A 57,671-nucleotide genomic window follows, 5' to 3' on the forward strand; every position below is an offset into this window, starting at 1 on the left:
CCGAAAATATGCGCCACGCCGGGGTATGACTACGATCGGGCTACGCCCTCACTCCGTCACACCCCGGCGCGAGTCTCATCCTGATTGACGCTGAATCTCACCTAGATTGCCGCTATGCACCCACCGAGGAATGCATTGAAATTCAGGTCCGTGGCATATCTTCCGTTGATCACCTTGTCTGCGGTTCCAGTCTTTCCCCCAACGTGATAGCCCGGCACCTGGGCGCTGCGGCCAGAGCCCGTGAGGCCGTTCCAGTTGAAAAGATATCGCATCTCTGCGCTTGTCTCAGGTCGAAGAACCTGCTTCGTGGCAGGGGCACCTTCTTTCCGGTCGCGGGCGAGGAATGTCGGTGCAATCAATTTGCCTCCATTCAGGAGCGCCGCTGCGGCTACGGCCGTCTGCAATGGAGTGGTTGCCATGCCGTGTCCGTAGGAGATCGTTGCAGAATTGATCTTCTTCCAGATGCGAGGCTGTACAGGTGTCGCGATCTCTGGAAGCTCCGTCTCCATCTTCGTTAGAAGACCCAGCCTGGTGAGGAAGGCCTGATGTTCATCCATGCCGACCATGTCTGCTATCTTCACAGTGGCGATATTCGAGGAATATCGAAAGACCTCGGGTACCGTAAGTGGGCGGTTGCGGCCGTGGAAATCCTTGATCGTAAAGCCCCCCATTCTGAGCGGCCGCGAAGCATCGACGATTGAGTCGAGGTTGATCACACCGGCATCCAACCCCATAGCCAGCGTGAAGCTCTTGAATGTAGAGCCCATCTCGAACGTCGCATTGCTCATTCGGTTGAACCAGCCCTTCTCGTACTCCTTGTCGATCTTGCCGTTGGGCATCATCCTCGAAGGCTCATTCGGATTGTAGTCGGGCACAGAAGCCATTGCGAGGATCTCCCCCGTCGATATATCCAGGATAACGGCTCCTGCTGCTTCGGCCTGATAGGCGCTCATCGCTTCCTTGATCGTCTCGCGAACGATGCTTTGAACTCTGAGATCGATGGACAGACGAACCGGTTCGAGCCGCACATCATTCGTCATTCCCGCCGCTCTGAGATCGGCAAGGCCCTGGCGGTCAATATAGCGCTCCATACCCGCCAGGCCCCGGTTGTCGATATCGACGTGCCCCAATATATGGGATGCCGTTGCGCCACCCGGGTAGAGCCGGCCGACTTCCGGACGAAAGCCTATTCCGGGGATTCCGAGCGCCAGGATCGCGGCTTGCTGTCGGGGTGTCAGCTGTCGCTTCAGCCACTGGAACGCCGCCCCCGAACGAAGCTTGCGATGGGTGGCCTTCCAGTCGAGATTGGGAATAACCGCGGACAGCTTCTCTACAACCTCATCGGCATCAACGATTCTGCGAGGCTCGGCATAGAGGGATACGAGCCTGAGATCGGTTGCGAGAAGCTTTCCGTTGCGATCGACGATGTTCGGGCGAGACGCTACCGGTGAAACGATGCCTATCGGACCCGAGGAGACTGGTACCGCGAGCCCATAGTGAACCAAACGTGCGCCAATACCCAGATACGCCATCAGGAAGAGCGCGATCAGAACGCCAAGCCGCCGCTTCTTCATCGCCGCACAACTCCTGTGAGTGCGAGACCCGTGAGCGGTCACGATCGAGCGATCCCCGCGCAGAAGGAAATGAACTCGGCTTCGTCGCTTGAGGACGCTGGAAATGACGTTCATCCGGATGACTCCACCGCAAATCCTCCCATATACATCGTACCGATCCCAGCACGTCAGGAGGTGGAACCCCGCAAGGCAGGGTATGGACAGACACCCTTGTAGCCTCGCCGAGGGTTACCAGAAGGTTAAGATTGAGGTCCCGCTGCGTGTTGGCTAGCTTCAAATGCCGGCCACAAAAAAGTGATTGGAATGTTGAGCTGGAAGTAAGCGGCACGCCGAAATCGTTGGGGTGGGTGTTGGTCCACGAAGTCTATCAGTGTCCAAAAATTGGCTCTGGCGCAAACCTGATAATATCACATCACTCCGATATTGAGTGCCTCACGCAGATCAAATTTCCTGCGACCGTTCATCCGCTGTTGGTTTCCACGCGGAACTGAGGCGGCCAATGCTCAATTCCCGCGCGGCAATGCCAGCGACTGTCGGCACCGCTGTTGAATTGCTCTTAAAGGGATGTGAGCCCGCCTCGACCCCGCACTTTGAATAGAGCTAACGTTCTGCAGCTCCTCAGCGGGGATCTCCTCCTCGGATACCAATGCGCGGTCGTTGCGCGCGGCAGTGTATGCCGAAATCTATCGAAAGGCTGTGCGCGGCAAGCGTTCCTCATAATTGACGGCGGAACGAAGTAAAGTGGAAGAGTCGAGGATCGCACGGACCCACCTTCGCGCCACTGTCCATGCACCCTCCGAACCGGTTTCGTTTCCAAACCTGGCAGCTACATGCCGAACATGCGCATCGCCCACCACGCCAGACGCAGCGGCCAGTCGCCACGTCATCTTCGGGAATGGGGCCGTGACCACGCGCGCAGGTCCACCTACGCGCATCAGCGATCAAAATGGTGGGGGCACGACATTGGCCCGTTCACATGGATCGCGGGCCGGTGATTGATCGATAACGATCAAATTCCGAACTACTTGGCCACCCGCACATACCTGGCATCCAAGGACATTGACGACCGCTTGCGTGCGGTCAGATCATTAGGCTCCGCTTGACAAGATCGAAAAAGATCATAAAAAGATTGTATTCGATCATGAAAGCTGGGAGGGCTTCCGATGAGCGAAACTCTTTCTGAGAATGAACTCAAATCCGCCGCCGTTCGTCAGGCGCGCCTGCTTGAGCATTTGCGCGTCGAGGTTTTTGCCGACGCCCAGAAACTCAAAGACGTCTTGGACGTATCCATCGCCACGATCCGCCGCGATCTCAACGAGCTTGAAGCGCGCGGCCTGTTGAGGCGCATGCATGGTGGCGCTGCCATCATCAATCAGACAACGCGCGACTACAGCACGCCGGTGCGCGAGGGCACGAATATCGAGGAGAAGGCGCGCATCGGCGCCGCGGCTGCCGAACTCGTCGTCGAGGGCGACGCTGTGATGATCGACAGCGGTACAACGACGCTTCGGGCCGCCAAGCACCTGGCGGCACGGCAGTCTCTCACCTTCGTGACCAACGGCACCGATATCCTGACCGAATTGGCCGCCAGCGGCGCACGGGATATTCACTTCATCGGCGGACAATATATTGAGCCCAACCGATCGCTAGGCGGTCCGATGGCAGTGGAAGCCGTACGGCGCTTCAGCGTCGACAAGGCGATCCTGAGCGTGACGGCCGTCGATCTGGACCGTGGGCTGATCGCGACGGCAACTCCGCAGATCAGCTCCGTTCAGCAGGCAATGATCGAGATCGCGCGCACAGTCATCGTCGTTGCCGACCATTCCAAATTCCAGCGCAGCGCGCTCTCGGTGATCGCGCCGCTGCAGAAGATCGATCACATCGTCACCAACGAGGCGACGCGACCGCTGACGCGATCCCTGCCGGGCGATCTGCGGTCCAAATTCATCTTCGTTTGAGGTGCCGGCAGGCTTGCCGGGCGGGGAGGGAAATTTTGACAGGAATATCGGTCAACAACCTTGTGAAGGACTGGGGCGCGTTCCGGGCGGTGGACGACGTGAGCTTCTCGACCAGCGAAGCCGAATTCGTCGCCCTGCTCGGCCCGTCGGGCTGCGGCAAATCCACGACGCTTCGGCTGATTGCCGGGCTCGACATGGTGACATCGGGAACGATTTCGATAACCGGACGCGATGTCACGGCGCTGGCGCCCGCCAAGCGCAATCTTTCCATGGTTTTCCAGTCCTACGCGCTGTTCCCGCATCTGAACGTTGCCGATAATATCCTGTTCGGCCTTTCCGTGCGCGGCGTCGCCAAGGCCGAACAGCAAAAGCGCTTGCAGCACACGGTAGAGCTTCTCGGGCTCGGCCATCTGCTCGACCGACGGCCGAGCCAGATGTCAGGCGGCCAGCAGCAGCGCGTGGCGCTTGGCCGCGCGCTGATCTCGCAGACGCCGCTCTGCCTGCTCGACGAACCGCTTTCCAACCTCGATGCGAAACTGCGCGCGGGGATGCGCAGCGAAATCCGCGCGCTACAAAAACGCCTCGGCATCACCATGGTCTATGTCACGCACGACCAGACCGAGGCAATGAGCATGGCTGACCGCGTGATCCTGCTCAACAAGGGCGGTGTGGAGCAAGCCGGTGCGCCGGGCGATCTCTACGAGAAGCCGGCTTCGATCTTCGTCGCCCAGTTCATCGGCACACCCCCGATGAACATCCTCGATCTCGCCGGCGGCCCCGACGGTTCGGTCATCGCCGGCGGCACGCGTCCGGTCGCCGACGCCGCGCACGAGGGCCTGCACCTCGGCATCCGGCCCGAGCATTTGCGCCTTGTCGAGAGCGGCGAGCCGGCAACCGTCCAGTCGAGCGAGTATTTCGGCGCCGACACAATCCTGGCCTGCCGCGTCGGCAACCAGCTTCTTCAGATGCGCGTGCCCGGCCGCCCCGGCCTTGCCGATGGCGCGGCGGTACACCTCGCCTGGGATCCCATGGCGACGCATTTCTTCGACCGATCGAGCGGAGCAAGGCGCGACGACGTCACCCGACTGAACAGCTTCTAGAGGAGGATGGAACCATGCCTTTGAGCAAACGAAATGCCCTGAAACTGGCTGCGGCCGGCTTCTCCTACATCGCGCTTACCGCGGGAATGGCGTTGGCCGACACCAAGATCGATTTCTACTATCCGGTACAGGTCGGCGGACCCGTCACCAAAGTGGTCGATGGCTACGTGCAGAAGTTCATGGAAGCCAATCCCGGCATCACCGTCGCCCCGATCTACGCCGGCAACTACAATGACACGACGACCAAGGCGCTGACCGCCGCCAAGGCCGGTACGCCGCCCGCTGTCGCCGTGCTGCTGGCCACCGACGTCTACACACTGATCGACGAGGACGTGATCGACCCGATCGACGATTTCATCAAGACCGACGAGGACAAGGCCTGGCTGGCCGGTTTCATGCCGGCCTATCTCAAGAGCGGACAGACCGAAGACCATCTTTGGTCCGTGCCGTTCCAGCGCTCGACCGCGGTGATGTACTACAACAAGCAGGCCTTCAAGGGCGCCGGCCTCGATCCGGAAAAATACCCGACGACCTGGGACGAGATGGTCGCCGCCGGCAAGGCGGTCACGGCCAAGGATGCGGCTGGCCAGGTGACGCGCTGGGGCGTCGGCATCGCCGGCAATGTCGGCTCGGCCCAGTGGCTGTTCGGCGCGCTGGTCGCCCAGAACGGCGGCACGCTGGTCAACGAGGCGGGCACCGAGACCTACCTGACCGATCCGAAGGTCGTCGAGGCCCTGCAATATTGGGTGGATCTCTCGACGAAGGATGCGATCCACCCGCCGGGCATCTTCGAATGGGGCACGGCGCCGGCCGATTTCCTCGCCGGCCGCGTCGCCATGATCTGGCACACGACGGGCAACCTTGCCAATATCCGCAAGAACGCCACCTTCGACTTCGGCATCGCCCCTTTCCCGGGGCATCCGACGCCCGCCTCCGTGCTTGGCGGCGGCAATCTCTATATCTTCAAGGATGCCTCGGATGAGGAAAAGGCCGCCGCCTACAAGTTCATCCAGTTCCTGACTTCCGACGAAATTCTCGCCGACTGGGCCGTGCAGACGGGCTATGTCGCACCGCGCGACGGCTCCTGGGAAACCGAGACGATGAAGAAATACGTCGCGGAAGCACCGCAGGCGCTGGTGGCGCTCAAGCAGATCCCCGCCTCCGTGCCGGAATTTTCGACCCATGAGAACGCCCGCGCGACCAAAATCCTCAACGACGCCCTGGCGGCGGCGCTGACGGGCAACAAGACGGCGGAAGCAGCGCTCGCCGAGGCGCAGGACCAGATCGACCGCATCCTGAAGCCTTACCGCTAGGGCACATCCTGCCGGGCGCGGCCGATCAGGCCGCGTCCCTCCGCTTGAGGCCGACAACCGTCGACAGGTCTAAGATGAACAAGTCCCGAAATCTCATCTACGGAAGCTTGCTGCTCTTGCCGGCGGCGGTTCTCCTGTGGGTCTTCACCTATCAGCCCATCCTGGCAACGCTCTACCACAGCTTCTTCTCGACGCCGAAGGGCCGCCGCGCCGCCGTCTTCGTGGGCGTCGACCACTATACCCGCATGATCGAGGACCCGGTCTTCTGGCAGGCGCTGACGAACAACATCGTCTATGCCGCCGCCACGATCCCGGCCTCAATGGCGCTGGCGCTTGCCATGGCGCTCTTCGTCAACAACCGGATCCACGGCCAGGGCCTGGTGCGCATGGCCTACTTCACGCCAACCGTGTTGCCGATGGTCGCCGTCGCGAATATCTGGCTGTTCTTCTATGCGCCGAGCTATGGGCCGGTCGACCAGCTGCTCGGCCTTGTCGGCCTCGGCCACAACAACCTGCTCGGCACGCCCTCCACGGCGCTGTGGGCGCTGATCGTCATCACGATCTGGAAGGAGGCCGGCTTCTTCATGATCTTCTACCTCGCCGCGCTCCAGCAGATCTCGCCGACGCTGATCGAGGCGGCACGCCTCGAGGGGGCGACCCCGCTGCAGACTTTCCGCCGCGTCACCGCGCCGCTCATCATGCCCACCACGCTTTTTGTGCTGGTCAATGCGCTGATCGGCGCCTTCCGCCTTGTCGACCATGTCATTGCGCTCACCAAGGGCGGGCCGGACAATGCGACGACGCTGCTGCTCTTCTACATCTACGAGACGGGCTTCCAATACTGGGATACCGGCTACGCCGCAGCGCTCACCGTCTTCCTGCTGACGGTCCTCGCCCTCATCGCCCTCTTCCAGTTCGGCTATCTCGACAAGAAGGTTCACTATCGATGAGCACGTCGACCCAAGCTCCCTCCAGCACTGTCACGACACTTGGCGCCTGGTTCCTCGCCTTCCTCTGGGTATCCCCCATGCTGTTCGCCCTTTGGGCGGCCTTCCATCCCGCGACGGGATCGAGCACCTTCGATCTTTTCGCGCCGCTGACGCTGGAGAATTTCCGTGAAGTGCTGTCGGCCGCGCCCTTCCCGCGCTACTTCCTCAATACCTTCCTGCTGGTGACGCTCATTCTCGCCTCGCAGATCGTCGTGTGCACGCTCGCCGCCTATGCCTTCGTCTGCTTCCCGTTCCGCGGCTCGGAGGTGCTGTTCCTGCTGGTGCTGGTGCAGCTGATGATCATGCCGGAGATCCTGCTGGTCGAGAACTACCGCACGCTCGCAGCCCTTGGGCTTCGCGATACCATCCTCGGCATGGGCCTGCCCTATCTCGCCTCGGCCTTCGGCATCTTCCTCTTCCGGCAGACGTTCAAGAGCGTGCCGAAGGAGCTGGAGGAGGCCGCGCGGCTGGAAGGCGCGAATGCGCTTCAGGTTCTGCTGCGTGTCTTCGTGCCGCTGGCCAAGCCGACCTATGTCGCCTTCGGCCTCGTCACCGTCAGCTACCACTGGAACAACTTCCTCTGGCCGCTCGTCGTGACGAATTCCGTCGAAACCCGTCCCATCACGGTGGGCCTGCAGGTTTTCGCGACGGTCGAGCAGGGTGTCGACTGGGCGCGTGTGACGGCAGCGACGCTGCTTTCCGTCGCGCCGCTCCTTCTCGCCTTCATCATTTTCCAGCGTCAGTTCGTCCAGAGCTTTATGCGCGCCGGCATCCGCTGAGCGGGCAGGAAAGGAATTCACCCGGTGCTGATCGCCCATATTTCCGATTTCCATGTCTTTTCCGACAAGCCGGAAACCCCTCTGGTGCGGCTCGATGCCGAGCGCGTCGCGCGTCGCGTCGTGGCAGATCTTGCCGCCTTCGCGCCCAGACTCGATGCCATCGCCCTCACCGGCGACCTCACCGATGGCGGTTCGGCACAGGACTATGCACTGCTGCAGGATATCCTTGCGCCTCTTTCCATGCCGGTCTTCGTGGTGCCCGGCAATCATGACAGGAGGTATGCCCTGCGCGCGGCCTTCGCCGACCGCTTGCCCTTCTCCGATAGTTCGTATCTCAACTACGAGACCCGCATCGGCGGCCTCAAGGTTCTTGCGCTCGACACACTGATCGAGGGGCGCGGCGATGGCGCACTTGTCCCGGAAAGCCTTGTCTGGTTGGCGGAAAGGCTGCCGGCCGGCGGCACGGAGCCGGCGCTCGTGCTGCTGCATCATCCGCCCTTCCCTTCCGGCATCCAGTCACTCGACAAGGCTGCATTGACCGCAGGACGCAGTGAGATCGCACGGTTGGTACGAGAGTATCGTGGACCGCTCACTATTCTGGCCGGCCACATCCACCGCCCTTTTCAAGCCACCTGGAACGGTGCCCATTGCGCCGTTGCCGGCAGCCCCGCCTTCCAGATGGCGCTCTACCTTACGCCGACGCCGCATGAACCCAGCCTCGTCAGCGAGCCCTACGCCTACTACGTCTACCGTTTCGAGGACGGCAACGTCGCCGTTCACACCCGTTATGTCTACCTGGACGATTGAAGGAATTCCGTTTTGAACAATGATTATGCGCGCGTGCAATCCATCGCCAAGGAAGCCGGTGAGATCGCGCTGAACCATTTCCGCAGCCTTTCCACGCTGAGTGTCGAGGCCAAGGGGCCGCTCGACCTCGTCACGGCGGCGGATCGAGATGTCGAACAATTCATCTGCGACGCGCTGGCGAAAGCCTTCCCTGAGGATGGGGTTTTCGGCGAGGAGGGTGCGGCTGTCGCCAGCCACTCGGGCCGCACCTGGGTCATCGATCCCATCGACGGCACGTTCAATTTCGTGCGCGGCAGCGACGGTTGGGGCATTTCCATCGGTCTGTTCGATAAGGGGTGGCCGGTCTTCGGCGTCGTCAACACGCCGGTGCGCGGCGAGATTTTCTCCGGTGGCGGCGGATTGCCTGCCGCGGTGAACGGCAAGCCGCTCTCCCCTCTGCGCCCCTTTGAGCGCGCCAGCGCGGCCCTCGGCGTGGGCATTCATCCAAGCGTCCCCAATGACGAGGCGCTCCGCGTGCTCGACCAGGTGATGAACGACCTCAATGTGGCGTTCCGCATCACCGGCTCGTCCGTCATTTCGCTGATCGACGTCGCCAAGGGCGCAGTTGACGGCTATCTCGGCCGCTCCATCCCGTGCTGGGACATTGTCGGCATGCTCCCTGCTCTTGAGACGATGGGCGTCACAACCACGATCGACTGGGCAACAGCTGGCCTTTCCGGCAAGCTGGACTTCGTGTGCGGCACACCGGAAACGGTCACCCTCGCAAGGAGCGTGGGTTAGAAAGCATCCGTTCTTTGTCTTGAAAGGATATGAACCACGGGCATGCTAATGTTTGAAGACATTCTCACGATGCCATTGTAGAAATTGAGGGTGCGGGCGCTCATGGATACCTACCGGCGAGATCGCCTTTCCAGTCTTGTTGATGAGGCCCTGGATACTGTCACGATCGTTTGCATGGCGTGAGACTAGGATATCAAGATCGTCTGACAAGCCGATAAGGCCTCGATCGAACATCCAGTGTGCAGTTCCGGAGAGCGCAATGCCGTTCGACAGGATATCTGGTCCTTTCGCTTCGACCGGGCGGATATGGGCAGCATCGACCTCCGCGCGCCCACCGCCGTTGACCAGCTTCAAGCCTGTTATCGCACATCGCTTGTCGTAGGCTTGCAAAATCAAGCGGCGAAATAGACGGTCGCGAACGATACGTGACGAGAGCTGCGCGACACGCGCCCTCTCCTGTTCCAAAATAAAGGGAGCCTGGGGACCGTCCGAAAACCCATCCGGCTCCCACGTCTCAGTCGCTTCCCCGGACCGCGGCAACTCGGGTTGATCTTCCGCCAGTCCGATGGAGAGGACGCGATTAAAATCCGCTGCGGAGATTGGCCGGACCGCGGCCTGCGCTCGTCCCGAGATCCGTCCCTCTTCGTTCAGAACTCCGCGTTCGATCACGCCGTCTGGACCACTGAAGGGAACGGGGTTGACGAAATCGAGGTAGCTGCCAGTTTCGATCAGAGCCAGATGCATTCCGTGCGCTTTGGGATCCGGAATGGCCCGCGAAACTTTGGCGATCGCGAAATATCCGCGAGTCGCTGCCACTTTGCGGGGCTCATAGTAGATAATCCAGTCTCCCACGCAGGCCTGAACACGACCGAGATACTGGCTCGGAAACTGATATTGCTCAGCCGGGCTGTCGTCATAGATCGAATCTGTGCGATGAATGAAAATCCCGAATCCCATACTCGATCTCTACCATGGTGACTGCGCTTCAAACCAGGGAGACCGGTGATTTTGCACGCCCCAGGCGGCGGGCTTTACGTGCGTTGTTCAAAAGATCAACAAAATCCCACCTCGATCGAAACCCAGCTCGACCTCAGAAAGGAATTCATCCTACGACAAAGCCGGCATTTGGCCGACACGTTCGTTGATGCCGGTGTCAGTGGCTCGTCATTCGAGACGAGGCCGGGCCTTCAGGCAGCATTGGCCAAGTCCAATGGAGGTGCATACGCAGTTTTTCTCCGCCTCACCTTCGATCGCCTGTCTCGCGATCTGGAACACAGCGCCCGTATCCTCAAGATCCTGCAGTTTCATGATTTCGATCTCTGGACGGTCCACGTGCCGCCGCGGTGTCATCAGCCGCACATGAGCATCCATACGCTCGAGAACCTTTGCCGGAACAACCTCGCGTTCCGGCAGCGACCACCAGTGATCGTCCACGCGTTCGATCGTGTCGACCACTGTCCCGAGAACTGCAGCTTCCGGCAATCGTGCACGGTTGGCAAAAGCTTTCCAGCGCTGCGCATTCAACGCCTTGAAAGGACGCTCGCCGCCGAGCGACAGAGCCATTGCATCTGCCTGGATATATGGGATTGTCGAGAGCACGTCATAGACAGACGCGAGTTGCGGTTTGTCACCTGCCTCGCGATAGATCAACGACCCGTTTTTCGGGTGCATGTCACCATTGCCGGTCAACGCAGCCAGAGCCAGCCGCCGGACAAACTCCAGTGCGGCAGGCGGCGACACGGCAACGTTCAAGGCGGCAGCGAAATCATGCTAGGCCGCTCCTTCATATTTCCGGGAAGGATAGACGCCGAACGTTTGCGCGAAATCCTCGATATGGATCCGCTGGCTACCAAGACCACGATCAAGGCGTTTGACGAGCAGGACTTTGCCGTCCGACAGCATCTCGAACGCCTTTGGAATTCCTTCGAACTCCGATTGCTCGACAAGTTCCCGTTCCGGCACCTCCATGCCGATGGCTTCTGCCAAAGCAAGATTGGCATATTCGTTTTCCGACACGCCAGGAAATGAGGTCGACGGAAACTTGGCGATATACGAACCCTGCTCGTCGCCAAGTGGCAATGTCAGCCTGCCGCCTTGCCTGTATTCTTGATAACCGAAAGCGTCATCTGCACACCAGCGAGCGAAAACCGGGCTTTCGGTTTTGAAACGGGTAGATCGTCAAGATGCACCACCGTTCCCTCGCTCGGCACAACGCGGACGGCGCCCGGCAGGTCCGCCCCGAGTGCGATAAGCAGATCGAAATCGTTCCCAGCGCGAACGCTGCCGGCGTGATGCTTTTCCATTGCCTCGCGCAATTTGTCCTCTTGGAGGAGATTGGCAAAGAACGCCGGTAGAGCACGGGCAACGGGTTTGGGATCCTTACGCAATCCGCCTGTGGCTGCGCGGAAAGACAGGCTGAGCACCGGAAAGCCGCCGGTGGCGCGATAGCTCTCCTCGAAGCTGAAGGCGTTGAAATCACCAGGTGTCCGAACGATCGTGCCGACCTTGAAATCGTTCAGCAGCACATTAAGCGACGAGGTGGACTCGGATCGGAGGAAGCTTCAGACATTCTCATCCTCGTCCGGATGAGCGATGAATGCCGGGAGATCGTCGATATCATCCTGGGGCCGTAGCAGCGCATCAACGGCCGGAACCATCGCCTGTGGTACAAGCATCAATTCAAGCCCGAGAGCGCGCGCGATGTTGATCAGTGTCGTTGTGGGCGCGACACTGCTTCCGGCTTCTATCTCACGATAGCGGGGACGCGATACACCCGCCATGTTGGCAACCTGCTCCTATGTCAGTTGCCGGCCTTTACGCGTCGCCATCAGCAATTGCCCGATTTCCAGCAAGAATTCTGACTCATGCTGTGCCATCCTACCTATCCGTCCGTTCTTCGCGGAGTAAGGCGAGCTGTCTCAAACATTTTAGGCTCGGCCGATACGAAAGACATAAATACGTATCATTACTTTCTAATTGACCCATTTACGTATCACAAATGCCATTCTCTAGATGGCCGCGCCACAGCCTAAACGCGCCGGCGGACCGAGAGTGTTTCCAGTGAACATGAGGCACCGGAAACACTCGAAATCACTCATGAGAGTACCATTCCGGCCCAAGCAGAACCGGCCAGCCTTGACAGATGCAAATTAATTTCTAAACTTTAGAAAATAATTGGTGGAGGGCCATGCATGGGGCTGCATCACGGACAGATTCTCCGTATTCTGCGCGATGAGGGACCACAATCGCGCGCAATTCTCGCACGCCGCAGCAAGCTGTCTGCTACCACGCTTACACATGTGACAGCCCAACTTCTCAATGAGGGCGACGTTGCCGAAGAGGAGCCCGTGGGAAGCAGCGGCGTGGGGCGGCCGGGTCAGGCGATCCGGCTCCTGCCCGATGCGAGACATGTTGCCGGCGTGCATGTCGGCGCGGGCCTCGTGCAACTCACCATCACCAATCTCATGGGCGCGCCCAAGGCCGCGGCGTCTTTCGACTTCGACCTGCCTCTAGCATCACCCGAAGCAATACTCGCGCGCATTGCCGGCGAAATCCGGACACTTCAGGCGTCGAGCGGCATCGAACGCATTCTCGGCGTCGGCCTTGGCGTGCCGGGTCCTGTCGATACCGACCAACGCACCATACTAACGTCGATCAATACCGGATGGTGCAACGTGCCCCTGGCCGACATGCTGCAACAACAGACCGGCCTGCCGGTGATCCTTGAGCACAATGTCACCGCAATGGCGATCGCGGAAGCGCGCTTCGGTCTGGGTCGCAAGGTGCCAGGCACGCTGTTCGTCTATCTGCGGTCCGGGCTTGGTGCCGGGCTGGTGATAGACGGCATGCCGTTCAGGCCAGGCGGCCATGGCGCCGTCGAACTCGGTCACATCCAGATTTCCAACGATGGACCGCGCTGCAGCTGCGGCAATCACGGCTGTCTCGAATGCTACCTGAACGAGCGTGTTCTGACGCAATCCCTGGGCCTGGAGGGCCCGGCGCCGACTGACCTGCTGGCAAGGATGGAAAAGACTGCTGGCTGGGTGCCGGTACTCAACCGCCTGACGGATTCGCTGGCCATCGCGATCACGCTGCTGACACCGGACCTGATCGTATTCGGTGGTCATCTTGGTGAAGCCCCCGAGAGCCTGTTCGCGCATCTACGTCAACACCTGCCGCCGCGCGTGATGCCGCATATGCGCGACATCCTCCGGTTCGAGCGAACCAGCTTCGGGGCGCAGTCCGGTGCTTTCGGCGGCGCCGCCGTGGCCCTGGATCACTTCTTTTATTCTGGAGACCGCCATTGAGCACCGTGACGACAAAAAACGAGGCGGGCGTCACCAAGAATGCCTCAGCCGGGAAGCTGGGTCCACTCGCACTCAATCTGACCGCCTTCGCGATCGGCTTAGTCATCTGGTGGGCAATCACCCAAGCCAAACTGGTCGTTTTGCCAGGGCCAGCGCAAGTGGCGGAGCGCGCGGTCACGCTGCTCGCCAACGGCCAGTTGCTGCTCGATATCGTCTCCAGCCTCCGGCGCGTTCTGACTGGCTTCCTGCTCGGGGTCGCGCTCGCCGTTCCCGTCGGCTTCCTGATGGGATGGTACAGCGTCGCCCGGGCTCTGATCGAACCCTATGTCCAGTTCTTCCGCATGATCCCGCCGCTGGCGATCATTCCGCTGGCCATCGTAACCATGGGCATCGATGAAGCGCCGAAAATCTTCGTCATTTTCCTGGCCTCCTTCCTGTCCTGTGTGGTCGCCACCTATCAGGGAGTGATCAGCGCCGATCGGACGTTGATCAATGCGGCGCGCGTGCTCGGCGCGAAGGATGGAGTGATCTTCTGGCGTGTGGTCATTCCCGCCTCGATGCCCTTCATCATGGTCGGGGTACGGATCGGTCTAGGCTCTTCCTGGGCAACGGTTGTCGCCGCCGAGCTCATCGCGGCGCAGTCCGGACTGGGCTTCCGCATGCAGCAGGCACAACTCTACTACGAACTACCCACCATTTTCGTCAGCCTAATCACCATCGGCATCCTTGGCCTTGTCATGGACCGCCTCGTCCAAGCGGCGGAACGGCGCCTCACCCGGTGGCAGGAGCGCGTTCAATGACCCCTATCAACAGCGAACCGAAGATCTCGTTCCAGAACGTCACCCGCCGTTTCGGCCAGGGCAGCAACGCGTTCCTCGCCCTCGACCGGCTCAATCTCGACATCGCCGACGGCGAATTCGTCACCGTCGTCGGCCCGTCCGGCTGCGGCAAGTCGACAGCTATGAACATCGCCGCCGGCTTGACGGACGTGTCTGACGGACGCGTGCTCGTCGATGGCAAGCCGGTTAATGGACCGGGGCCGGAGCGTGGCGTCATCTTTCAGCAATACGCCCTGTTCCCCTGGCTCACGGTTCGCGAGAATGTCGAGTTCGGCCTCAGGATCAAGGGCCTGCCCTCGGCCGTGCGCAAGACGATCGCCGATCGCTTCATCGACCTCGTCGGTCTCAAGGATTTCGCGGACGCCCTGCCGAAAACACTGTCCGGCGGCATGAAGCAGCGTTGCGCCATTGCGCGCGCCTATGCCGCCAACCCGACGATCCTGCTCATGGACGAACCTTTCGGCGCACTCGATGCATTGACCCGCGTCAACATGCAGGACCAGTTGCTGGACACGTGGAGCCGGGAGCGGCGCACCGTCGTCTTCATCACTCATGACGTCGACGAAGCGGTCTATCTCGCCAACCGCGTCATCGTCATGGCTTCGAGGCCCGGCCGTCTGCACAAGATCATTCCTGTCGACCTGCCCTATCCACGCACGGAAGAAATTCGACTGTCGCCGGAGTTCGCCGAGATCCGCAATCAGGTTTGGTATGCGGTCTACCACCAGAACAGCCAAGCCAAATCAACGTCATGACAAGGAGGAGAAAATCATGACCTTTACCAGACGCAAGCTTCTCGGCGCAGTCGCCGCAGGCGCCATCGCGAGCCCCTTCCTCGGCCTTTCGGCAAGATCCGCCCGCGCCGACGCCAAACCAGTACGCGTCGGCTATATCGCCGACTATTTCGGCACCAGTCTCACGGCGATCGCCAGTGACCAGGGCCTGTGGGCCAAGCATGGCCTGGAGCCGGACCTCAAGGTCTTCACCAATGGCCCGATCCAGATCCAGGCGCTCGGCGCCGGCAGCCTCGATTTCGGTTATGTCGGTCCCGGCGCATTGTGGTTGCCCGCCACCGGCAAGGCCAAGCTCGTGGCCATGAACGCACTCGGCCTGTCGGATCGCGTCATCGCCCAACCGGGCATCAATTCCATGGCCGATCTCAAGGGCAAGAAGATCGGCGTTCCCGAGGGCACGTCTGGCGATATGTTGCTGCGCCTCGCACTCGCCAAGGCCGGCATGACGCTGTCCGACGTCGAAGTCGTCAAAATGGACCCGCCTACCGTGGTCTCGGCCTTCGCCTCCCGGCAGATCGACGGCGCGGGCATCTGGTATCCGCTGGTCGGCGTCATCAAGAACACGCTGCCAGATCTGGTGGAAGTCGCCAAGAGCAGCGATTTCTACCCGCAGAACTCGTTCCCGTCCGCGTTCGTCGCTCGCAACGAGGTTGTTACCGAGGACGTCGATCTGATCAAGCGCTTCATCGCCACGATGAAGGAAGCCAACGACTTCCGTGCTGCCGACGTGCCGCGCTCCGTCGACATCACGGCAAGCTTCCTTGGCGCGCCAGTGGACCCACTCCGCACCGAAAGCACGAACGGCAAGTTCCTCACTTCGGCCGAACTGGCCGCTGCGAGCAAGGACGGCACTGTCGAGGGCTGGCTGAAAGGCCTCAACGAACAGTTCGTCGCCTTCGGCAAGATCGAGAACCCGCTCGATCCGAAAGACTATTACATGGCCGATCTCTACGCCGGCAACTAAAGCCAATCGACCGGCGCGGACACCCGCGCCGGCCCTTTTTCATCGAGATGAGAATGTCCAAGAAGCCCAATATCCTGTTCATCATGTCGGACGACCACGCCGCGCGGGCGATTTCCGCCTATGGCTCGGGTCTCAACAGCACCCCCAATCTCGACCGCATCGCCGACGAGGGCATGCGCCTCGACCGCTGCTACGTGACGAATTCTATCTGCACGCCGAGCCGGGCCGCTATTCTGACCGGAACCTACAATCATGTGAACACGGTGACGACGCTCGATACGCATATCGACAATCGCCAGCCCAACGTGGCCAAGCACCTGCGCGCTGGCGGCTACCAGACCGCAATCTTCGGCAAATGGCATCTCGGCGAAGGCAAGGCGCACGAGCCGACGGGCTTCGACGAATGGTCGGTCGTACCCGGCCAGGGCGACTATTTCGACCCCGTCATGATCGACCGTGACGGATCGCACCTCGAGCAAGGCTATGCGACCGACATTATCACCGACAAGTGCCTCGACTTCCTGGGCAATCGTGACCCCGACAAGCCCTTCTTCCTCATGTGCCACCACAAGGCACCGCATCGCAGCTTCGAACCGCATCCGCGCCATCGGCACCTTTATGCGGATGGCACGCTGCCGGTGCCTGAGACGTTCTCCGACGACTATGCCAACCGCGCGACGGCGGCTGCGGCGGCCAAGATGCGCATCCGCTCCGACATGACCTACAAGGATCTCGGCCTCGTCCAGCCCGAAGGCGGCGAGGAGGTCGGCACGTTGCTTTTGGGTGGATGGACCCAGCGCAAGGTGCCTGAAATCAGGGAGGGAGAGGAGCTGCGCCTGATCGATGGCCTCACCGGCGAGAACTTCGTCTTCACCGATCCGCAGGAACTGGCCCTGTTCAAATATCAGCGCTACATGATGCGTTACCTGCAGACCATCGCCGCCGTCGACGAGAATGTCGGCCGTCTGCTTGATTATCTCGATGCACAAGGCCTGCGCGACAACACCATGGTCATCTACACGTCCGACCAGGGCTTCTTCCTCGGCGAACACGGCTGGTTCGACAAGCGCTTCATGTACGAGGAATCCCTGCAGATGCCCTTCCTCATCCGTTATCCCGACGGGATCGAAGCCGGCGCACGCGCGGCGCATATCACGACCAATGTGGATTTTGCGGCGACATTTCTCGACTATGCGGGCCTGCCTGTTCCGAGCTACATGCAGGGAACAAGCATGCGGCCGATCCTGGAGCAGACAGCGGACGAGAATGACAAGGGTCTCGCCTACCATCGCTATTGGATGCACAAGGACGAATTCCACAACGCCTTCGCACATTACGGCGTGCGTGACGAGCGCTACAAGCTCATCTACTGGTACAACGATCCGCTCGACCAGCTCGGCGCCTTTGCCGGCGACGAGCCGCCCGAATGGGAGCTTTTCGATTGCGAAAAGGATCCATTCGAGCTTTCCAATTGTGCCAGCGATCCGGCTTATGCCAAGGTCTTCGAACGTATGCTGGCGAAACTGGATGCGCGAATGGCGGAGATCGGAGATATTCCTGAACATGTGAGCGCCGATATACTGGCTGGCCTCAGAAGGGCAGCCTGACCGTTGAGTTGCTGCTCCGATATTGGCGAACGTCGCAAGGGATCTGCACATGATCCACGGGAACCGGCAACCCCGCGGGCCATGGCGGCATGCATGCAAGTCGTGCGCATACGCTTCCCGGCCGCCAACAGCCATGTCGGAACCGACCGTCCGGTCATCCCTGACGACGGGGAAGGTCCTCGCCGGGCCGTGAAGCTCGGTGCTTTCGAGCTCGAAGCGACAACGGTAACCAATGCACGCTTCGCCGAGTTCATCGCTGCGACGGGCCACGTCACCGAAGCGGAGAGGTTCGGCTGGGCACCGGTGTTCCGCGGCCTGCTGCCAGAGGGGTTGGGCCACGCGCCAGTCGGTGCACAAATCCCCTGGTGGCTTCGCATCGACGGTGCCAACTGGCGGTCGCCGGAAGGGCCCGGCAGCACAATCCACGCCCGCACCCATCATCCCGCCGTGCAAGTTTCCTGGAATGACGCCATGGCCTTCGCCGCCTGGTGCGGCGGCCGCCTGCCGACCGAGGCAGAATGGGAACATGCCGCTCGCGGCGGCGCGGCAGACCCACGTTTCCCATGGGGTGACGATGAACCCAGCGATCAGGCGGTGTTCTGCAACATATGGCAGGGCCGTTTCCCCGAGCAGAATACATGCGCGGACGGTTTTTTTGGGACATCCCCTGCTGATGCGTTTTCACCGAACGGCGCCGGGCTCTATGGCATGGCGGGCAATGTCTGGGAATGGACTGCCGATTCCTTTCGCATCCGCTCGCTCGGGAAGCTTGCGCGGCAGCGCAATGAGCAGGCCAGCCGCAACCGTGACAAGGTGGTGAAGGGCGGGTCGTTCCTTTGCCACAAGAGCTACTGCTATCGCTATCGGATTGCTGCGCGCTCGTCGATGAGCCCGGACTCATCGACGAGCCACACCGGGTTTCGCATCTGCTACGATTCCGACATATGACAAGCGATGCGGTGAGGTCATCCCACGCGCTGGCGTGGCAGGGGCGGTGATCACCTCAGCAAAATCGGCACGATCCCTATCCCAAGCCAGACTGTTCGCGACGGTGATGAAGGTAGCGCATGCGACTTCACGCCGAATGCACATGGTGAAGCCTTCAATTGGATAGGCTAGTCGCTAGGTTTGCGCTCTGATCCGCCGAGTTCCAACGACAAATGGACGATCGCCCGGGGGCACAGCGCCCGCCGCCGTCCGTTATGGCCAGCCCTATCTACCGCTCCACTCGTACCCGGGTTATCAGGATTGCTCCATCAAGCCTGAAGGTGATCTAGAATGAGACACGAAATCATTGAAATTCCTATCATTTCAGAGGCCATTCGCCGCTTGGGTGCGCCGACCACGGTCCTGACCCGGGTGGACGGTCTTCTCTACACCTGCGGAATGCCGCCGATCGACATCGGGACCGGTGAGATCGTCAGGGGCGACATAGCAACGCAGACCCGAGCCTGCATGGAAGCCCTTTCCTTTACGTTGCGTCACGCGGGCTCTTCACTCGACAATGTCTTCAAATCATTAGTCTTTATTACCGACAACGATTTCGCAGCGGATATGAATGCTGTCTATCGCGAGTATTTTCCGCATGGTTTTCCAGCCCGAAGCTGCGTGACCATCCGCCCCTGGACGCATTTCGATATCGAAATCGAATGCATAGCAACCACAGGATAATCCACGGAAAATGTCGGGCCTGCTCATAAGCGGACGCAATGCTTGCCATTGAGTTTGGCTATTTGCGTTACAGACTCTCCTGTCTGCCTAATATGCCCAGAACGAACACAACATAAGAGGGTGTTATGAAACTGGGCATATCGAATATTTCCCGTGGTCTCGCTGCGGCAGTTATGGCGGGCGTTATTAGCCTTTCCGCACATTCGGCCGCCATGGCCGAGACGACGATCCGCCTCGGTCATGTGCTGGCCGATACGCATAGCTGGCATGTGGCCTCTATCGATTTCGCCAAGGACGTTGCGGAAAAGACGCAAGGCCGCGTCAAGATCGAGATTTTCCCCTCCGGCCAGCTGGGTACGGAGAAAGAAGTGATCGAGGGCATGCAGATCGGCACCATCCAAGGCGGCCTGATCGGCAGTGGTTCCTTCCAGTTCGTCGAGCCGAAATTCGGCATCATCGAAATGCCCTATGCCTGGACCAGCCGCGAGCAAGCTTTTGCAGCGCTTGACGGCAAGCTTGGAACCGCGCTTTCCGACCTGCTGCGGCCGAAAGGCATCGAAGTTCTCGCCTGGTGGGAGAACGGTTTCCGCAACATCACCAACAGCAAGCATCCGATTGCCAAGCCCGCCGATCTCGCCGGCATCAAGATCCGCGTGACACCGGACAAAGTTCGATTGGCAACCTTCGAGCTTCTTGGCGCACAGCCCGCACCGCTGGCTTTCGGCGAGCTCTATTCGGCTCTCCAGCAAGGCGTGTTCGACGCGCAGGAAAACCCGCTGTCGATCATCGATGCATCGTCATTCTATGAAGTGCAGAAATATGTCTCGATGACCGGCCATATCTGGGGCGCGGCCTGCCTGACGGTGTCGAGCATGACCTGGGCGCAGATTTCCCCCGAAGATCAGGCCATCGTCAAGGAAGCCGCAGTCAAATGGGGCAACGCCCAGCGGCAAATGGTTGCCGACAACGAGGTAGCACTCATCGAAAAGCTGAAGTCCAAGGGCATGGCGTTCAACGAGGTCGACAAGGCCGCCTTCGTAGAGGCGCTGAAGCCGATCTGGGACAACGAGAAGGGCGTTTTCGGTCCCGAATTGCTCGCCATCATGGATAGCTATCGCAAGTAAAGGCGATCCCCTTTGTCCTGCCTGCCTCCCGCGGGCAGGACAAAGTCGTTTCCATCCAAGTCTTCCCACATATCAGCGAGATTTCCATGCAGGATGCATCGAACCCGCCACGGATAGCTGCCGCAATAGACCGGACTGCCGGGGCCGCCGGCGGCTTGGCTATCGCTACCTTCACCGGCATCATCGTCTACGTCGTCATCTGCCGCTATGCCTTCTCCTTCACACCACGCTGGTCGGAGGAGATTCCGCGCCTGCTGCTGGTGTGGGCAACGTTCATCGGCGCGATCTCCGCCTTCATCCGCAAGACGCATCTCTGTGCCGGACTGACCGACCTGATCGTCGCACCCGGCCGCTTCCGCGTTTTCCTCGACAGGCTCGCACGCCTGGCCTCCTTCCTGTTCCTGATCGTCGTCTTCTGGTCCGGCTGGAAAATGACATCCCTCACCTGGTCGCATGAGACGACGGTTCTCAGCTGGCCCGCCGGTCTTGTCTATCTGGCCCTGCCGGTCACCGCGGTCTTCGCCTTCGTCGCCCTGCTGGCCCTGGAACTGCGCAAATGAGCCTCGCCCTTATCGTTCTTTTCGTCGTCTTCGTCCTTCTGCTGCTGATCGACGCACCGATCGTGATCGCGCTCGCGCTGTCCTCGGTCGCCTATCTGCTTGTCGGGGACGCACTGCCAGTGATGGTCGTCGCGCAGCGCATGGTCGCCGGTATCGACAGCTTCACCCTGCTTGCGATCCCACTGTTCCTGCTTGCCGGCCTGCTGATGGTTCATGGCGGGCTCGCGCCCCGAATCGTCAATCTCTGCGCAGCTGTTGTCGGACAGCGCACGGGGGGGCTTGCCATCGTCATGATCGCCGCCTGCATGATGTTCGGTTCGCTTTCAGGCTCGGGCGTCGCGGATGTGGTCGCCATCGGCTCCATGCTGCTGCCGGCCATGAAGGAGCGTGGCTATCATCCCGGCTTTTCTGCCGCTGGCCTCGGCTGTGCAGGCTCGCTCGGCACGGTCATTCCGCCTTCCATCGTGCTGATCGTCTACGGTACCGCGACCGGCACATCCATCGGCCAGCTTTTCATCCATTCGATCGGCCCCGGCATCCTGCTCGGCCTCGGCTTGATGGTCGTGGCTTGGTGGATTTCGCGCAAGAACGGCTGGAAGGGCGGCGAACCTTTCAGCTGGGCCCGTCTGGGAACGGCACTGCGCGAATCCATCCTTGCCCTGCTGGCGCCGGTCATCATCGTCGGCGGTATCCGCTTCGGCATCTTCACGCCGACGGAAGCAGCCGGTGTCGGCGTCGCCTATGCGCTGCTGGTCGGGATGCTGGTCTATCGCCGCCTGACATTCGCCAAGGTCTTCAGCCTGCTGCGCGACACCACCGAAATGACGGGCTCGATCCTGATCGTTATCGCCGCCGCCTCGGTATTCGGCTGGATTCTGACAGTCGAGCAGGTCCCCCAGCTTGTCGTTAACGGCATCACCGGAGCAACTGAAAGCGCCACGGTAGCCCTGATCCTGATGATGATGGCCGTTCTGGTGCTCGGCACCTTCATGGAATCCATCGCCATTATTCTGATCCTCGCGCCCGTCTTCCTGCCGGTCCTGCGGGCCTTCGAAATCGATCCGGTCTATTTCGGCGTGCTCCTGACCATCAACCTGGCGATCGGTGCCAACACGCCGCCCCTCGGCATCGACCTGATGGCTGCCTGCCGCACCGGAGGCATCCCGATGTCGGCGTCCTTCCGCTACCTGCTGCCGTTCATCGGCGTGATGACCTTCATCATGTTCCTTCTCGTTCTCTTCCCGGGGCTGATGAGCGTGCTGTCATTCGGCATGTAACCGGCTCCCAACTACCGCATCTGAAAGGTGAACCCATGACGTTCGCACCCGATACCCGTGTCGATATAGATCGCTTCTGGTCGACCATCGAAGGATCTGCCGAAATCGGTCAGGGACGGCCAGGCGGCCTTGCCCGCCTAACGCTGACGGATGACGATCGCCGCATGCGCGACCTGTTCATCAACTGGTGCCGGGACGCCGGTCTGAGCGTTGAGATCGACGAACTCGGCAATATCTTCGGCCGACGGGAAGGGTACGATCCCTCGCTGCCGCCGGTGCTGATCGGTAGCCATCTCGACACTCAGATCAACGGTGGCCGCTTTGACGGCATTGCCGGTGTGCTTGCGGGCCTTGAGGTCGTGCGAACGCTGAACGATGCCGGCCATGTCACACGGCGGCCCATCGTCGTCGTGGACTGGACGAATGAGGAAGGCGCGCGTTTTTCGCCGCCCATGGTGGCGTCTGGCTGTTTCGTTGGAGCCTATGACGTAGATTGGGTACACAATCTGGTCTCCGACGACGGCGCGCGCTTCGGGGCCGAGTTGGAGCGCATCGGCTACAACGGCAACAAGCCTTGCCGTGCGGGCGAGATCGACGCCTATTATGAACTCCACATCGAGCAAGGGCCGCTCCTTGACCTCGAAGGCCGTGATGTCGGCGTGGTGACGGGCGGCTATCCTAGCTACGGCATGCGCGTTCGTTTCACGGGTAAGACGGCGCATACCGGCCCGACACCGATGGACCTGCGCCGCAATGCGCTGATCGCGGGTGCCCGTTGGTTGACCGCCGTCGACGACATCGGCTGGGACTACGCCGTCGGCGATGGGAAGGCGACCGGCGCTCGGCTGGCGGCCTGGCCGAACAAGCCGGGCATCCTTTCCGACACCGCCCAGGCGATCTGCGACGTGCGCCATCCCGATCCGGCAACAGCCCGGGTTATGGCTGAGAAAATGCGCCGCGCCGTTTACGAAAGCGCCGCAAGGGCGGGGTGCGAAGCAGTGATCGAAGACGAATGGTTCTGGGGCGGCGATATCTTCGACCGCGATATGGTGAGCGGCATTCGGGACGAGGCAGTGCGGATGGGTTACGACTGGCGCGATATCCAGTCCCAGGCGGGCCACGACGCCTATTTCCTCGCCCGCCACTGCTCGACGGCGATGATCTTCACCCCTTGCAAGGGCGGAATCACGCACAACAACGAGGAAGATTGCACCCGCAGCGATCTAGAGCCGGGCCTTAACGTGCTGCTGCACGCGGTCGTGGCGCGTGCCGATCGCTGATTGTGCGGACCAGTCCGGACATGCTCAATGCATGTCCGGATAAAGGGCGCGCAGCTCTTTGACCAGATCGAGGAAATGTCGTTCGGCGCGGGAATATTCGCCTTCCGGGTGGGTAACCAGAAAAACATCCGCGCCCAGAGGATAGTCCTTGATCTCCAGAGGCCAGAGGTGGCCGTTCGCGACTTCGTCATGCACGGCGGTTAGCGGAAGGATGCCGATTCCAAGACCGGCCACGATCATTCGCCGGACTTCCTCCAGATTGGGGCTTTGGCCACTCATGCGTTCGCCCAGTCCGAGGCTCTGGCTGAGCACCGACATGGGTTCCAATCCCATGCCTTCACTGGCGCAGGTGAAGGAGACGAAGGATTCCTGCCGCAACTCCCGCTTCTCGACCTCCTTGCGACCGAAAAAGGCGTGTTCGGCTCCGCAATAGATGCTGAATTCTTCACGAAACAGCAGTTCACACGTCAGGTTGAAGACGGGCCGCGATAACAGGCAAAATCCGATGCCACACTTTTCCGCGTTGATGCGCTTGATCGTCTCCTGGCTATTCTGCACCTCGATGACCCACGTCACGGATGGATAGCGCTGATGATAGAGCCGCAGCGCCTCGTTGATCAGCGGTGATTCCAGATTGGAGATGATCTGGATGCGGACTTCGCCGAATTCCTCGACCGTCTTATCCTGCGTCAACTGACCGATGCGCTCGACAGCATCGAAAATCTCGCCGCATTCCTCGAAAACCTTCTGCCCACGGGCCGTCAACTCGAACCGGCGGCTGTCGCGCAGAACGAGCTGGCAGGCCATTTGCTCTTCAAGCCGCTGGAGCGCCTGGCTAACGGAGGGCTGGCTCATGTTGAGCCGCGCCGCCGCGCGCGTAAGGCTTCGCTCCTTGGCAATCATGAAGAACGACCGTAGGAGATTGAGATTGAGGTCTGTCAGCATCGATCAACCCTACCGCTTCGACCGACGCCCGGCAACCGGATCTCCTGAAGGAACAGGCCAACCATAGCGAGGCAAAAAGTCAGCCCTGCGCCATCTTCCAGCGGCGCATTTCGGCCGAGCCCCTCTATAACCGCTGGTAGATCGGTGACGAGGCCAGCAGGGCTTCGTGGCTGCCGCCGTCCAGAAGCACAATCCGATCTGCAGCCACGATAGAAGGAAGATCGTGGGCAATGACGAAAAGGGCCGATACAGCGCGCTGGATCGCCTCTTCGTTTTCCGGATCGAGCGCCGACGTCGCCTCATCGAGAACGACGATCGGCGCGTCCTTCAGGATCGCCCGGGCGATGCAGATCCGCTGGCGCTCACCGCCGGAAAGCCGCGCACCGAGTGGACCCACCCGGGTCTGGTAACCGAGTTCGAAACCCATGATCGCGTCGTGAACGGCAGCGGCTCTGACGACGGCCTCCACCTCCGCATCGGATGCCACCGGCCTGCCGACGCGGATGTTGTCCGCAATGGTTTCATCAAACAGCAGGGTCTCTTGGAAGACCGGGGCGATCATTGCGGCGAGCGCCCGGCTGTCGATAGCGCGGATATCCTGGCCGCCGACCAGGATTCGTCCGCAGTCCGGCTTCTAAAACCGCATGAGGAGTTGCATGCAGATATTTCTTCCGCTGCCATTGGCACCGATGAGGACCGTCATGTCTACCTGCGGCCTTTCAGCGTGATTGCCGGCGCCTGCGCCCTGGCTTCGGCCATGCTGCCTTCCTTCGAAACCATTTCCCCTCGTCCATATACTGTGCAAAACACCCGTGAATCGACCGCCTGGATGCGCGCCCTGCCCGCTTTGGTCCGCAGTCGGGCTCTGTTCCCCATCCTGATGGTCGGGCTTGGCGCCTCCGTCTTCACAGGCCTGATGACCTTCCAGACATCGCTCATCCGTGGGACCACGCTGGAGGCGGGGACCTATTTCGGCGCCTATGCCATAACGGTCGTTGGTTACGCTTCTTCCTGGCACCAACGCTGACAAAGGCGGATTCGAACCGCATAGCGGTGCTTCTCTTGGTGATGATGTCACTTGGCGTCGGTCTGGCCTTCGGCTTTACGGCCGGTGTTCTTGTTCAGCTGGCCTCAGCGACCACGCTCGGCCTCGGCTATGGGCTGGCGTATTCGATCATTCAGGCCCAAACAGTCAACGATGCGCCATCGCCGCTTCGTTCGGCGGCCCTCACATGGTTCGTCATTGCGTATTTCATTGGTATTTTCGGGTTTCCCATGCTCGGCGGCTGGCTAATCGTGCTATTGGCAACCAGTGGTTTCTCGTCGTCGTTCTGTCTCTCGCTCTTGCCGAACTGGCGCTTGCTCTCATCCGTCTTGCCGGAAAACAGAAAAAAGTCGCGTCGGCGGCTCAATGACATTGTAGGAGGATTTCACCGTGACCAACTTTTCCATTCGCCCGGTTCGCGCCGATGACAGATCGCAATGGGACACGCTCTATCAGGGCTATGCCGACTTCTACAAAGTGACCCAGACACCTGAAATGCGGGAAACGGTCTGGTCCTGGCTGCTCGACGAGACAAAGGAATCCCGCGGACTTCTGGCCGTCAGCCCTGACGGGAAAGTGCTTGGACTTACCCACTTCCGCCCCTTCGCTCGCCCGCTTTCGGCCACAACCGGCTGCTTCCTAGACGACCTTTTCGTCTCTTCGGACGCGCGTGGGCTCGGCGTCGCCGACGCCTTGATCGAAGCGGTACGCGGCGTTGCGGCCGAAAACGGCTGGTCGGTGGTGCGCTGGATTACGGCGGAAAACAACTACCGGGGCCGCAATGTCTATGACCGCATGGCCAGCAAGACGAACTGGGTGACCTACGACATAAAGCTATAGCCCCGCGGCACTGCACTTTCCTGCACATGCCGGCCCGGTCTGCACGGTGAAGCTCTTGATGGGAAGCGAACCATCAGCCCGCCAAGTCTGGCCCACACCGGTCCGCTCCTACCCTGAAATCGCGACCCCATTTGCATCGAAAACATGCAGCTTGTCCGCCGCCGGCTGCATTCCCACGATATCGCCCGCTGCCAGGTTGCTTTCATCTGGTGCCGAAAGAGTGATCGGATCATTCAGACCTGGTGTTTCAACGTAGGCGTAGGTCTGCGCGCCAAGACGCTCGATCAACTCGACACGACCACGGATTCCCCCCTGTTCCGGCGGAACAATCGTCAGATGCTCTGGACGGATGCCGGCAGTGGTCGCTCCCGAGGCGCTCCAGGGACGCGTGTTCTGCACAGGCACCCCATGCACAACAAGGTGTCCATCTTCCACCGAAGCTGGCAGGAAGTTCATGGCGGGGGCGCCGATGAAGCCGGCGACGAAGATGTTGGCGGGACGCTCGTAGAGTTCCATCGGCGCGCCGACCTGCTCTATCCTGCCCTTGTTGAAGACGACGATGCGGTCGGCGAGTGTCATGGCCTCGGTCTGGTCGTGCGTCACATAGATCATCGTGGCGCCGAGGCGCGCATGGAGACGCGCGATCTCAAGCCGCATCTGCACGCGCAGCGCCGCATCGAGGTTCGACAGCGGCTCGTCGAACAGAAAGATCTTCGGCTGTCGGATGATCGCACGGCCGATGGCGACACGCTGGCGCTGGCCGCCGGACAGTTCACGGGGGACCCGTTCGAGCAAGGGACCGATCTGCAGCGTGTTCGCGACGTCGCCCACCCGCCGGGAAATCTCCGCCTTCGGCAGCCCGGAAAGCTTCAGGCCAAAGCCGATGTTTTCCGCGACCGTCATATGCGGGAACAGGGCATAGGACTGGAAGACCATGGCGATTTCGCGCTTGGCCGGCGCCGTGGTCGTGACGTCACGGCCGGCAATGCCGATCGTGCCGTCCGTCACATCCTCGAGGCCGGCGATCATGCGCAGCATGGTGGATTTTCCGCAGCCCGAGGGGCCGACGAAGACGACGAACTCTCCTTCCGCGACATCGAGATCGACCCCGCGGATGACCTCCAGCGCGCCATAGGTTTTGCGGATCGAGCGAAGTGCAAGCTGTGTCATGATCAACCCTTTACCGCGCCCATGGTCATGCCCTTGATGAAGTAGCGCTGGAAAAACAGAAAAACGAGAAGCGTGGGCAGGCTGGCGACGAGCGAGAGCGCGCCCTGCACGCCCCAGGCGACGGAATACTGGCCCTTGAGATTGACGATGCCGATCATGATCGTCCGCTTGTCGTCGGACTGGGTGAAGATCAGCGGCCAGAGGAAATCGTTCCAGATCCAGGTGAACTGCAGCGTCGCGAGCACCGCAAGCGCCGGCAGGCTGAGCGGCAATACGACGCGGGTCAGCACCTGCCACTCGCTGGCGCCCTCCAGGATCGCCGCCTCACGGAGCGCCGTCGGCACGGTGGAGAAGAAGTTGCGCATCAGGAGCGTGCAGATCGGGATGCCGAGCGCAGTGTGGACGATGAAGACCGGCCAGAGCGTATCGATTAGCCCCATGCCGTTGAACAGGCGGAAGAGCGGAACGAGGATGACCTGCGGCGGGAAAAACATGCCCGCGACGAGGACGAGGAACAGCATGTTGGAGCCGCGGAAGGGCAGCTTGGCAAAGACATAGCCGGCCAGCACGCCGAGCGCTGTCGAGGCCAAAGTGCCCGGGACCGTGACCAGCAGCGTATTGAGGAAGTAGCGGTGCACTGCGGGATTCGACAGCACTTCGACGAAGTTGCCGAGATAGAGCGCCGTGGGGAACGACCAGAGGCTGCCGAGCGCGATCTCGCGCGTCGTCTTGATCGAGGCGAGCAGCACGCCGAGCGTCGGCAGCAGGAAGAGAACCGAGAGCGCAAGAAGCATGGCGAAGATCGCTCCGCGCCAGGGATCGAAGCGGCGGACGGCGGAAGGATTAGCCATAGATGCGATCCACCTTCTTGAGCTGGCGGAAGTAGATACCGATGATCGTCAGCGCGATCAGGAACAGCACGACGGAAATGGCGCTGCCATAGCCCATCAGGTATTTGCGGAAGGATTCGTTGTACATGTGCATGGCAAGCGTATCGGAACTGTTGAACGGCCCACCACCGGTCATGATGTAGAGGATGTCGAAGCCCTTGAGCGAGTTGATCACCGAAAGGGCGATGACGACGACGGTGGACGGGGTGAGCAGCGGCAGGACGACGAAGACGATGCGCTGCCAGAGTTTCGCCCCCTCGATCTCACAGACTTCCAGGAGGTCTTCCGGAATGGCCGTCAGGCCGGCGAGGTAGATCACCATGGAAAGGCCGGTCTGCTGCCAGGACCAGGCGAGGATCACCGATCCAAGCGCCGTATCGGGCTTGGCAAGCCAGGCATAGCGCATCTTCTCCCCGGTGACGTTGGAAAGCATGGTGTTGAGCAGGCCCCAGTCCGGCTGGTAGATCCAGATCCAGATCTGCCCGACGATGACGGCCGAAAGGCAGATCGGCAGGTAGAACACCGTCTTGAAGGCTCGCCCGCCCGGAACCTTTCCGTCGAGCAGCAGTGCAAGACCGAGGCCGAACAGCGTCGGTACCACGATCGCGGCGACCATCCAGATCGTCGTGTTGATCGCCGCATTCATAAACAGCTTGTCGGTGAAGATTTTGGCGAAGTTGTCGAGGCCCACGAAGTCGTAGTTCGAGTCGAAACCGTTCCAGTTCGTCACGCTGTAGAAGAACGAACTGAACAACGGCCAGATCACGAAGACGGCAAAGACGGACAATGGCGGTGCCAGAAGCGCAACGCGCCAGACGGTGTTGTGCCGCTCCATCAGAATTCCTTTCCGGTAAACCGCGGCCCACCTTGGGCCGCGGTCTTCATTCCTGTTGTTTGGCCTACTGCTTGAATGCCGTCTTGGCATCCACAGCCACGGCCTTCAGGATCTCATCCAGCTTGGACGGATCGTCGACGAAGCGCGTAAACATGGAAAGACCGACTTCGGCAACGGGCGGCGTGGTGGCGAGGTCGTAGTTGAAGGCGAAGGCCTCAGCCTCGGCAACGGTCTTCGCCGCGCTCTGCATGACGACATTGTAGGTCTTCGGGTCAACATTGACATTTGCGGACAGCGCGCCCTGCGCTTCGGCCCATTTCGCCTGCACATCGGCGTTCGACATCATAAAGGCGAGGAATTTCTCCGCACCTTCAGGATTGGCGGCGTTGGCGGAGATCACCAGACCATCGACCGGGCCGACGGCGGCATTCGCGACGCCGTCCTTGATCTTCGGGAAGGGGAAGAAATCGTAGTCCTGCCCGGGAACGAGGCCGACGCCATTCCAGTAGCCGGTGATCCAGGTGCCCATCAGGGTCATCGCCGCATCGCCACGGGCCACCTTGTCGGCAGCATCCGTCCAGTCGTCGGCATTGGCGTTCTCGACGAAGAAGCCCTGATCAAGAAGCTCCTTCCAGAGCGTCATGGCTGCGACGACTTCCGGGTCGTCATAGGACGCCTCGCCCTTCATCAGCTTGGCACGATAATCGGGGCCAGCAGTGCGCAGCAGCAGGTAATCAAACCAGAACTGCGCCGGCCAACGGTTCTTGGAGCCGAGTGCGATGGGGGCGATGCCCTTTTCCTTCAGGGTCTTGCCAAGCGCAGTGAACTCGTCCCAAGTCGCGGGCAGCTTCGTCACGCCGGCATCGGCGAGCACCTTCTTGTTATAGAACAGGCCGGCATAGTGATAGTTGAACGGCACAAGGAAACGCTTGCCGTCATAGAGCGTCGCGCTGTCGGCGATGGGCTTGGCGACCACACTGTCCAGCTTCTCGCTCGTCCACATGCCGTCGATCGGACGCAGGCTGTTGGACTTCACGATGAAATCGACGCGGGCACCGGCCCAGTAGCTGAAGACATCCGGAAGGCTGTGGCCCGCTGCCCGCACGAGGATGTCGGTCTTGAAGTCCTCATGACCAACAGGACTTTCCTTTATCTTGATACCGGTCGCCTGCTGGAACTTTTCGACCTGCTCGTTGAATGCCTTCAAGCCGAGCTCGCCCGTGAAATAGTGGCTGATGGTGACTTCGCCGGACTGGGCGAAGGCGGGGCCGGCCACGCCCGCTGCAGACGCCAGGAGCGCTGCAAGCATGAGCGAGCGCCGCGTAATGGAAAACATAGGAACCTCCCGTAGAGTTTGCGATTGTTAAACTTATTACCTCGCAAAACCAGAATTCGGCAAATTTGTTGCCTATGTCAACACAAAAGTATTGCATTACGCAACAAAACGGGCAATTCATCCATTTATCGGCGGCCGTCGCTGATTTAGTTGCCACATGCTGTACTTGTGTTTAGCATGACGCAAATAGACGGCACCCCGAAGGAGTTTTAAACGATGCGCCTCTTGCAATCTCTCACGCGCGGCCTCGAAGCCCTCGACTTTCTCGCAGCAAGCCGCGAGCCCGCCCGGCTGACCGACGTCGCCGAAGCCTTGGGCGTGGACAAGTCGAATGCATCGCATCTCATGAAAACCCTGGTCGCCGCCGGCTATGCGACGCAAGATTCGACACGCCGCTACCAGCCGACCGACAAGATCACGCGCCATGCGACCATCGGCCATTCGCTCATAGATATCATCGCCGTGAAAGAAGCCTGGCGTCCGATACTTGAACGGTTCGTCGCCGAGACCGGAGAATGCGCGCATATGGCCGTGCTCGTCGGCAGCCGCGTCTGGTATATCGACAAGATCGACTCCTCCCTGCCGCTGAAGGTCGACCACCCCATCGGCGCTCTTGCACCGCTTCATTGCACGGCGCTCGGCAAGGCGTTCCTCGCCTTCGGCGATGCGCAGGTCGATGGCCCCTTCCCCTCCTTCACGCCGCGCACGCTGACAACACGCCGCGCCCTCGACGACGAGATCGCCCGCACCCGTGCGCGCGGCTACTCCATCGACAACGAGGAATTCGCGCCCGGCATCCGCTGCGTCGCGCGCCCGATCTACGACAATCAGGGTCGCATGATCGCCGCCGTCGGCGTTTCCGGCCCTTCCGTTCGCGTGACCGACGAGCGCCTCGCTGAGCTCGGCCACATCGTCACAACCGTTTCCATACCTGCATCACAGAAAGGCCCATTGCATGAGCACCAACCCGATTAGGGTCGCCATTGTCGGCACCGGTCGTATCTCCGATCTTCATGCGATCGAGTATCTTCGGAATCCGGCAAGCCGCATCGTCGCGCTTTGCGACCGGGATTCAGCCCTGGCCGAGGCCAAGGCGGGGGAATGGGGACTTGCGGATGTCGCGATCGAAACCGATCTCGATGCCATTCTTGCGCGGCCCGATGTCGATCTGGTGGAAATCCTCCTGCCGCATCACCTGCATCTTGGCGCCGCGCTGAAGGCAATGGACGCCGGCAAGATCATCTCGCTGCAGAAGCCGATGTGCGTCTCGCTTGAGGAGGCAGACCAGCTCGTTGCCGCCGCCGAAGCCTATGACCGACCGGTCAAGATCTTCGAGAACTTCATCTTCTATCCGCCGGTCCTCAAGGCGCGCGACCTTATCGACCAGGGCGCGATCGGCACGCCGCTCTCCATCCGCATCAAGTCCAATCCGGCGCGCAGCGCCACCGCCTGGGACGTGCCGGCCGCCGCCAATGCCTGGCGCCAGAAGCAGGATCAGGCCGGCGGCGGGCCGCTGGTCTTCGACGACGGCCATCACAAGTTCGCGCTGGCCTGGCACTTCATGGGCGAGCCGGATGAGGTCCATGCCTTCATCGGCGACACCGAAGGCCCCGGCGGCATCCGTTTCGACGCCCAGTCGCAGATCTCCTTCCGCTTCCCCGGCAACCGTATCGGCAATCTCGAAATCGTCTATTCGCCCGAAATGGAACTGGCGACGAAACACTACGCCCAGGACGACCGCGTCGAAATCACCGGCACCAAGGGTGTCATCTGGATCAATGGCGGCCACGGGCGCCTCGCCGACGTTCCGCCGGTCGTGCTCTACAGCGACGGCAAGCTGACGGAATTCAACGATATCCCGACCGGGTGGGAGCAGAGCTTTGTCCTGTCGACCCGGCACTACATCGACGCCATCGGAACCGGCGCGGCCCCCGTGCTGACACCGCGACAGGCGCGCGAGATTCTGCGTTTCGCGCTGGCCGCCGAGGAATCCGCGCGCATCGGCCGCCCTGTAGATCTGCGGAACGGGAGGTCGGCATGACGCTTCCTCCGTTTCCCGATGGTCCGACGCACACCGCCGCCGACCGTGCCGCGTGGCTGCGCACCGCCGGCGGCCTGAAGGCCGCGATAGATGCGGACCGTCTCAGCGCACCGGTGACGATGCCGCTGGTCGAGGCGCTGGTTCTCGGCCTGATGCGTCAGGGCATCACCAAATATCTCGCGATCTTCGGCCATGGCAGCACCGCGCTCGCCGATGTCCTCGACACCTACGAGGCCGAGGGTCTGGTGCGCTGCTGGCAGTTCCGCAACGAGGTGGAGATGGCCCATGCCGGCACGGCGCTGTCCTGGGTCTATGGCGAGGTCGGCGCCGTCGTCACCTCGATCGGCCCGGGCGCCTTCCAGGCCATGGCCGCATCGCTTGCCGCCTCGTCCAACGGCGTCGGCCTCTATCACCTCTATGGTGACGAGACGACACAGGGCGAAGGCTACAATATGCAGCAGGTGCCGAAACCGGCACAGGGCGTTTTTGCCCAAATCACCTCCCTTATGGGAAGCGCCTATACGCTGCATACTCCGGGCGCGCTGCGGGATGGACTGCGCAAAGGCGCAACCTGCGTTTTCCACCCGTGGCGCCCCGGCCCCTTCTACATGAACCTGCCGCTCAACACACAGCCCGCCCCGGTGACGCTGCGCCTCGACGCCCTGCCTGACCGGCCAGTCTTCCCTGCGCTTGCCCCCGCCGACGACAGCCCGCTGCGGGCCGCGGCGGATGCCATTCGCGCGGCGGGCAAGGTCGCGATCAAGCTCGGCGGCGGCAGCCGCACGGCCGCGGATGCCGTGCGGAAGCTCACTGAGGCAGCGGGCGCGCTCGTCGTCTCCAGCCCCGGCGCCAGCGGCGTCCTGCCGGCCAATCATCCACAGAACATGTGCGTCGGCGGCTCCAAGGGATCGATCAGCGGCAACTGGGCGATGGAGGAAGCCGAACTCCTCGTCGTCATCGGCAGCCGCGCCGTCTGCCAGGCGGATTGCTCCGGCATCGGCTGGCCGAAGGTGCGCCATGTCGTCAACATCAATGCCGACCCCATCGACGTGCAGCACTACAACAACACGATCGCGCTTACGGGCGATGCCTCCGTCGTCGCCGGCCGGCTGGCCGGGATGCTGGCAGGCGACAAACCCGATCCACGCAAGACGGCATGGCTGGACGCGGGCCGCGCCAAGCGCGCCGAATGGGACGGCTTCCTCACCCGACAGGCAGGCTCGCCGCCGCTCTTTGATATGGTCTGGCAAAAGCCGGTACTCACCCAGCCGCGCGTCATCCGGCTCGCCGCCGATTTCTGCCGCCGGCACGGCGCGCTGAAATTCTTCGATGCCGGCGACGTACAGGCAAATGGCTTCCAGATCGTCGAGGACCAGGCGCCCTTCGAAACGTTCACCGAGACCGGCGCGTCCTATATGGGCTTTGCCGTCAGCGCGCTGCTGGCCTCCGGCATCGCCGACAAGGGCCGCTACGGCATCGCCTTCACCGGCGACGGCTCCTTCATGATGAACCCGCAGGTGCTGATCGACGGTGTCGAGCATGGCGTGCACGGCACGATCCTGCTCCTGGACAACCGGCGCATGGCCGCCATCAGCCATCTGCAACACGCCCAATACGGCCGCGACTTCCGCACCAATGACGGTGTCGCCGTCGACTATGTGGCGCTGGCCGGCGCGGTGAGCGGTGTTCGCGCCCTCTCCGGCGGCGAGGACGAGACAAGCCTTATGGCCGCGCTTGAGGAGGCGCATGTCTGGCCAGGTCTCAGCCTTGTGCACGTTCCCGTCTATTTCGGCGAGGACCCCGCCGTCGGCCTCGGCGCCTATGGCCAATGGAACGTCGGCAACTGGGTCGACGACGTCCAGCGCCAATATGCCCGCACCCTGATCTGAGAGAACGACCATGTATGAACAATTCGGACTGCTGATCGACGGTCAGTGGCGCGCCGCGCGCCGCGGGCAGACCCGCCCCGTCATCGATCCCGTCGATGAAGAGATCATCGGCCATCTGCCCTCGGCGGACACCGCCGACCTCGACGAGGTTCTGGCCGCCCTCGCCCGCGAGGCTCCCCGCTGGGGCAAGGTTTCCGGATGGGAGCGCAGCGGTCTCCTCCGCCGCATCGCCACGGAAATGCGCGCGCTTTCCGACCGCGCCGCGCGCGACATGTCCGCCGAAACCGGCAAGCCCATCGCGGAGGCCGCGGGCGAATGGAACGCCGCCATCGACCAGTTCGACTGGTATGCCGACGAGGCACGCCGCATCTTCGGCCATGTCCTCGACGGACGCGATCCCGATGTGCGCCTCAATGTGCGCTTCGATCCGGTCGGCCCGGTCGCCGCCTTCACCGCCTGGAATTTCCCGGCCCTGCTGCCGGCGCGCAAGATTGCCGCCTCGCTCGCCGCCGGCTGCCCGGTCGTCATCAAGCCCTCGGAGGAAGCGCCCTCCAGCACCTTCCACATCGCTGCCGCGGCGATCAAGGCCGGCCTACCCGCCGGCGTGCTGAACGTGGTCAGCGGCAAGTCCTCCGACATTTCCGCCTACCTGATCGCCTCGCCGGTGATCCGCAAGGTCTCGCTCACCGGCTCCGTGCCCGTCGGCAAGCTGATCCTCAAGCAGTGCGCCGACACGGTGAAGAAGGTGTCGATGGAACTCGGAGGCCATGCACCGGTTCTGGTGCTTGCCGATGCCGATCCGGTCGCGGCCGCGACGGCCTGCGCCCGGGCGAAGTTTCGCAATGCCGGCCAGGTCTGCATCTCGCCGAGCCGGTTCTATGTGCACGATTCCATTTACGAACCCTTCGCCCGGACCATGGCGAACCTTGCCAACAATCTCAGGATCGGTCGGGGCAGCGACGACGGCGTTGAGATGGGACCTATGGCAAATGCCCGCGGCCGAGAGCGCATCGCCGGCATGGTCGCCGACGCCCTGAGCAAGGGAGCAACCCTATTGGCCGGCGGCGAGATCCCCGCCGACCGCAATCGCGGCTTCTTCTATCGCCCGACGGTTCTCGGCAATGTGCCGGACGACGCCTCGATCATGACGGAAGAGCCGTTCGGCCCCGTCGCTCCGGTCGCCCGCTTCTCGGGTTTGGACGACGCCATCAGGCGTGCCAACGATGTGCCCTTCGGCCTTGCCGGCTACGTCTTCTCGCGCTCGCTCGACGGCGCAAACAGGGCGGCGGAAGCGCTCGAAGTCGGCATGGTCGGGATCAACGACATGCTGCTTGCCGCAGCCGAAATCCCCTTCGGCGGCATCAAGGAAAGCGGCATGGGCCGCGAGGGCGGCCAGCTCGGGATCTTCGACTATCTCGAGGCCAAATACATCAAGACGCGGCTCGCATAAGGAGAATACCATGTGTGACGACAACAATTCCGACAAGGAAAAGGGTTTTTCGCGCGGCCTGACCAACTACGGCGACCGGGGATTCAGCCTCTATCTGCGCCGCTCCTTCGCCAGCTCGATGGGCTACAGCCGCCAGATGCTCGACCGGCCCATTGTCGGCATCGCCCACTCGGCGAGTGGCTTCAACAACTGTCACCGGCATTTTCCCGAGATGATCGAGGCGGTGAAGCGCGGCGTCCTCGCCGCTGGCGCCCTGCCCGTCGAATTTCCGACCATCTCGCTCGGAGAAGTCTTCCTCAGCCCCACGAGCCTCAAGTTCCGCAACCTCATGTCCATGGACGTCGAGGAGATGACCCGCGCCCAACCGATGGACTCGGTGGTGCTGCTCGGCGGCTGCGACAAGACTGTCCCTGCCCAGCTGATGGGCGCGGCCTCCGCAGGCCTCCCCTCGATCCAGCTCGTCGCCGGTCCCATGTCGACCAGCCGGCATCGTGGCGAACGCCTCGGCGCCTGCACCGACTGCCGCCGCTTCTGGCAGCGCTATCGCGCGGGCGATGTCGACGACCAGGGTATCGATGAAGTCGAAAAACGCCTCGCCTCGACCAGCGGCACCTGCGCGGTGATGGGAACCGCCAGCACCATGGCCTCGCTTGCCGAAGCCATCGGCATGATGCCCGCAAATTCCGCAGCGATCCCTGCGGTTGACGCAGATCGCTTGCGCATGGCGGAGGAAACCGGCCGCATCGCCGTCTCGCTGATAGGCTCGGACAAGACGCCGAAGACGATCATCACGGAAAAGGCGCTGGAAAACGGCATGCGCATCCTGATGGCGATCGGCGGCTCGACCAACGCCATCATCCATCTCGCCGCCATCGCCGGCCGCCTCGGGTTGAAGATCGATCTGCGACGCATGAACGAAATCAGCGACACGACACCGGTGCTCGTTGACCTCAAGCCGACCGGGAGCGCCTATATGGAGGACCTGCACGCCGCCGGCGGCGTCCCCGCCGTCATGCGCGAACTGAAGCATCTCCTCCATCTCGACTGCGAGACGATCACCGGCGAGACCATCGGCGACCGCATCGCGGCGGTCGATCCCTGGGTCGACCGGACTGTCGTCAAATCCGTCGACGATCCCATTCGCGAGAATGGCGGCCTGCTCGCCGTCTTCGGCAACATGGCCCCGCGCGGCGCCATCATCAAGCGCTCGGCCGCCGACCCAAATCTCTTCGAGAAGACCGGCCGCGCCGTCGTCTTCACCTCGCTGCAGGATCTTGCCAACCGTATCGACGATCCCGACCTCGACGTGACGGCGGACGACTTCCTCGTCCTCCAGAATGCCGGCCCGCTCAGCGATGCCGCCATGCCGGAGGCAGGCTACATCCCGATCCCCGCCAAGCTCGCGCGCGCCGGCGTCAAGGACATGGTCCGCATCTCCGACGCCCGCATGAGCGGCACCGCCTACGGCACCATCGTGCTCCACGTTGCCCCGGACGCCGCCTCCGGCGGCCCGATCGGCTTCATCCGCAACGGCGACAGGATTGCGCTCAGCGTCAAAGACCACGCAATCCGTCTCCTCGTCTCCGATGAGGAACTGGAAACGCGGCAAGCCGAACATCAAATCGAGAAACGCCCTGCGCCCCGCGGCTACGACATGCTCTACCGCGATCACGTGCTGCAGGCGGACGAGGGCTGCGACTTCGACTTCCTGCAAAGCGCGCCAGAATCCTGATCTGAAGGCGGCTGGTCCGCCGAGGTTTCACCGGGCGGCTGTGCAAAGCATTAAGACGTGACAGCAGAGGCAGGCAGTGAATGACGCCGAGTGATTGCCCCTGGGTTGTTTATCGATCGTATCAATCGGATGCTGTGCAATAAAATGCGGACACTCCTTCGTGGCGGAAAACCGGCATCACCCAACCGTTTCGGATAAAGCCAACAGCCCTACATCCCCAAGCAAGACCAAGGAGCCGGATGAAAGGAGGATCCGCCTACTCTTTAAACAACCTCTCCGGATCGTAGACTGGCCGACCCTGTAAAAGCGTTGCCATGACTTTCGCCTTCGCAATCTCTCTGATCGGGATAGAAAGGATATCGCGGTCGATCACGACCAGGTCGGCCAGTTTACCGACCTCCAGCGATCCGGTGGTCTTGTCCTGGCGCAGCAATCGCGCGGGGTTGATTGTCATCCATTCAATAGCGGTGGCAACGTCCGCAGCTCCGTTGTCCTTTCGCATGACTGCAGCCTGGATCTTGATGAGGGGCGACAGTTCGTCGGCGTCGAAGTCACTGCTCATCACCACCTCAGCGCCCGATGCCGCTAGTGCGCGTGCCGGCATCAGATGCTCTGCGCGCTGGCCGATGAAGCCGCGGATGAATTGAATGTACTCAGCGTCGATCGAGCTGGGAGCAAGTTGGAAATCAGCGACAACGCCCAACTGCTTGAACCTGCCGTAGTCGGCTTTGTCAACGAGATAGAGATGTGTAAGGCGATGCGGGCCCGGCTGTGGGTCAGATTGTTCGATCGCATCAAGGGCGAGGCGTGCACCGCGGTCGCCGGTGACATGGAAGTGCAATTGAAAGCCCGCTTTCGACAGCGCGCTGGAGTAGCGGTTCAAGGTAGAAACATCAAAATACAGAAAGCCACTATCGAAGCCGTGGTCAATGCCCGCACCTTTCCTGTAGGGCTGCATCACTGACCCGGTACGTTGTTCGAGAATGCCGTCAACGTAGATTTTCGCCTGATTGAACCGCAGTAAGCTACTTGCGTCGTTGGAATAGAGCTTGCGAAGCGCGGCCATCTGCTCGTCAAAAGCCAGATCCGGGTATATATAGAGGGCGTTCGACGCACGCACAGTCAGGGTGTCCTGCGCCACGGCCTTCCGCCAAACCTCGACATGGCCCTGAGGCCAGAAACCACCCGCATCGCTGACCGACGTGATCCCGTTTTCTGCCAGTGTTTCCAACGTTGGCAGCAGGCTTTCATAGGCAAACTCGATATTCTCCGCGGTCGCGGGAAAGGCCAGGTTGCGTAGCCGCTGCTGGGCGTTTTCCAGAACGATCCCATTCGGCTTGCCCGTTTTTTTGTTGCGCAAGATGATGCCACCGGACGGATTCACATCCGTCACATCATAGCCCGCAGCACGCATCGCGGCAGAGTTTGCCCAGGCCCCATGCCCGATGTCGTCAAGGATCAGAACCGGCCTGTCCGGTGATATTTCGTCAAGCAGGGCAATAGGGTTGTCATCCTGATCAAGCAGATTTGTCATGCTCACACCCGACCCGAGCACCCAATCCTTCTTGCTCGAGGCCATACAGTCCTCGACCGTGGCCAGAGTGTTTCCGAGCGTATCGAATGGCTCGAACGAGCAGAGGATTTCGTTTACCCCGGCTTCGATCAAGTGCATGTGGGCATCCTGAAACCCCGGCAGCACCGACATTCCGCGCAGATCAACGACCCTGGCCTGCTTTCCGGCAGCCGCCAACGCCTCCTCCTCGGTTCCGACTGCGAGAATGACACCGTTGTCATCTACGGCGATCGCCTGGGCGGACGCCCTGCTGGGGTTCACGGTATGGATCTTGGCATTGGTCACGACCACCGGCGCCGCCCAAATCACCGAAGGCATACAGACGCTCGCGACAAGGACCATTGCGAAAACGGTTCTCATATCGATACGGCTCATCCGGTATTCCCCAGTGTTGAAAGGTCAAGGTAGGGCATCGTCCGGATTTTCCAATGACAAACCATTTGAACATACTAATGTTCGCCTCCAGCAGGGAACAGGGAGGCAGAAAAATGGGAGAATGGTTGGAGCGGAACTTCGAGAAGATCAGCGCAGTCGGAGCAATTGCAACAGCCCTTGCGGCACTGGTCGCGCTGATCGTTGTCCCGCTTCAGATCCGTTCTGCAGATATTATCCAGCGCGACCAGACCGCGCGGGAAATATACCGTGAATTCCTGAGCCTGACGGTTCAGAAGCCGGAGCTGGCCAGTGGTCGCTACTGCGCGATGAAGGACGAAAACCAGCGCATCGCCTACGAGGGTTACGTGGACTATTTGTTCTACACTGCCGAGCAGATGATTGAATCAGACCCAGAGTGGAAGGGGCCGATGGCATCTTACTTCAATGATCACCTTGAGTTCATTTTCCAACGCGCGAACCGGGAGCGCTTCACCCAGAGTGTCGCTGCAATCGCCGCGGGGCTTCAATCGCAGTGTTCGAAGATTGAGAGCTGCACATTCGAGTAAACCGGTTGCGTTACCGGAAGCTATCCGATCGGCCATTCTGACAAACCCCACTGTTGATTTCCGGCAGGGTTTGATCCGGCTTCCATTTGGCACGGCTCCACTTTGCACCTTCCAAAAATGTTTAGCAAAATTCGATACTTAGCTTCATGGTGAATTGCAGCAAAACAAGAATCCAGCTCAAAATCTGCTGACAATCGACAGTACGGGCTTTGATATCGCCCGGTGCACTATCGCTCGGCTGACGGGATCGATGAACCTGCAAGGGATCATTCGCGGGAAGCCCATCCGCATGACGGTACCGGCCAAGTCGTCACTACGCCTAATACGCAGTCCGATACAGTACCAACGCATCCGCTTCATTCAATGGTGCCGGATTGTTAGCGAGAAGTCGGGTCTGCCGCATCGCGTCTGCAGCAAGTGTTGGGAGCATGTCTTCCGCCACCCCAGCATCCCGCAGCCGGCGCGGTACGCCGGAAGCATCCATGAGGCCGAGCATTCGACCGAGAAAGCAACGGGCGCGGTCCATCTCACTGTCAGCGCCCGTAAGATCCGCCCCCACAGGCACGGCCAGCCGCGCATAAAGTGGCGCCGCTGCCTTCAGGTTGAAATCGAGTACGGGCCCGAGCATCAGCGCGTTGGCAAGGCCGTGGGGAATGTGACAGCGGCCACCCAGAGGATAGGCCAGTGCATGGACTGCCGCCACCGGTGCATTCGCAAAAGCTTGCCCAGCCAGCGTCGCGCCCAGAAGCATGGCCTCCCGCCCCGTGCGATCGCTGCCGTTGTGGCATGCGGCAACCAGATGGGTGGAGAGAAGCCGCAGCGCCTCGCAGGCCAGAAGGTCGGATATGGGGTTCTTCTTGTGCCGGGAGGTATAGGCTTCGATCGCATGCACCATGGCATCGATGCCAGTCGCAGCGGTGTGCAATGGCGGCAAACCGCAGGTAAGCGCCCCGTCGAGCAGGACCCGGTCGGCATAGAGCTGGTCGGCGACCACGCCCATCTTCGTTGTCTCGCCGGTGGTCAGGATCGTGATGTTTGTCACCTCCGATCCCGTGCCGGCCGTGGTCGGAACCTGCACGAGCGGCAGACGCCCGCCCTCGACGTTGCCGATGCCGTAGAGGCTCGCAAGGCTTTGCCCGGAACGGATGAGAACGGCGGCCAGCTTTGCCACGTCCATGGACGAGCCACCGCCGAAGCCGAGCACGATGTCGACATGCGCTGCCCTGGCGCGTGCGACGCAATCGAGAAGGACGCTTTCGGGCGGGTCGGCAACGACGGCGCCAAACAGGGTCACGGCAAAGCCGTTCGCCCGGAGTGAGGCAGCCGCGGCGTCCAGCACGCCCGAGGCCGTGAGGCCGGCATCCGTGACGAGCAAGAGGTTGCGCTCGGCAAACCAGGCGCCCAGCCTCTCTCCGAGGCGGGCCGCCCCGCCCCATTCGACGGTAAGGCTCGGAACGGTGTTGAATTCAAACGACTGCATCGGATCAGGCCGCCAGATAGCCGCCGTCGACGGGCACGATGGCGCCGTGGACATAGGACGCGTCGTCCGACAGGAGGAAGGCCACCACCCGGGCGATCTCCACCGTGGCGGCCCACCGTCCGATGGGAATGCGGGCATCGATCCGGGCGCGCCGTGCCGCATCCGCCCGCGCCCCTTCCGAAATGCGTGTCTCCACCCAGCCCGGCGCCACCGCATTGACGCGGATGCCGCTTGCTCCCCAGGCCACGGCCAGCGAGCGCGTCAGCGCCGCGACAGCCCCCTTGCTGGTCCCATAGCCAGGCGCGACGGGGTTGCCGAACCAGCTCCACATCGAAGCGATGTTGACGACCGAACCGCTGCCGCGCTGGAGCGCGTCACGGGCCGCCGTGCACGAGGAAAGGACGCCTGTGACGTTCACCGCCATGACCTTCTCGAAGACCGCCGGATCCCACTCCTTGCCATACTGGATGGTTCCCGCGCAGGTCACGAGCCCGCCGAGCGTTTCGAACCCTTCGAAGACACGGGCAAGGGAGGCCGGATCGGTGACGTCGCAATCGACGAAGCGGGCTGCGTCGGGAAACCCGTTCTCCCGCTCCAGCCCCGCAGCCGTCACCTGCCAGCCACGCTCGAGAAGCACATGGGTGGTCGCCAGCCCGATACCGGTCCCTCCGCCGGTAACCACCACGTTTCTTGTCTCTCCCATCGTCAGTTCCTTTCGTCGAGGCTCCGCATCGCGCGCATGAGATCGCCGGCATCGAGTTTTCGATAGTAGTTCGGGGCATAGGGCGCGGCCAGCGCGACCTCCGCCATACGCTGGAAATCGGCCTCCGCGGTAATGCCGAATGCCTTGAAGCTGGTGGGCAGGCCTATGCGGCGGAAGAAATCGGCAAGCGCGCAGATCTCCTCCGCGCTGCCCTGCCCGGCGGCAAGCTGGGTCAGTGTTCCAAGCGCAACCATTTCGCCATGCAGGAGGCCGCCCAGCGCCGGCATGATCGAAAGCCCGCGCACCATGGCATGGGCGATTGAAAGGCCGCCGCTTTCAAAAGCCAGGCCGCTCAGAAGCACCGCCGCCTCGACGACACGCTCGAAAGCCGCGTCGGGCTCGACTGCCGCCATCGCGGCCTGGCTGTCGGCCAGAAGGATCTCCTGAGCGCGCGAGACGATCGCCTGTGTTAGTTCCGTCGGCCGGCCCGAGAAAAAATTGAGCCCGCCGCCGGCAAGCGCGCCCGCAAGCTCGTAGGGCTTCGACATCGCATCACCGATGCCGGCGGCAAGGAACCGGCGCGGCGCGCCGGCGATGACGGCGGTATCGACCAGCACCAGAACGGGGTTGGTCTTCATGCGGCGCACGCCCTCGACGGCATGTTCCGGCGTGTAGACGACGGCGATATGGCTGGTCGGGCTGTCGTTGGAGGCGATCGTCGGCACGATAGCGACCGGAAGGTCGCGCTCGATCGCCGCCCCCTTTGCCGTGTCGATCGCCTTGCCGCCGCCGATTCCGATGAGGAGCCGGGCATCGCCCGCCTCCTCCGCGCGTGCGATAATTTCCGCCGCGGTGCATTCACCGCCGAACTCCATGAGGCGGGCACCGGGCAGCTGGCGGATTATGCGTTCACCGAGAAGGCTGCGTGCAACCGGATCGATGACCACGGCCACCGGGCCACCCCCGACGATCGCCACCTCCTGCGCCAGCCGGTCGATGGCGCCCGGCCCCTGCACGTAGCGCAGCGGCGCGCCCAAAATACGCATGGTCACGGCATCATCCTTTCACGGCGCCGGCCGTCAGGCCTTGTACAAAGTAGCGCGACAGCGCCAGGAAGGCGGCAAAGAGCGGCAGGGCGATCAGCGTCGAGCCGGCCATGACGTCGCCCCAGCGCAGATCGAAGGCGCCAATCATCGAGGCAAGGCCCAGCGGCACGGTCTTGTTGGCGTCCGAGCCGATCATGACAAGTGCGAAGGTATAGTCCGTCCATGAGAGCAGGAAGGCGAAGATCGCGACCGTCACGAGGCCGGGAACCGAGAGCGGCAGCACCACCCGCAGAAACGCGCCGAGCCGGGTGCAGCCATCGACCATCGCCGCTTCCTCCAGTTCGAAGGGCATCGTCTTGAAGAAACCCCAGAGGAACCAGACCCCGAGCGGCATGGTGATCGTCAGGTGCGAGATGACCAGCGAGAGCAAGGTATCGTTGAGCCCGATCAGCGAGAACATCGAATAGAGCGGAATGGCAAGCAGCAGCGGCGGGAACATGTAGGCATAGAGCATGCCGGCGATGATCATCTGTTTGCCGCGGATGCGCTGGCGCGTGACGCCGTAGGCGATCATCACGGACAGGACCATCGTCAGTGCCACCGTGGTCACGGCAACGATCAGACTGTTGAGGAATTGCCGCGGATAGTCGGTCTGCGCCAGGAGGCTGGTATAGTATTCCAGCGTCCAGCGCTGCGGCACCAGCGACGGGTTCATCAGCATTTCCTGCGTGGGGCGCAGGGAGGAGACGATCATCCAGTAGATCGGGAAGGCGCTGTAGACCGCGAGAACGATCGCCGCGAAGTAGAGCCCCACACGGCCGGCGATCCGCCGGGGTCGGATTTGCCCGCTCATTTGCCTTGCTCCATCGGGAATACGCGGAAGTAGATCGCCACGGCGACCATGAGGACGAAGAAGGAAAGCGTCGCGATGGCTGCCCCGCTCCCAATATCATAGAGTGCGAAGGCCTCCCGATAGGACAGGACCGGCAGATGCTCTGTGGCCCCCAACGGCCCGCCGCCCGTCGCCAGCCAGACGACGTCGAATTTGTTGAACATCCAAACGCCGCGCAGGAGGATGATGACCGTCAGGATCGGCCGCAGCGAGGGCAGCGTGACGTGGAAGAACTGCCGGATAGGTCCGGCGCCATCGACGCGCGCCGCCTCGTAGAGCTGGGTCGGCACCGTCTGCAGGCCAGCAAGGAAGGTCGTGGTGACGAAGGGCGTCCACAGCCAGACCGAGATCAGGATGACGGAGACCATCGAGGCCGTTTCCGTTTCGAACCAATAGATCGGCGGCAGGCCCCAGTCGTCCATCAGGATCGTCACGATACCGAGCGAGCCGTCCACCATCCACTTGAATACCAGCACCGCGACGACCGTCGGCAACAGATAGGGCAGGAAGGCAAGCCCCCGCAGAAGCGAGCGACCGATGAAATTCTGGTTCAAGAGCAGCGCGAAACCGATGCCGAGAACCACCTGCAGCACGATCGCAAGCCCGGCATAGACGATGCCGTTCCACAGCGCGTTCCAGAACGCGGCGCTCGCCAGAACCTCGCCGTATTTTGCGAAGCCGACCCAGACCGGATCGGCCGTCAGCGACGGCATGTCGTAGAAGCTGAGGGATACCGCGTAAAACGCGGGGCCGACGATCAACAAGAGGGTCGCAAGGACCCCGATGCCGAGAAAGCCAGGCAGCAGCCAGCGGGTCATTCGAAAACTCCTGTGGGAACGGGCCAGGGGAGGAGCGCACCCTCCCCTGGCGTCTCGTCACTTGATGACGTCGCGCATCTTGGCTGCGGCCTGCGCTACGGCTTCGGCTGAGTCCATTCCGCGCAGGATCTTGTTCTGCAGCATTTCCGGCATGACGAAGGATTCGAACACCTTGCCCGGCCTGACGTCCGGCCTGGGTCCCTGCGTGTCGATCGAAGTCAGGATGACCGATCCGTCGGTGACCAGGTTGCGCATCTGGTCGATCTCCGCACTGAACTGCTTGATCAGTGCATTGTCACGCCAGCGCTGGTCATCGTAGATGTCGAGCCGGGCCGGCTGGAAGTGCACCGGGGCCGTGTGCAGGAAGTCGACCATGCGGTCGGTCGTCAGCCAGCGCATGAATTCCATGGCATTGCCGGTATTGTCCGTCTTCAGTACGACCCAGCCGTCATAGCCGTGGCTGACTGCCGTCTGCTTTCCGGCGCTATCCATGTAGGGCATGATGCCGAGACGCCCGCCCATGTCGGGATTGTCCCGCGCCGCCGCCTCGTAGACGCGGCCCGCATAGGCGCCATGCGCCACCGTGCCGGCGACGAGGTTCGACAGGACGTCCGAATAGCCGGCCTGGAGCGCGCCGGGCGGCATGGTGGCGTAGAGCCGCGCCATGAAGTCGAGATAGGCGGCGGCTTTCGGCTTCATCTCGTCATTGTCGATGATGACGTTCCACTGGTCGTCGAAGAGCTTGACGCCCTCAGCCCACAGGAAAGCGAACGACATCCAGTTGGCGGCGCCGTTGGAGCCGATCGGGAAGAGGCATCCCTTCTGGCGACCCTCCACCAGCGCCTCGCAATTGCCGGCAAAGGCGTCCCAGGTCTTCGGTACCGAGAGGCCCTTCGCCTCGTAGAGGTCCTTGCGGTAGTAGACGAGCGCGAGGTTGTAGTCGAAGGGATACCAGTAGACCTTGCCGTCGATGGGGAAGAGGATGTTGTTGCCCCATTTGAACTCGTCGGTGAGCTCGTTCAGCGGCACGATCTGCTCCTCTTCAGCCAGGAGAAGAACCTGGCCGATGAAGCCGACATTGGCGACGTCATAGGGCGTGCCGGATCGGATGCCGTTGGTGATCTTCGTGAACGCCTCGTCGAGCGGCACCGAATCGACGATGACTTCGACACCGGTCTTTTCCTGGTACTCCGCAGCCATCTTGGCGAAGAAGGCGAGCGTATCCTTGCCCGTCTCGCAGTTCAGGAAGCGGATGGGGCGTTTTTCCTGCGCGCGCAGTGCAGGCGCAGCCAGCCCCGACAGCGCAAGGCCCATGCCGATGGCGCCAGCGCCCTTGAGAGCCTGCCGCCTGGTCCACACGCCACCCTTCGTCTTTTCGTATGTCATGTCTTCTCCTCCCATGATCCGCTCTCTGTGCGGACGCTCCCAATGCGTTGGCCGTTATCGGCCGGTGGAAAGCCTTTCGCCGCTTTCGCGGTCGAAGAGATGGATCGCCGCCTCTGGTACGATGATCCTCATGCTGCTGCCGAGCGCCACGTCGTCGCGGCGGCCGGTCATGACGCGCAGGCGACGCCCTGCCAGCTCGCCGATGAACAGGGTCTGCGAACCGAGCTGCTCGATGCCCCGGATGGTGAACGGCAGGCCCTCCCCGGCCGGCACGATCGCTTCCGGCCGCATGCCGACCGTCACGCGCCCCTCCCGGCGCGTGAGGCCCTGCGGAGCAGGAATCGAAACGCCCTCGCCGAGCACCAGCCGCCCGTCGGATAAATCCGCATCGACAAGATTCATCTCAGGCGAGCCGATGAAACCGGCGACGAAGGCATTGGCCGGACGGTCATAGACCTCCAGCGGCGAACCGATCTGCTGCACCCAGCCGTCCCGCATGATGACGATGCGGTCCGCAAGCGTCATCGCCTCGGTCTGGTCGTGCGTGACATAGATCATCGCCTTTCCGATGCGCCTTTGCAGCAGGGCGATCTCCTCGCGCATGCGCGAGCGCAGCTTGGCATCGAGATTGGACAGCGGCTCGTCGAGCAGGAAAACGGCGGGATCGCGCACCAGCGCACGGCCGAGCGCCACGCGTTGCATCTGGCCGCCCGAAAGCTGGCCGGGCTTGCGCTCGAGCAGATGCGTGATGTCCAGCATTTCGGCTGCCGCATCCACCCGCTTCGTGATCTCGCTCGTGTCGGTGCCCCGCATCTTCAGGCCGAAGGACATGTTCCCCCGGATCGTCTTGTGCGGGTAGAGCGCGTAGTTCTGGAAGACCATCGCGATGTCGCGATCCTTGGGTTCCAGCGCCGTGACATTGCGCCCGCCGATATGCAGCTCGCCGTCGCTGATCGTCTCGAGGCCCGCGACCATGCGCAGCGTGGTCGACTTGCCGCAACCCGAGGGTCCGAGCAACACGATCAACTCGCCCTTGGCGATTTCCAGATCGACGCCCTCCACCGCGACCACTGGGCCATAGGTCTTGCGCAGCTTGCGCAGACTGACTTCCGCCATCACTTCGCCTCCCTGATTGCCCGGACCGTCTCGTGATTGATCGGGGTCAGTGCCTCCTTTGCCGCCCGGAAACGGGCAAAGCCGGCATCGTAGACCCCGGCGATGCCAGCGGTCGGGGTCAGGGTCTCGGCCACCCGGATGACTCGGGCCGCGTCCACCGTATCCGCGAAGACACCGATGCCAATGCCGGCGATAAGGGCCGCACCGTAGGACGCATCGCCTTCCGCCGGCACCTCGATCGTGAGGCCCGTAACGTCGGCAATGATCTGGCGCCACAGGGCGCTGCGCGTGCCGCCGCCGACGAGGCGCGCGGTGTCGAAACCCATGCCACGGGCGTGCAGCACCGTCAGGCAATCACGCAACGTGTAGGCGATGCCTTCGTAGAGCGCGCGGCAGATGTGCGGCGCCCCGTGCTGGAAGCCGAGCCCAACGAAAGAGGCCCGCAGATCCGGATCCCAATAAGGGCTCCGCTCGCCGTTGAGATAGGGATGGAAGAGCAAGCCTTCTGATCCCGCGGGAGCCTCCTGCGCCTTTTTGTCCATGCCGTCGAAGCCGATCTCCGCAAACAGCGCGTCGCGCAGCCAGCGATGGGCGGAAGCGCAGGAATTGGTGCCGAGGATGGCGTAGTGATGGCCCGGAACGAGGTGCGGATAGTGGATGACGTCATCGGAGAAGACCGGCGCGGCGGTGAGCGTCGACACCGTGCCCGCCGTCGCCAGCTTCAGCGCGCCGATGCCCGATCGGGTCATGCCGGCCGCATAGGTTTCCGCATTGGTATCGGAGGTGCCGCAGACGACGGACGTGCCCTTCTTGAGCCCTGTCTGCGCGGCAGCCGCAGCCGTCACGGTTCCGGTCGTCGCCGTCGATCCGACGATCTGCGGCAGCACGCCAGGCTCCAGCCCGGCCATCGCGCACAGTTCCGTCGACCAGCGGTCGCGCTGCGCATCGGCCAGCATCAGGCCCCAGGCATCCGTGAGGTCCGTCGCGTCGCTACCGTCGAGACGGCGGCGCAGCCAGTCCTTGGCGGGCAGCAGGCGGCGGATGCGGGCATGAACCTCCGGCTCTTCCTCCCGCAGCCAGGCGAGCTGCGGCAGGGTCCAGGTCGGGCTGACCCGGTTACCGGAGAGTTCGAGGATGCGCGGGCCACGAGCGGCCCTTTCCCGCGCGACCTGCGGGCCGGAGCGCTGGTCGTTCCACATGATGGCCGGGCGCAGGGTCCGGCCCACCTCGTCCTCTAGGACATGGGTATGGGCGCCCGCGGTCACCGAGACGGCTGCGACGCGGCCGGGATCGATGCCAGCGTGCCAGATCTTCTGAAGCGATTCCACCAGGGCGGACCACCAGCCTTCCGGGTCCTGTTCGCTGAAGCCGGGTTTCGGCGTCAGCGTTTCCACGGCAACGGAGGCCGTGGCAAGGACCTTCCCGTCACCGGAAATGACCGTCGACTTGAGCGATCCTGCGCCGAGGTCGACCCCGAGCAAGAGGATGTCAGACATTGGCACCCCTGTCGCGGTAGGGATCGACGGCGCCGGGCCGCGGTGGGAAGCCGAGCTTGCCGGGATTGAACAGGTTCTGCGGATCGACGGAAGCCTTGATGCTGCGCAGGAGATCCATCCCGACGCCATGCTCGCCATCCATCCACGGCCCGCGGAAGAGGCCGCTACCATGATGATGCGCAATGGAGCCGCCATGGGCCAAGGTTTCGCCGGTCGCGATTTCCCACATCTTCTGGTGCAGCGTCAGCGCCGCATCCTGGTCCATGGGTGGCAGGCGCAGCGTCATGTACTGGCAGACGCCTTCCGGGTAGACATGCGACCAGTGCGCGCTGAAATGCGCGTTCGGCAGCACTTCCGCCACAATGCGCGCGGCGATCGTGTCGTAGAGCGCGGCCGTATTGCTCCAATTTACGGTCACCTCGATCGTGTCGTTGTAATAGCCGCGATCAAGCCATTGCTTGGTGATCGAGTGGTAGCGCTTGGCGCGCCATTCGTCGAAGGGACGCGTTTCTGTCTCAACCGCATCGACGTCCTGCGCAAAGCCGCGCACGAGCGCTGCTTCGGCGGCCACGATGGCCGGCTCACCGCAGACGACGATGTTGGCCATCACCGGGCGGGTCCGATAGGCATCGATGCCCTCGGTGCGCAACGCAGTTTCCTTTTCATCGTAGAGACGGACGATCCGCGGATGAAGACCCGCCTGCATGATGCGCTTGGCAAGCCCCAGCGCGGCACCCCGGTCCGGCAGGGCCAGCACCATCACCTCTTCGGCTACCGGCAGCGTCCAGATGCGCATGGTCAGTTCCGTGATGACGGCGAGCGTGCCTTCGCTACCCACGATGACATCGAGCACGGAAGGACCGGAGGCACGCTTGGGCAGCGGGCGGACTTCCAGCACGCGCCCGTCGGGCATGACGGCCTTCAGGCCGACAACAATGTTCTCGATCTTACCGAAGCGGCTCGATTCCTGTCCGCCGCCACGGCAGGCGGCCCAGCCGCCGACCGTCGAAATAGTGAGGGACTGCGGCAGGTGGCCAGACGTGTACCCTTCGGCATTCAGCGCATCTTCGAAGGCCTCGCCGTTCATGCCGGCTTCGACCGTGACGAGGTTGTTCTCGCGATCGATGCCGAGGATACGGTTCATGCGCTGCATGTCGAGCATCAGTTCCTCGCCGAGCGGGATGATCCCGCCGAGAACGCCGGAGCCGCTGCCGTAGGGAATGAGCGGCTTGTCGACTTCGCCGGCCTTGCGGACGATCGCCGACACCTGCTCGGTGCTGGCCGGGCGCAACACCAGAGCGGGCAGCGTGCCAACCAACGCGCCTTCTCGCGCACGGAAGTTCGCATAGGGCAGACGGTCATGGGCGTAGCCGGCACGCGCGGCCTCGTCCACCAGGACGTTTTCTGCGCCGATCAGCTCCGAAAGCTCGGAGACGAGATCACGTTCTTTCAACGGTTTTTCCTCCTCTATGCCCTGCGAAATCTTCAATCTCGCCTTGGACAAACGTTTGCTCAAGCAATAAACAAGCTATTTCGCGCAGGATGTCAACCCTGACGCCGGATTTTTCAAAGAGCAGCCACAGAGGCGCGGATAATGAGTTCGTCGGGGGGAAGAAGAAGGCTGCCTGCGGATTGCGTGCCGTTGGGCTCCACCCCCTGGATGAGATCGATTAACCGACGCGCGGCAACTCGCCCCATCTCTTGCGACGGCAACGCGACCGTCGTCACCTGCGGATAGACGACCCGCGCGAGCAGGTCATCATGCATGGTGATAACCGACACCTCCTCGGGTACGCGGACATCCCGTTCATGCAGCCGCGCGATGGTGGCAGCTGCCGTTAGCAGCGTCGCTGCGTGGATCGCCGTCACTCCGATGGCAAGAAGTTTGTCCACGGCCGCCGGCACCGCATCAGGGCTATAGCCCGCCTGCGCTATGAGATGATCGCCATGATCGAGCCCTGCTGCGGCCATCGCTTCCTCCCACCCGCGCCGGCGCATGTCGCCGTTGAAGCGCCCAAGCCGACCGGCAAGATGCCCGATACGGCGGTGTCCCATCGCGATAAGGTGTTCCACCCCCATGCGCGCTGCGCGCCGCGTGTCGATGGCGACACAGTTCTCGTCGCCGGGCAAGTGCCGGTTAAGGACGACATGCGGCAGGTCCGTACTGTTCAAAACTTGGCGCAACCGGTTGTCATCGTCAAAGCTCGCGATGATGACGCCTTCGATGATGCTGGAGCGCGAAATATCGGAGATAATCTCCCGCCCGTCTCCCTTGTCGTAGGAAACGAGCAGAGCAAAGCCTCTGCTGCGCGCCTCGATCTCCGCCCCGATGATAGCGGAGGCGAAGATCGGGTTTTCGATCTGCGGCACCACCATGAGCACGGTCGAGGACTTTGCTGTCTTCAGGGCGCGCGCTACGGGATTTCCGTGATAGCCAAGACGTTCGGCTGTTTCGAGAATACGGGTGCGTGTCTCCTCAGAGACACGCCCCTTGTTCTGCAGCACACGTGAAATAGTCGAGACATCCACGCCCGTCGCGGCCGCTACGTCACGCAAGGTGACCGACGAGTTCTTGTTGTTCATGCAATCCTCCTGCGCCCATCTAAAAGCCAATAGGCCGATAAGGAAACGGCATTAAATCGCTTTACTCGGAAACTATCCAGTTCGACGGCAAAGACATTCGAACCGACGTACCCCGTCGCTCCCAAACCGCTCCGCACAAGCTTCACCGGCTGCGGGCATGGGCCAGACCTGGCTGGAACGACCGGTTTGGGAATTGCAAGGAAATACAACTTACCTCCACTTTGCTCTCATCTTGCCCGCTCTGGCCACCTCTGACATTTTTTGCAAACCCGCAGGCCTGCAGCGGCGTAAAATGCTCAAGCCCCATCCCCCTCCAGGCGTATATTGCGAGCGGCGCCAAGGATCGCTGCGTGGCACGAGATCGCGTTTGCATTTGCCATCGAAGGGCCGCCGCCGCCCAAAAGAGGAGCAACGAAGCTGGTGAGAAAGCAGAAGGAGTGGCAAGCCATGTTGCGGGCTTTCGTCACGGGACTAGCGGCAGACTGTGGCACGCTTGAGCACCACCGTGGCTCCTGTCACAATGAAAAGTACGGCAACCAGCGTCATAGGAATTAAGCGTGCTGGGTACATGCTTCCTCCATGAAACCGGTCTGGAAAGGAGCGTCAGGCGAACCTGACGCACCCGGAGCAGGAGCCGCAGACGGTTGTCAAAAGATTAACGACGGCGCTGTTTCCAGCCTTGAATCTTGTGGGGGCGTGCGGGTTTTTCGGGTTCGCGAAAACGCGCCCTCCAGGATATCGGCGTCCTGCCTGGCCCATCCACCGGCAACAAATGCTCCTGAGGCGGCTATAGTCCCCGCAGCATTTCGATGATGGCGGAGAAGTCCCGGCCGCCGTTCCCTTCTTTTTCGAAAGCCTCGTACAAGTTCGAGGCGGCGGCACCCAAGGGTGTCGCAGCACCACACGCATCCGCAACCTGCTGGGAGAGCCGCAGGTCCTTCAGCATCAAATCGGTTGCAAAGCCGGGCTTGTACGCGCTGTTGGCGGGCGAGGATGGAACGGGACCGGGAACAGGGCAATAGGAGGTCAGTGACCAACATTGGCCGGAAGACGCCGAAGCCACGTCGAACAGGGCCTGATGGGAAAGACCGAGCCTTTCTCCCAGTGCGAAGGCCTCACTGACGGCGATCATGGAAATGCCGAGGACCATGTTGTTGCAGATCTTCGCGGCCTGACCGGCGCCATCGGCCCCGCAATGCACGATCCTCTTACCCATCACTTCCAGCAACGGTCTGGCGCGGGCGAAGGCTTCGAGCGAGCCGCCGGCCATGAAGGTGAGCGTGCCGGCGGCCGCCCCGCCGGTACCGCCGGAAACCGGTGCGTCCAGCGAAGGGCAACCCACCGCCCGGGCGATACCGTGTACCCTGCGCGCACTCTCCACATCCACTGTCGAGCAATCGACCTGAAGGGTTTCGGCGGGAACCAGCCCCGCCAACTTCTCCCAAACGGCAACGACATGCTCGCCCTTCGGCAGCATGGTGATCACGACCTCCGCCCCGCTGACGGCCTCACCCAGGGTGGTGAAGGTCTTGACACCGGCCTGTGCGGCAGCGGCGCGCGAGGTTTCGGAAAGGTCATACCCGGAAACACTGTGCCCGGCCTTGACAAGATTTGTGGCCATTGGACCGCCCATATTGCCCAACCCGATGAAAGCGACATGAGGCATGCTGATCGTCCTTCGTACAGATCTTTCGAATTGCGGGCACGGATATGAGCAACCGAAGCGCACCTGCCCGGAATTTGGGGGGGATCACCGCTCCGCCAGGATCATGGCTGCTGCCTTCTCCGCGATCATGATCGTCGGAGAATTGGTGTTGCCGGAAGTGATGCGCGGCATGACGGAGGCATCGGCGATACGAAGCCGGCCAAACGCCCGCAGCTTCAGCTGCGGATCCACGACGCTTTCCGGATCGGCCCCCATGCGGCAGGTGCCGGTCGGATGGAAGATCGTCGTGCCAATGTCACCCGCCGCTTTTTCAAGATCCGCGTCGGTCTCGAAGGAGGGGCCGGGTTTGTGTTCGATCGGATTGAAGCGGGCGAAGGACGGCTGCTGCACGATATGGCGCGTCAGGCGGATTGCGTTGACGGCCACGTCGCGGTCGCTTTGCTCGCTGAGATAGTTCGGGCGGATTTGCGGCTGCAGGGCAAAGTCCGGGCCTTTCACATGAACCGAGCCACGGCTGTCGGGGCGCAAGTTGCACACGCTCGCCGTCATCGCCGGGAAGGGATGGACGCCCTCGCCAAACTTCTCGAGCGACACCGGCTGGATGTGATACTGCAGGTCGGGCGTCTCCTTGTCCGGCCCCGAACGGGTGAAGATGCCGAGCTGACTCGGCGCCATCGCCATGGGGCCGGAGCGCCTCACCAGATATTCGAGCCCAATCGACGCCTTGCCGAGCAGCGTGCTGGCTTTCTCGTTCAGCGTCGGCACGCCGGTGACTTTGTAGACCAGCCGAAGCTGGAGATGGTCCTGCAGGTTCTCACCGACGCCGCCCACATCCTTTGCGACCTCGATGCCCGCGTTCTTGAGGACCTCGCCGCGACCGATGCCGGAGAGTTCAAGAAGATGGGGGGAGCCGATCGCGCCAGCGCTCAGCACGGTCTCGCGGGCGGCATAGGCCTTCTTGACGACCCCCTCGTGCTGGAACTCGACGCCCTTGACCTCGCCACCTTCAACGATCAGGCGCCGCGCATGCGCCTTGGTGAGAACGGTCAGATTGGACCGGGCACGTGCCGGTTTGAGGAAGGCCTTGGAGGTGTTCCAGCGGATGCCCGAGCGCTGGTTGACGTCGAAATAGCCGGATCCTTCATTGTCGCCGCGGTTGAAATCCTCGGTCTCGGGTATGCCGGCTTCGCTCGCAGCCTTCTGGAAAGCATCCAGCACCGCCCAGCGCACGCGCGCCTTTTCCACGCGCCATTCGCCGCCGCCGCCATGCATGTCGCTCGGGCCCTTATAGAAATCCTCCGACTTGCGGAAATGCGGCAACACATCGTCCCAGCCCCATCCAGTGCAGCCAAGCTGGCGCCACAGGTCGTAATCGCGCGCCTGACCACGCATGTAGATCATGCCGTTGATCGAGGAGCACCCACCGAGCACCTTTCCGCGTGGATAGTTCAGCGCCCGACCGTTGAGGCCCGGCTCCATGTCGGTGGAAAAGCACCAGTCCGTGCGCGGGTTGTTGATACAATAGAGATAACCGACCGGGATGTGGATCCAGTGATAGTTGTCGCTTCCACCGGCCTCCAGCAGCAGCACGCGATGGCTGCGATCCGCCGACAACCGGTTGGCGAGGACACAGCCAGCGCTACCGGCACCCACGATGATGTAGTCGAACTGTTCCATGTCGAACTCCAAGCAGACCCCGTCCAGCGTGCCGCCCAGGCGCCGCGGGGTAATGTCTCCGTTTCCTTTTCGTGGGGCCGGTCTCCAGCACCCTGCCGCTGAGGGGCGTCTAGAAGCCGAGCTTCCTGCCCAGCCGCGAGGCGTAGAACTCCCCCACGATGCCGCGACGGAAGAGCAGAACACAGGCCATGAAGACGATGCCGGTGACGATTGTGACCGGAACATCGGAGGTGGCGAGGTAGTTCTGCAGCGTGACGACCAGACCGGCGCCGACGACCGGCCCGATCATCGTGCCAATGCCGCCGAGCAGCGTCATCAGGATCACTTCGCCGGACATCTGCCAGCCAACGTCGGTAAGCGTGGCGAACTGAAACACCAGAGCCTTGAGGCCACCGGCAAGCCCCGTAAGCGCCGCTGACATGACGAAAGCCCCGAGCTTGTAGTTGCGAACCGAATAGCCGAGCGAGATCGCGCGCTGCTCGTTCTCCCGGATCGACTTCAAGATCATGCCGAAAGGCGAGTTGATGAAGCGCCAGATGATGGCCATGCCGAACAGGAAGACGACGAGGACGAAGTAATACATGCTGGTTGGACGGTTGAGGTCGATCAGGCCGAACAGATGGCCGCGCGGCACCGACTGGATACCATCCTCACCATGCGTGAAGGCTGCCTGCAGGCAGAAGAAGTAGAACATCTGCCCGAGCGCCAACGTGATCATCGCAAAATAGATGCCCTGCCGGCGGATGGCGAAGAACCCCACCACCAGGCCGAGCAACGCTGCGCCCACAACACCGATGAGAATACCGGCCTCTGGGGTGACGCCCCACTCCTTCACCGCGTATGCGGTGAAGTAGGCCGCACCACCAAAGAAGGTGGCGTGGCCGAAGGAGAGCAATCCGGTATAGCCGAGCAGCAAATTGAAGGCACAGGCAAACAGCGCGAAGCACAGGAGCTTCATCAGGAAGATCGGGTAGAGGAACAGCGGGGCTGCAGCCAGGCAGCCAACCGCCACGACCAGCAATCCCACCTGGATCATCGAAGCACTACGCTCCGACCGGGCATTCGTCGTCATTTTTTCAGAAAGCTCCACCATGTCACGCATCCCTTCCGAACAGGCCGGCGGGCCGCAACAGAAGCACGATCGCCATAATTACGAAGATAACGATGTTGGAGGCTTCCGGGTAGAAGACCTTGGTCAGGCCCTCGGCGATGCCAAGCATATAGCCCGTGATGATCGCTCCCATGATGGACCCCATGCCGCCGACGACGACCACCGCGAAGACGACGATGATCAGGTTCGTGCCCATCAACGGCGAGACCTGGTAGACCGGCGCCGCCAGCACGCCGGCAAAGGCGGCAAGCCCCGCGCCGAGCGCATAGGTAAAGGTCAGGAGCAGCGGCACGTTGACGCCGAAAGCCTGTACAAGGACGGGGTTTTCCGTCGCTGCGCGCAGGTAGGAACCGAGTTTGGTCTTCTCGATTAGAAGCCAGGTTCCAAGGCAGGCGAGCAGCGAAACGACGACGACCCAGCCGCGATAGTTCGGCAGGAACATGAAACCGAGGTTGGTGCCGCCCGCAAGCAATGGCGGCGCCGCGTAGGGCTGGCCGGACGCGCCGTAGAGATAGCGGAACGTCCCCTCGATCGTCAGCGCCAGACCGAAAGTGAAGAGCAGACCATAGAGCGGATCGAGATTGTAAAGTCGGCTCAGCATGGTGCGTTCGATGACCGCACCGAGAAGCCCGACGATGACGGGTGCGAGAAGCAGGGCGGCCCAGTAGCTGATTGCAAAATACTGCAGCAGCAGGAATGCGACGAAGGCGCCCAGCATGTATTGCGCCCCGTGGGCGAAGTTGATCACGCGAAGCAGGCCGAAGATGACGGCGAGCCCGAGGCTCAGCAGCGCATAGAACGAACCGTTGATCAGGCCGATCAGCAACTGACCCAGGAGCGCCTGCACCGGAATTCCGAAAATCATGGTCATGGCGCGGTCAGACCCCCAGGACTTTGTGAAGCATCGGCATCCGGTCGGGCAGTTCCGACACCGGGAAATCCGCCACCATCTGGCCGTGGTCCATCAGGTAGAAGCGGTCGGCGATCTTGCTCGCGAAACGGAAGTTCTGCTCGACCAACAACACGGTCATGCCCCGCTCCTTCAGCGTCTTCAGCACGTCGCCGATGCGCTGCACGATAACCGGGGCCAAACCCTCCGTCGGCTCATCGAGAAGGAGCATCTTCACGCCTGTGCGCAGGATGCGGGCCATCGCCAGCATCTGCTGCTCGCCGCCGGACAGCTTGGTACCGGGACTGGTGCGGCGTTCGGCAAGGTTCGGGAAGAGGCCATAGATTTCGTCGAGCGACATCCCGCCCTTGGCGACGACCGGCGGCAGCATGAGGTTT

At 62.0% G+C, this 57,671-nt stretch carries 50 protein-coding genes and 4 pseudogenes (1 of these 54 running past the window's edge); 28 read left to right on the top strand and 26 right to left on the bottom strand.

The window, feature by feature from the left end; translation table 11 throughout:
* Positions 1-125 precede the first annotated feature (125 nt).
* Positions 126-1,688, bottom strand: a pseudogene (locus P9A16_RS20095) (peptidoglycan D,D-transpeptidase FtsI family protein); the annotation flags it as partial.
* A 1,049-nt stretch (positions 1,689-2,737) separates the two neighbouring features.
* Between P9A16_RS20095 and P9A16_RS20100 the strand changes: the two are divergent.
* From P9A16_RS20100 to P9A16_RS20130, 7 genes are all read left to right on the top strand, one after another.
* On the top strand, positions 2,738-3,532 hold the full coding sequence (locus P9A16_RS20100) for a DeoR/GlpR family DNA-binding transcription regulator (protein ID WP_023513590.1): 795 nt from the start codon (positions 2,738-2,740) through the stop codon (positions 3,530-3,532).
* Between the two features lie 35 nt (positions 3,533-3,567).
* Positions 3,568-4,632: an ABC transporter ATP-binding protein gene (locus P9A16_RS20105; protein ID WP_023513591.1), complete on the top strand. Its 1,065-nt coding sequence runs from the start codon at positions 3,568-3,570 to the stop codon at positions 4,630-4,632.
* A gap of 14 nt (positions 4,633-4,646) precedes the next feature.
* Positions 4,647-5,945: an ABC transporter substrate-binding protein gene (locus P9A16_RS20110; RefSeq protein ID WP_023513592.1), complete on the top strand. Its 1,299-nt coding sequence runs from the start codon at positions 4,647-4,649 to the stop codon at positions 5,943-5,945.
* Positions 5,946-6,019: 74 nt separating this feature from the next.
* Entirely contained in the window at positions 6,020-6,895 is an 876-nt protein-coding gene (locus P9A16_RS20115) for a carbohydrate ABC transporter permease (protein WP_272790715.1), read from the top strand.
* Positions 6,892-7,713, top strand: coding sequence for a carbohydrate ABC transporter permease (locus tag P9A16_RS20120; RefSeq protein ID WP_023513594.1), 822 nt, complete (start codon positions 6,892-6,894; stop codon positions 7,711-7,713). Before P9A16_RS20115 ends, P9A16_RS20120 begins: the two co-directional genes overlap by 4 nt.
* Before the next feature lie 24 nt (positions 7,714-7,737).
* Positions 7,738-8,520 carry a metallophosphoesterase gene (locus tag P9A16_RS20125; protein ID WP_130520747.1) on the top strand — a complete coding sequence of 261 codons (783 nt, stop codon included), beginning with the start codon at positions 7,738-7,740 and terminating at the stop codon, positions 8,518-8,520.
* Between the two features lie 12 nt (positions 8,521-8,532).
* Entirely contained in the window at positions 8,533-9,300 is a 768-nt protein-coding gene (locus tag P9A16_RS20130; protein WP_023513596.1) for an inositol monophosphatase family protein, read from the top strand.
* A 45-nt stretch (positions 9,301-9,345) separates the two neighbouring features.
* On the opposite strand, the gene P9A16_RS20135 is transcribed toward P9A16_RS20130, so the two are convergent.
* Complete coding sequence (locus P9A16_RS20135) at positions 9,346-10,257, bottom strand: HNH endonuclease (RefSeq protein WP_023517618.1); 912 nt, start codon at positions 10,255-10,257, stop codon at positions 9,346-9,348.
* 78 nt (positions 10,258-10,335) lie between these two features.
* On the opposite strand from P9A16_RS20135, the pseudogene P9A16_RS20140 reads away from it, so the two are divergent.
* Positions 10,336-10,572 (top strand): annotated as a pseudogene (locus P9A16_RS20140) (recombinase family protein); the annotation flags it as partial.
* A 69-nt stretch (positions 10,573-10,641) separates the two neighbouring features.
* Here the strand turns inward: P9A16_RS20140 and P9A16_RS20145 are convergent.
* Positions 10,642-11,825: pseudogene (locus tag P9A16_RS20145) on the bottom strand (type II toxin-antitoxin system HipA family toxin); the annotation flags it as partial.
* 36 nt (positions 11,826-11,861) lie between these two features.
* Positions 11,862-12,176 (bottom strand): annotated as a pseudogene (locus tag P9A16_RS20150) (helix-turn-helix domain-containing protein).
* Between the two features lie 315 nt (positions 12,177-12,491).
* Between P9A16_RS20150 and P9A16_RS20155 the strand changes: the two are divergent.
* From P9A16_RS20155 to P9A16_RS20205, 11 genes are all read left to right on the top strand, one after another.
* Entirely contained in the window at positions 12,492-13,607 is a 1,116-nt protein-coding gene (locus P9A16_RS20155; RefSeq protein ID WP_024271023.1) for an ROK family transcriptional regulator, read from the top strand.
* Positions 13,604-14,407, top strand: a complete 804-nt coding sequence (locus P9A16_RS20160) for an ABC transporter permease (RefSeq protein ID WP_023516746.1) — start codon at positions 13,604-13,606, stop codon at positions 14,405-14,407. Before P9A16_RS20155 ends, P9A16_RS20160 begins: the two co-directional genes overlap by 4 nt.
* A complete protein-coding gene (locus tag P9A16_RS20165) occupies positions 14,404-15,201 on the top strand; it encodes an ABC transporter ATP-binding protein (protein ID WP_024271022.1) in 798 nt (265 codons plus the stop codon). The genes P9A16_RS20160 and P9A16_RS20165 overlap by 4 nt, the downstream gene beginning before the upstream one ends.
* Positions 15,202-15,217: 16 nt before the next feature.
* Complete coding sequence (locus P9A16_RS20170; protein ID WP_023517011.1) at positions 15,218-16,204, top strand: aliphatic sulfonate ABC transporter substrate-binding protein; 987 nt, start codon at positions 15,218-15,220, stop codon at positions 16,202-16,204.
* A 53-nt stretch (positions 16,205-16,257) separates the two neighbouring features.
* A complete protein-coding gene (locus tag P9A16_RS20175) occupies positions 16,258-17,811 on the top strand; it encodes a sulfatase family protein (RefSeq protein ID WP_024271021.1) in 1,554 nt (517 codons plus the stop codon).
* A 93-nt stretch (positions 17,812-17,904) separates the two neighbouring features.
* Positions 17,905-18,759 carry a formylglycine-generating enzyme family protein gene (locus tag P9A16_RS20180; protein WP_023516102.1) on the top strand — a complete coding sequence of 285 codons (855 nt, stop codon included), beginning with the start codon at positions 17,905-17,907 and terminating at the stop codon, positions 18,757-18,759.
* A gap of 330 nt (positions 18,760-19,089) precedes the next feature.
* Positions 19,090-19,482, top strand: coding sequence for a RidA family protein (locus P9A16_RS20185; protein ID WP_024271020.1), 393 nt, complete (start codon positions 19,090-19,092; stop codon positions 19,480-19,482).
* Positions 19,483-19,607: 125 nt separating this feature from the next.
* On the top strand, positions 19,608-20,606 hold the full coding sequence (locus P9A16_RS20190; RefSeq protein WP_024271019.1) for a TRAP transporter substrate-binding protein: 999 nt from the start codon (positions 19,608-19,610) through the stop codon (positions 20,604-20,606).
* Between the two features lie 86 nt (positions 20,607-20,692).
* Entirely contained in the window at positions 20,693-21,166 is a 474-nt protein-coding gene (locus P9A16_RS20195; protein WP_023516578.1) for a TRAP transporter small permease, read from the top strand.
* Positions 21,163-22,443, top strand: a complete 1,281-nt coding sequence (locus tag P9A16_RS20200) for a TRAP transporter large permease (RefSeq protein ID WP_023516577.1) — start codon at positions 21,163-21,165, stop codon at positions 22,441-22,443. The genes P9A16_RS20195 and P9A16_RS20200 overlap by 4 nt, the downstream gene beginning before the upstream one ends.
* Positions 22,444-22,478: 35 nt before the next feature.
* A complete protein-coding gene (locus tag P9A16_RS20205) occupies positions 22,479-23,723 on the top strand; it encodes a Zn-dependent hydrolase (RefSeq protein ID WP_023516404.1) in 1,245 nt (414 codons plus the stop codon).
* Between the two features lie 24 nt (positions 23,724-23,747).
* Here the strand turns inward: P9A16_RS20205 and P9A16_RS20210 are convergent, their stop codons facing one another.
* Both P9A16_RS20210 and P9A16_RS20215 read right to left on the bottom strand, forming a co-directional pair.
* Positions 23,748-24,668, bottom strand: a complete 921-nt coding sequence (locus P9A16_RS20210) for a LysR family transcriptional regulator (RefSeq protein ID WP_024271018.1) — start codon at positions 24,666-24,668, stop codon at positions 23,748-23,750.
* A gap of 124 nt (positions 24,669-24,792) precedes the next feature.
* Positions 24,793-25,284, bottom strand: coding sequence for an ATP-binding cassette domain-containing protein (locus P9A16_RS20215; RefSeq protein WP_081870673.1), 492 nt, complete (start codon positions 25,282-25,284; stop codon positions 24,793-24,795).
* Between P9A16_RS20215 and P9A16_RS20220 the strand changes: the two genes are divergently transcribed.
* Genes P9A16_RS20220 through P9A16_RS20230 form a run of 3 tightly spaced genes read left to right on the top strand, consistent with a single transcriptional unit; the run spans position 25,210 to position 26,553 of the window.
* The gene (locus P9A16_RS20220; protein ID WP_051758738.1) at positions 25,210-25,695 is read left to right on the top strand and encodes a hypothetical protein; all 486 of its coding nucleotides are present in this window, start codon (positions 25,210-25,212) and stop codon (positions 25,693-25,695) included. The two genes, P9A16_RS20215 and P9A16_RS20220, sit on opposite strands and share 75 nt — an antisense overlap.
* A 35-nt stretch (positions 25,696-25,730) precedes the next feature.
* A complete protein-coding gene (locus P9A16_RS20225) occupies positions 25,731-26,141 on the top strand; it encodes a hypothetical protein (protein ID WP_156032044.1) in 411 nt (136 codons plus the stop codon).
* Positions 26,104-26,553, top strand: a complete 450-nt coding sequence (locus P9A16_RS20230; protein WP_024271016.1) for a GNAT family N-acetyltransferase — start codon at positions 26,104-26,106, stop codon at positions 26,551-26,553. Before P9A16_RS20225 ends, P9A16_RS20230 begins: the two co-directional genes overlap by 38 nt.
* A 108-nt stretch (positions 26,554-26,661) precedes the next feature.
* Here P9A16_RS20230 and P9A16_RS20235 read toward each other — a convergent pair whose 3' ends face one another.
* The 4 genes from P9A16_RS20235 to P9A16_RS20250 all read right to left on the bottom strand — a co-directional run bounded on the left by P9A16_RS20235 (position 26,662) and on the right by P9A16_RS20250 (position 30,784).
* Positions 26,662-27,723, bottom strand: coding sequence for an ABC transporter ATP-binding protein (locus P9A16_RS20235; RefSeq protein WP_272790703.1), 1,062 nt, complete (start codon positions 27,721-27,723; stop codon positions 26,662-26,664).
* Between the two features lie 2 nt (positions 27,724-27,725).
* Complete coding sequence (locus tag P9A16_RS20240; protein WP_023515220.1) at positions 27,726-28,574, bottom strand: carbohydrate ABC transporter permease; 849 nt, start codon at positions 28,572-28,574, stop codon at positions 27,726-27,728.
* Positions 28,567-29,448 carry a carbohydrate ABC transporter permease gene (locus tag P9A16_RS20245; RefSeq protein ID WP_024271015.1) on the bottom strand — a complete coding sequence of 294 codons (882 nt, stop codon included), beginning with the start codon at positions 29,446-29,448 and terminating at the stop codon, positions 28,567-28,569. The genes P9A16_RS20240 and P9A16_RS20245 overlap by 8 nt, the downstream gene beginning before the upstream one ends.
* A 64-nt stretch (positions 29,449-29,512) precedes the next feature.
* On the bottom strand, positions 29,513-30,784 hold the full coding sequence (locus P9A16_RS20250) for an ABC transporter substrate-binding protein (protein WP_024271014.1): 1,272 nt from the start codon (positions 30,782-30,784) through the stop codon (positions 29,513-29,515).
* Positions 30,785-31,000: 216 nt separating this feature from the next.
* Between P9A16_RS20250 and P9A16_RS20255 the strand changes: the two genes are divergently transcribed.
* From P9A16_RS20255 to P9A16_RS20275, 5 genes are read left to right on the top strand one after another with little or no spacing between them, the layout of a single operon-like run.
* On the top strand, positions 31,001-31,759 hold the full coding sequence (locus P9A16_RS20255) for an IclR family transcriptional regulator (protein ID WP_023516996.1): 759 nt from the start codon (positions 31,001-31,003) through the stop codon (positions 31,757-31,759).
* Positions 31,740-32,825, top strand: coding sequence for a Gfo/Idh/MocA family protein (locus P9A16_RS20260; RefSeq protein WP_023516997.1), 1,086 nt, complete (start codon positions 31,740-31,742; stop codon positions 32,823-32,825). Before P9A16_RS20255 ends, P9A16_RS20260 begins: the two co-directional genes overlap by 20 nt.
* The gene (locus P9A16_RS20265; protein WP_024271013.1) at positions 32,822-34,714 is read left to right on the top strand and encodes a thiamine pyrophosphate-dependent enzyme; all 1,893 of its coding nucleotides are present in this window, start codon (positions 32,822-32,824) and stop codon (positions 34,712-34,714) included. The genes P9A16_RS20260 and P9A16_RS20265 overlap by 4 nt, the downstream gene beginning before the upstream one ends.
* Positions 34,715-34,724: 10 nt before the next feature.
* Complete coding sequence (locus P9A16_RS20270; RefSeq protein ID WP_023516942.1) at positions 34,725-36,164, top strand: NAD-dependent succinate-semialdehyde dehydrogenase; 1,440 nt, start codon at positions 34,725-34,727, stop codon at positions 36,162-36,164.
* A 10-nt stretch (positions 36,165-36,174) separates the two neighbouring features.
* On the top strand, positions 36,175-37,896 hold the full coding sequence (locus tag P9A16_RS20275; RefSeq protein WP_023516941.1) for a dihydroxy-acid dehydratase: 1,722 nt from the start codon (positions 36,175-36,177) through the stop codon (positions 37,894-37,896).
* A 256-nt stretch (positions 37,897-38,152) separates the two neighbouring features.
* On the opposite strand, the gene P9A16_RS20280 is transcribed toward P9A16_RS20275, so the two are convergent.
* Positions 38,153-39,844, bottom strand: coding sequence for an amidohydrolase (locus P9A16_RS20280; RefSeq protein WP_024271012.1), 1,692 nt, complete (start codon positions 39,842-39,844; stop codon positions 38,153-38,155).
* A gap of 113 nt (positions 39,845-39,957) precedes the next feature.
* Between P9A16_RS20280 and P9A16_RS20285 the strand changes: the two genes are divergently transcribed.
* Complete coding sequence (locus P9A16_RS20285) at positions 39,958-40,410, top strand: hypothetical protein (protein ID WP_023517596.1); 453 nt, start codon at positions 39,958-39,960, stop codon at positions 40,408-40,410.
* Positions 40,411-40,729: 319 nt separating this feature from the next.
* Here P9A16_RS20285 and P9A16_RS20290 read toward each other — a convergent pair whose 3' ends face one another.
* The 15 genes from P9A16_RS20290 to P9A16_RS20360 all read right to left on the bottom strand — a co-directional run.
* Positions 40,730-41,890, bottom strand: a complete 1,161-nt coding sequence (locus P9A16_RS20290) for an iron-containing alcohol dehydrogenase (protein WP_024271011.1) — start codon at positions 41,888-41,890, stop codon at positions 40,730-40,732.
* Between the two features lie 4 nt (positions 41,891-41,894).
* Positions 41,895-42,593 (bottom strand): SDR family NAD(P)-dependent oxidoreductase, encoded by a 699-nt coding sequence (locus tag P9A16_RS20295; protein ID WP_023513169.1) that lies wholly within the window; start codon positions 42,591-42,593, stop codon positions 41,895-41,897.
* 2 nt (positions 42,594-42,595) lie between these two features.
* A complete protein-coding gene (locus tag P9A16_RS20300) occupies positions 42,596-43,639 on the bottom strand; it encodes a glycerol dehydrogenase (RefSeq protein ID WP_037408252.1) in 1,044 nt (347 codons plus the stop codon).
* Between the two features lie 10 nt (positions 43,640-43,649).
* Positions 43,650-44,492, bottom strand: a complete 843-nt coding sequence (locus P9A16_RS20305; RefSeq protein WP_024271010.1) for a carbohydrate ABC transporter permease — start codon at positions 44,490-44,492, stop codon at positions 43,650-43,652.
* Entirely contained in the window at positions 44,489-45,349 is an 861-nt protein-coding gene (locus P9A16_RS20310) for a carbohydrate ABC transporter permease (RefSeq protein ID WP_023515450.1), read from the bottom strand. Before P9A16_RS20310 ends, P9A16_RS20305 begins: the two co-directional genes overlap by 4 nt.
* Positions 45,350-45,406: 57 nt before the next feature.
* Positions 45,407-46,735 (bottom strand): ABC transporter substrate-binding protein, encoded by a 1,329-nt coding sequence (locus tag P9A16_RS20315; protein ID WP_024271009.1) that lies wholly within the window; start codon positions 46,733-46,735, stop codon positions 45,407-45,409.
* Between the two features lie 54 nt (positions 46,736-46,789).
* Positions 46,790-47,851 (bottom strand): ABC transporter ATP-binding protein, encoded by a 1,062-nt coding sequence (locus P9A16_RS20320; RefSeq protein WP_023511934.1) that lies wholly within the window; start codon positions 47,849-47,851, stop codon positions 46,790-46,792.
* Complete coding sequence (locus P9A16_RS20325; protein ID WP_023511933.1) at positions 47,851-49,347, bottom strand: xylulokinase; 1,497 nt, start codon at positions 49,345-49,347, stop codon at positions 47,851-47,853. The genes P9A16_RS20320 and P9A16_RS20325 overlap by 1 nt, the downstream gene beginning before the upstream one ends.
* The gene (locus tag P9A16_RS20330; RefSeq protein WP_023511932.1) at positions 49,340-50,800 is read right to left on the bottom strand and encodes an FAD-binding oxidoreductase; all 1,461 of its coding nucleotides are present in this window, start codon (positions 50,798-50,800) and stop codon (positions 49,340-49,342) included. The genes P9A16_RS20325 and P9A16_RS20330 overlap by 8 nt, the downstream gene beginning before the upstream one ends.
* A gap of 113 nt (positions 50,801-50,913) precedes the next feature.
* The gene (locus P9A16_RS20335) at positions 50,914-51,930 is read right to left on the bottom strand and encodes a LacI family DNA-binding transcriptional regulator (RefSeq protein ID WP_023511931.1); all 1,017 of its coding nucleotides are present in this window, start codon (positions 51,928-51,930) and stop codon (positions 50,914-50,916) included.
* Between the two features lie 787 nt (positions 51,931-52,717).
* The gene (mmsB, locus tag P9A16_RS20340) at positions 52,718-53,596 is read right to left on the bottom strand and encodes a 3-hydroxyisobutyrate dehydrogenase (RefSeq protein WP_023514996.1); all 879 of its coding nucleotides are present in this window, start codon (positions 53,594-53,596) and stop codon (positions 52,718-52,720) included.
* An 84-nt stretch (positions 53,597-53,680) separates the two neighbouring features.
* Positions 53,681-55,273 (bottom strand): GMC family oxidoreductase, encoded by a 1,593-nt coding sequence (locus P9A16_RS20345; RefSeq protein WP_023514995.1) that lies wholly within the window; start codon positions 55,271-55,273, stop codon positions 53,681-53,683.
* 109 nt (positions 55,274-55,382) lie between these two features.
* Entirely contained in the window at positions 55,383-56,309 is a 927-nt protein-coding gene (locus P9A16_RS20350) for a branched-chain amino acid ABC transporter permease (RefSeq protein ID WP_430441341.1), read from the bottom strand.
* Between the two features lie 58 nt (positions 56,310-56,367).
* Entirely contained in the window at positions 56,368-57,255 is an 888-nt protein-coding gene (locus P9A16_RS20355) for a branched-chain amino acid ABC transporter permease (protein ID WP_023513518.1), read from the bottom strand.
* A 7-nt stretch (positions 57,256-57,262) separates the two neighbouring features.
* On the bottom strand, positions 57,263-57,671 hold the 3' portion of the coding sequence (locus tag P9A16_RS20360; protein ID WP_023513519.1) for an ABC transporter ATP-binding protein. 293 nt of this gene lie beyond the right edge of the window; only the last 409 of its 702 coding nucleotides appear in the window; the start codon falls outside the window, past its right edge; its stop codon occupies positions 57,263-57,265.

Source organism: Shinella sp. 838 (assembly GCF_029623935.1).
Lineage (GTDB): Bacteria > Pseudomonadota > Alphaproteobacteria > Rhizobiales > Rhizobiaceae > Shinella.

What these genes read in the sequence shown, in the direction of transcription:
- P9A16_RS20100 (WP_023513590.1), top strand. Translation starts at nt 2,738, where the DNA reads ATGAGCGAAACTCTTTCTGAGAATGAACTCAAATCCGCCGCCGTTCGT.
- P9A16_RS20110 (WP_023513592.1), top strand. Translation starts at nt 4,647, where the DNA reads ATGCCTTTGAGCAAACGAAATGCCCTGAAACTGGCTGCGGCCGGCTTC.
- P9A16_RS20115 (WP_272790715.1), top strand. Translation starts at nt 6,020, where the DNA reads ATGAACAAGTCCCGAAATCTCATCTACGGAAGCTTGCTGCTCTTGCCG.
- P9A16_RS20120 (WP_023513594.1), top strand. Translation starts at nt 6,892, where the DNA reads ATGAGCACGTCGACCCAAGCTCCCTCCAGCACTGTCACGACACTTGGC.
- P9A16_RS20135 (WP_023517618.1), bottom strand. Translation starts at nt 10,257, where the DNA reads ATGGGATTCGGGATTTTCATTCATCGCACAGATTCGATCTATGACGAC.
- P9A16_RS20155 (WP_024271023.1), top strand. Translation starts at nt 12,492, where the DNA reads ATGGGGCTGCATCACGGACAGATTCTCCGTATTCTGCGCGATGAGGGA.
- P9A16_RS20165 (WP_024271022.1), top strand. Translation starts at nt 14,404, where the DNA reads ATGACCCCTATCAACAGCGAACCGAAGATCTCGTTCCAGAACGTCACC.
- P9A16_RS20170 (WP_023517011.1), top strand. Translation starts at nt 15,218, where the DNA reads ATGACCTTTACCAGACGCAAGCTTCTCGGCGCAGTCGCCGCAGGCGCC.
- P9A16_RS20175 (WP_024271021.1), top strand. Translation starts at nt 16,258, where the DNA reads ATGTCCAAGAAGCCCAATATCCTGTTCATCATGTCGGACGACCACGCC.
- P9A16_RS20180 (WP_023516102.1), top strand. Translation starts at nt 17,905, where the DNA reads ATGCAAGTCGTGCGCATACGCTTCCCGGCCGCCAACAGCCATGTCGGA.
- P9A16_RS20185 (WP_024271020.1), top strand. Translation starts at nt 19,090, where the DNA reads ATGAGACACGAAATCATTGAAATTCCTATCATTTCAGAGGCCATTCGC.
- P9A16_RS20190 (WP_024271019.1), top strand. Translation starts at nt 19,608, where the DNA reads ATGAAACTGGGCATATCGAATATTTCCCGTGGTCTCGCTGCGGCAGTT.
- P9A16_RS20195 (WP_023516578.1), top strand. Translation starts at nt 20,693, where the DNA reads ATGCAGGATGCATCGAACCCGCCACGGATAGCTGCCGCAATAGACCGG.
- P9A16_RS20200 (WP_023516577.1), top strand. Translation starts at nt 21,163, where the DNA reads ATGAGCCTCGCCCTTATCGTTCTTTTCGTCGTCTTCGTCCTTCTGCTG.
- P9A16_RS20205 (WP_023516404.1), top strand. Translation starts at nt 22,479, where the DNA reads ATGACGTTCGCACCCGATACCCGTGTCGATATAGATCGCTTCTGGTCG.
- P9A16_RS20210 (WP_024271018.1), bottom strand. Translation starts at nt 24,668, where the DNA reads ATGCTGACAGACCTCAATCTCAATCTCCTACGGTCGTTCTTCATGATT.
- P9A16_RS20235 (WP_272790703.1), bottom strand. Translation starts at nt 27,723, where the DNA reads ATGACACAGCTTGCACTTCGCTCGATCCGCAAAACCTATGGCGCGCTG.
- P9A16_RS20240 (WP_023515220.1), bottom strand. Translation starts at nt 28,574, where the DNA reads ATGGCTAATCCTTCCGCCGTCCGCCGCTTCGATCCCTGGCGCGGAGCG.
- P9A16_RS20245 (WP_024271015.1), bottom strand. Translation starts at nt 29,448, where the DNA reads ATGGAGCGGCACAACACCGTCTGGCGCGTTGCGCTTCTGGCACCGCCA.
- P9A16_RS20250 (WP_024271014.1), bottom strand. Translation starts at nt 30,784, where the DNA reads ATGTTTTCCATTACGCGGCGCTCGCTCATGCTTGCAGCGCTCCTGGCG.
- P9A16_RS20255 (WP_023516996.1), top strand. Translation starts at nt 31,001, where the DNA reads ATGCGCCTCTTGCAATCTCTCACGCGCGGCCTCGAAGCCCTCGACTTT.
- P9A16_RS20260 (WP_023516997.1), top strand. Translation starts at nt 31,740, where the DNA reads ATGAGCACCAACCCGATTAGGGTCGCCATTGTCGGCACCGGTCGTATC.
- P9A16_RS20265 (WP_024271013.1), top strand. Translation starts at nt 32,822, where the DNA reads ATGACGCTTCCTCCGTTTCCCGATGGTCCGACGCACACCGCCGCCGAC.
- P9A16_RS20270 (WP_023516942.1), top strand. Translation starts at nt 34,725, where the DNA reads ATGTATGAACAATTCGGACTGCTGATCGACGGTCAGTGGCGCGCCGCG.
- P9A16_RS20275 (WP_023516941.1), top strand. Translation starts at nt 36,175, where the DNA reads ATGTGTGACGACAACAATTCCGACAAGGAAAAGGGTTTTTCGCGCGGC.
- P9A16_RS20280 (WP_024271012.1), bottom strand. Translation starts at nt 39,844, where the DNA reads ATGAGCCGTATCGATATGAGAACCGTTTTCGCAATGGTCCTTGTCGCG.
- P9A16_RS20285 (WP_023517596.1), top strand. Translation starts at nt 39,958, where the DNA reads ATGGGAGAATGGTTGGAGCGGAACTTCGAGAAGATCAGCGCAGTCGGA.
- P9A16_RS20290 (WP_024271011.1), bottom strand. Translation starts at nt 41,890, where the DNA reads ATGCAGTCGTTTGAATTCAACACCGTTCCGAGCCTTACCGTCGAATGG.
- P9A16_RS20295 (WP_023513169.1), bottom strand. Translation starts at nt 42,593, where the DNA reads ATGGGAGAGACAAGAAACGTGGTGGTTACCGGCGGAGGGACCGGTATC.
- P9A16_RS20300 (WP_037408252.1), bottom strand. Translation starts at nt 43,639, where the DNA reads ATGCGTATTTTGGGCGCGCCGCTGCGCTACGTGCAGGGGCCGGGCGCC.
- P9A16_RS20305 (WP_024271010.1), bottom strand. Translation starts at nt 44,492, where the DNA reads ATGAGCGGGCAAATCCGACCCCGGCGGATCGCCGGCCGTGTGGGGCTC.
- P9A16_RS20310 (WP_023515450.1), bottom strand. Translation starts at nt 45,349, where the DNA reads ATGACCCGCTGGCTGCTGCCTGGCTTTCTCGGCATCGGGGTCCTTGCG.
- P9A16_RS20315 (WP_024271009.1), bottom strand. Translation starts at nt 46,735, where the DNA reads ATGACATACGAAAAGACGAAGGGTGGCGTGTGGACCAGGCGGCAGGCT.
- P9A16_RS20320 (WP_023511934.1), bottom strand. Translation starts at nt 47,851, where the DNA reads ATGGCGGAAGTCAGTCTGCGCAAGCTGCGCAAGACCTATGGCCCAGTG.
- P9A16_RS20325 (WP_023511933.1), bottom strand. Translation starts at nt 49,347, where the DNA reads ATGTCTGACATCCTCTTGCTCGGGGTCGACCTCGGCGCAGGATCGCTC.
- P9A16_RS20335 (WP_023511931.1), bottom strand. Translation starts at nt 51,930, where the DNA reads ATGAACAACAAGAACTCGTCGGTCACCTTGCGTGACGTAGCGGCCGCG.
- mmsB (WP_023514996.1), bottom strand. Translation starts at nt 53,596, where the DNA reads ATGCCTCATGTCGCTTTCATCGGGTTGGGCAATATGGGCGGTCCAATG.
- P9A16_RS20345 (WP_023514995.1), bottom strand. Translation starts at nt 55,273, where the DNA reads ATGGAACAGTTCGACTACATCATCGTGGGTGCCGGTAGCGCTGGCTGT.
- P9A16_RS20350 (WP_430441341.1), bottom strand. Translation starts at nt 56,309, where the DNA reads ATGATCCAGGTGGGATTGCTGGTCGTGGCGGTTGGCTGCCTGGCTGCA.
- P9A16_RS20355 (WP_023513518.1), bottom strand. Translation starts at nt 57,255, where the DNA reads ATGACCATGATTTTCGGAATTCCGGTGCAGGCGCTCCTGGGTCAGTTG.